This window comes from Enterovibrio calviensis DSM 14347, from assembly GCF_000621165.1.
In the GTDB taxonomy this organism is placed as follows: Bacteria; Pseudomonadota; Gammaproteobacteria; order Enterobacterales; family Vibrionaceae; genus Enterovibrio; species Enterovibrio calviensis.
Genome location: NZ_JHZA01000011.1, coordinates 115,027 through 172,697, shown reverse-complemented (window position 1 = coordinate 172,697; position 57,671 = coordinate 115,027). Strand labels below are relative to the sequence as shown.

The 57,671-nt window shown below is 47.9% G+C and carries 45 protein-coding genes and 1 riboswitch (2 of these 46 only partly in view); of the genes, 26 read left to right on the top strand and 19 right to left on the bottom strand.

From position 1 onward, the window contains the following. Together Q365_RS0111905 and Q365_RS0111900 are read right to left on the bottom strand one after the other, a co-directional pair. Nucleotides 1-1,534 carry the 5' portion of an acyl-CoA synthetase gene (locus Q365_RS0111905; protein ID WP_028023554.1) on the bottom strand. Its footprint begins 98 nt before the window's first position, so only the first 1,534 of its 1,632 coding nucleotides appear in the window; the start codon lies at nucleotides 1,532-1,534; the stop codon falls past the left edge of the window. Between the two features lie 9 nt (nucleotides 1,535-1,543). After that, on the bottom strand, nucleotides 1,544-2,338 hold the full coding sequence (locus Q365_RS0111900) for an enoyl-CoA hydratase (RefSeq protein WP_028023553.1): 795 nt from the start codon (nucleotides 2,336-2,338) through the stop codon (nucleotides 1,544-1,546). A gap of 370 nt (nucleotides 2,339-2,708) precedes the next feature. Here Q365_RS0111900 and Q365_RS0111895 point away from each other — a divergent pair, with 370 nt between their 5' ends. Continuing rightward, nucleotides 2,709-4,415, top strand: a complete 1,707-nt coding sequence (locus Q365_RS0111895) for a glycoside hydrolase family 30 protein (protein ID WP_028023552.1) — start codon at nucleotides 2,709-2,711, stop codon at nucleotides 4,413-4,415. Nucleotides 4,416-4,615: 200 nt separating this feature from the next. Continuing rightward, nucleotides 4,616-5,251, top strand: a complete 636-nt coding sequence (locus tag Q365_RS0111890; protein WP_028023551.1) for a 3'-5' exonuclease — start codon at nucleotides 4,616-4,618, stop codon at nucleotides 5,249-5,251. Between the two features lie 89 nt (nucleotides 5,252-5,340). Here the strand turns inward: Q365_RS0111890 and Q365_RS0111885 are convergent, their stop codons facing one another. Continuing rightward, nucleotides 5,341-5,550 (bottom strand): hypothetical protein, encoded by a 210-nt coding sequence (locus Q365_RS0111885; RefSeq protein ID WP_028023550.1) that lies wholly within the window; start codon nucleotides 5,548-5,550, stop codon nucleotides 5,341-5,343. A gap of 717 nt (nucleotides 5,551-6,267) precedes the next feature. Here Q365_RS0111885 and Q365_RS0111880 point away from each other — a divergent pair. Next, a complete protein-coding gene (locus Q365_RS0111880) occupies nucleotides 6,268-7,191 on the top strand; it encodes a GGDEF domain-containing protein (protein ID WP_028023549.1) in 924 nt (307 codons plus the stop codon). Between the two features lie 4 nt (nucleotides 7,192-7,195). Here the strand turns inward: Q365_RS0111880 and Q365_RS25685 are convergent, their stop codons facing one another. Then, nucleotides 7,196-8,644: a transporter substrate-binding domain-containing diguanylate cyclase gene (locus tag Q365_RS25685; protein ID WP_245621542.1), complete on the bottom strand. Its 1,449-nt coding sequence runs from the start codon at nucleotides 8,642-8,644 to the stop codon at nucleotides 7,196-7,198. Nucleotides 8,645-9,274: 630 nt separating this feature from the next. On the opposite strand from Q365_RS25685, the gene pykF reads away from it, so the two are divergent. Beyond that, nucleotides 9,275-10,687, top strand: coding sequence for a pyruvate kinase PykF (gene pykF, locus Q365_RS0111870; protein ID WP_028023548.1), 1,413 nt, complete (start codon nucleotides 9,275-9,277; stop codon nucleotides 10,685-10,687). Nucleotides 10,688-11,054: 367 nt separating this feature from the next. Here pykF and ilvN read toward each other — a convergent pair whose 3' ends face one another. The 8 genes from ilvN to Q365_RS0111830 all read right to left on the bottom strand — a co-directional run bounded on the left by ilvN (nucleotide 11,055) and on the right by Q365_RS0111830 (nucleotide 23,981). Then, a complete protein-coding gene (gene ilvN / locus Q365_RS0111865) occupies nucleotides 11,055-11,552 on the bottom strand; it encodes an acetolactate synthase small subunit (RefSeq protein ID WP_028023547.1) in 498 nt (165 codons plus the stop codon). Continuing rightward, the gene (locus tag Q365_RS0111860) at nucleotides 11,552-13,270 is read right to left on the bottom strand and encodes an acetolactate synthase 3 large subunit (RefSeq protein ID WP_028023546.1); all 1,719 of its coding nucleotides are present in this window, start codon (nucleotides 13,268-13,270) and stop codon (nucleotides 11,552-11,554) included. Before Q365_RS0111860 ends, ilvN begins: the two co-directional genes overlap by 1 nt. 602 nt (nucleotides 13,271-13,872) lie before the next feature. After that, nucleotides 13,873-15,669, bottom strand: coding sequence for an AMP-dependent synthetase/ligase (locus Q365_RS0111855; protein WP_028023545.1), 1,797 nt, complete (start codon nucleotides 15,667-15,669; stop codon nucleotides 13,873-13,875). Nucleotides 15,670-15,976: 307 nt separating this feature from the next. Beyond that, nucleotides 15,977-16,924, bottom strand: coding sequence for a transcriptional regulator LeuO (leuO, locus tag Q365_RS0111850; RefSeq protein WP_028023544.1), 948 nt, complete (start codon nucleotides 16,922-16,924; stop codon nucleotides 15,977-15,979). A 374-nt stretch (nucleotides 16,925-17,298) separates the two neighbouring features. Further along, nucleotides 17,299-18,438, bottom strand: a complete 1,140-nt coding sequence (locus Q365_RS0111845) for an MJ1255/VC2487 family glycosyltransferase (protein ID WP_028023543.1) — start codon at nucleotides 18,436-18,438, stop codon at nucleotides 17,299-17,301. 46 nt (nucleotides 18,439-18,484) lie between these two features. Next, nucleotides 18,485-19,003, bottom strand: coding sequence for a phosphatase PAP2 family protein (locus Q365_RS0111840; protein WP_028023542.1), 519 nt, complete (start codon nucleotides 19,001-19,003; stop codon nucleotides 18,485-18,487). Between the two features lie 446 nt (nucleotides 19,004-19,449). Beyond that, a complete protein-coding gene (locus Q365_RS0111835) occupies nucleotides 19,450-22,554 on the bottom strand; it encodes an efflux RND transporter permease subunit (protein ID WP_028023541.1) in 3,105 nt (1,034 codons plus the stop codon). Continuing rightward, a complete protein-coding gene (locus Q365_RS0111830) occupies nucleotides 22,551-23,981 on the bottom strand; it encodes an efflux RND transporter periplasmic adaptor subunit (protein WP_028023540.1) in 1,431 nt (476 codons plus the stop codon). The genes Q365_RS0111835 and Q365_RS0111830 overlap by 4 nt, the downstream gene beginning before the upstream one ends. 641 nt (nucleotides 23,982-24,622) lie before the next feature. Between Q365_RS0111830 and leuA the strand changes: the two genes are divergently transcribed. The 10 genes from leuA (at nucleotide 24,623) to Q365_RS0111780 (ending at nucleotide 36,580) form a co-directional block, all read left to right on the top strand. Next, on the top strand, nucleotides 24,623-26,179 hold the full coding sequence (gene leuA / locus Q365_RS0111825) for a 2-isopropylmalate synthase (protein WP_028023539.1): 1,557 nt from the start codon (nucleotides 24,623-24,625) through the stop codon (nucleotides 26,177-26,179). Between the two features lie 2 nt (nucleotides 26,180-26,181). Next, nucleotides 26,182-27,270, top strand: coding sequence for a 3-isopropylmalate dehydrogenase (gene leuB, locus Q365_RS0111820; protein WP_028023538.1), 1,089 nt, complete (start codon nucleotides 26,182-26,184; stop codon nucleotides 27,268-27,270). A gap of 104 nt (nucleotides 27,271-27,374) precedes the next feature. Further along, entirely contained in the window at nucleotides 27,375-28,790 is a 1,416-nt protein-coding gene (gene leuC / locus Q365_RS0111815; RefSeq protein WP_028023537.1) for a 3-isopropylmalate dehydratase large subunit, read from the top strand. 9 nt (nucleotides 28,791-28,799) lie between these two features. Further along, nucleotides 28,800-29,402, top strand: a complete 603-nt coding sequence (gene leuD, locus Q365_RS0111810; RefSeq protein WP_017017735.1) for a 3-isopropylmalate dehydratase small subunit — start codon at nucleotides 28,800-28,802, stop codon at nucleotides 29,400-29,402. A gap of 185 nt (nucleotides 29,403-29,587) precedes the next feature. After that, entirely contained in the window at nucleotides 29,588-30,394 is an 807-nt protein-coding gene (locus Q365_RS0111805; RefSeq protein WP_035024888.1) for a DUF547 domain-containing protein, read from the top strand. Nucleotides 30,395-30,432: 38 nt separating this feature from the next. Further along, a riboswitch (TPP riboswitch) is annotated at nucleotides 30,433-30,537 on the top strand. A gap of 74 nt (nucleotides 30,538-30,611) precedes the next feature. Continuing rightward, nucleotides 30,612-31,583: a thiamine ABC transporter substrate binding subunit gene (thiB, locus tag Q365_RS0111800; RefSeq protein ID WP_245621546.1), complete on the top strand. Its 972-nt coding sequence runs from the start codon at nucleotides 30,612-30,614 to the stop codon at nucleotides 31,581-31,583. A gap of 4 nt (nucleotides 31,584-31,587) precedes the next feature. Further along, on the top strand, nucleotides 31,588-33,189 hold the full coding sequence (gene thiP, locus Q365_RS0111795) for a thiamine/thiamine pyrophosphate ABC transporter permease (RefSeq protein WP_028023534.1): 1,602 nt from the start codon (nucleotides 31,588-31,590) through the stop codon (nucleotides 33,187-33,189). Further along, nucleotides 33,173-33,862 carry a thiamine ABC transporter ATP-binding protein gene (gene thiQ, locus Q365_RS0111790; protein ID WP_028023533.1) on the top strand — a complete coding sequence of 230 codons (690 nt, stop codon included), beginning with the start codon at nucleotides 33,173-33,175 and terminating at the stop codon, nucleotides 33,860-33,862. The genes thiP and thiQ overlap by 17 nt, the downstream gene beginning before the upstream one ends. A 93-nt stretch (nucleotides 33,863-33,955) precedes the next feature. Next, nucleotides 33,956-34,954 carry a GGDEF domain-containing protein gene (locus tag Q365_RS0111785; RefSeq protein WP_028023532.1) on the top strand — a complete coding sequence of 333 codons (999 nt, stop codon included), beginning with the start codon at nucleotides 33,956-33,958 and terminating at the stop codon, nucleotides 34,952-34,954. A gap of 177 nt (nucleotides 34,955-35,131) precedes the next feature. Beyond that, entirely contained in the window at nucleotides 35,132-36,580 is a 1,449-nt protein-coding gene (locus Q365_RS0111780; protein ID WP_035024885.1) for a transporter substrate-binding domain-containing diguanylate cyclase, read from the top strand. 120 nt (nucleotides 36,581-36,700) lie between these two features. Here Q365_RS0111780 and Q365_RS0111775 read toward each other — a convergent pair whose 3' ends face one another. After that, nucleotides 36,701-38,074 carry a PhoH family protein gene (locus tag Q365_RS0111775; RefSeq protein ID WP_028023530.1) on the bottom strand — a complete coding sequence of 458 codons (1,374 nt, stop codon included), beginning with the start codon at nucleotides 38,072-38,074 and terminating at the stop codon, nucleotides 36,701-36,703. Nucleotides 38,075-38,395: 321 nt separating this feature from the next. Between Q365_RS0111775 and rapA the strand changes: the two genes are divergently transcribed. From rapA to Q365_RS0111760, 3 genes are all read left to right on the top strand, one after another. After that, nucleotides 38,396-41,314 (top strand): RNA polymerase-associated protein RapA, encoded by a 2,919-nt coding sequence (gene rapA, locus Q365_RS0111770; protein ID WP_028023529.1) that lies wholly within the window; start codon nucleotides 38,396-38,398, stop codon nucleotides 41,312-41,314. Nucleotides 41,315-41,476: 162 nt separating this feature from the next. Further along, the gene (rluA, locus tag Q365_RS25680; protein WP_081796236.1) at nucleotides 41,477-42,199 is read left to right on the top strand and encodes a bifunctional tRNA pseudouridine(32) synthase/23S rRNA pseudouridine(746) synthase RluA; all 723 of its coding nucleotides are present in this window, start codon (nucleotides 41,477-41,479) and stop codon (nucleotides 42,197-42,199) included. A 41-nt stretch (nucleotides 42,200-42,240) separates the two neighbouring features. Then, nucleotides 42,241-43,194 (top strand): D-2-hydroxyacid dehydrogenase, encoded by a 954-nt coding sequence (locus Q365_RS0111760; RefSeq protein ID WP_028023528.1) that lies wholly within the window; start codon nucleotides 42,241-42,243, stop codon nucleotides 43,192-43,194. A gap of 93 nt (nucleotides 43,195-43,287) precedes the next feature. Here the strand turns inward: Q365_RS0111760 and djlA are convergent, their stop codons facing one another. After that, the gene (djlA, locus tag Q365_RS0111755) at nucleotides 43,288-44,115 is read right to left on the bottom strand and encodes a co-chaperone DjlA (protein ID WP_028023527.1); all 828 of its coding nucleotides are present in this window, start codon (nucleotides 44,113-44,115) and stop codon (nucleotides 43,288-43,290) included. 207 nt (nucleotides 44,116-44,322) lie between these two features. Here djlA and lptD point away from each other — a divergent pair, with 207 nt between their 5' ends. The 6 genes from lptD to Q365_RS0111725 are packed head-to-tail and all read left to right on the top strand — an operon-like array spanning nucleotide 44,323 to nucleotide 51,042. Beyond that, the gene (gene lptD, locus Q365_RS0111750) at nucleotides 44,323-46,674 is read left to right on the top strand and encodes an LPS assembly protein LptD (RefSeq protein ID WP_028023526.1); all 2,352 of its coding nucleotides are present in this window, start codon (nucleotides 44,323-44,325) and stop codon (nucleotides 46,672-46,674) included. Nucleotides 46,675-46,696: 22 nt separating this feature from the next. Beyond that, nucleotides 46,697-47,992 (top strand): peptidylprolyl isomerase SurA, encoded by a 1,296-nt coding sequence (gene surA, locus Q365_RS0111745; protein WP_028023525.1) that lies wholly within the window; start codon nucleotides 46,697-46,699, stop codon nucleotides 47,990-47,992. Continuing rightward, nucleotides 47,982-48,974 (top strand): 4-hydroxythreonine-4-phosphate dehydrogenase PdxA, encoded by a 993-nt coding sequence (gene pdxA / locus Q365_RS0111740; protein ID WP_028023524.1) that lies wholly within the window; start codon nucleotides 47,982-47,984, stop codon nucleotides 48,972-48,974. The genes surA and pdxA overlap by 11 nt, the downstream gene beginning before the upstream one ends. Next, complete coding sequence (rsmA, locus tag Q365_RS0111735) at nucleotides 48,971-49,786, top strand: 16S rRNA (adenine(1518)-N(6)/adenine(1519)-N(6))-dimethyltransferase RsmA (RefSeq protein WP_028023523.1); 816 nt, start codon at nucleotides 48,971-48,973, stop codon at nucleotides 49,784-49,786. Before pdxA ends, rsmA begins: the two co-directional genes overlap by 4 nt. Nucleotides 49,787-49,815: 29 nt before the next feature. Beyond that, a complete protein-coding gene (gene apaG, locus Q365_RS0111730) occupies nucleotides 49,816-50,190 on the top strand; it encodes a Co2+/Mg2+ efflux protein ApaG (protein ID WP_028023522.1) in 375 nt (124 codons plus the stop codon). Between the two features lie 15 nt (nucleotides 50,191-50,205). Further along, on the top strand, nucleotides 50,206-51,042 hold the full coding sequence (locus Q365_RS0111725; RefSeq protein WP_028023521.1) for a symmetrical bis(5'-nucleosyl)-tetraphosphatase: 837 nt from the start codon (nucleotides 50,206-50,208) through the stop codon (nucleotides 51,040-51,042). A gap of 19 nt (nucleotides 51,043-51,061) precedes the next feature. Here the strand turns inward: Q365_RS0111725 and folA are convergent, their stop codons facing one another. The 4 genes from folA to rplU all read right to left on the bottom strand — a co-directional run bounded on the left by folA (nucleotide 51,062) and on the right by rplU (nucleotide 53,980). Next, nucleotides 51,062-51,541, bottom strand: coding sequence for a type 3 dihydrofolate reductase (folA, locus tag Q365_RS0111720; protein WP_028023520.1), 480 nt, complete (start codon nucleotides 51,539-51,541; stop codon nucleotides 51,062-51,064). Between the two features lie 296 nt (nucleotides 51,542-51,837). Beyond that, nucleotides 51,838-53,013, bottom strand: a complete 1,176-nt coding sequence (cgtA, locus tag Q365_RS0111715; RefSeq protein WP_028023519.1) for an Obg family GTPase CgtA — start codon at nucleotides 53,011-53,013, stop codon at nucleotides 51,838-51,840. A gap of 380 nt (nucleotides 53,014-53,393) precedes the next feature. Next, nucleotides 53,394-53,651 carry a 50S ribosomal protein L27 gene (rpmA, locus tag Q365_RS0111710; RefSeq protein WP_028023518.1) on the bottom strand — a complete coding sequence of 86 codons (258 nt, stop codon included), beginning with the start codon at nucleotides 53,649-53,651 and terminating at the stop codon, nucleotides 53,394-53,396. 17 nt (nucleotides 53,652-53,668) lie between these two features. After that, nucleotides 53,669-53,980 carry a 50S ribosomal protein L21 gene (gene rplU, locus Q365_RS0111705; protein ID WP_028023517.1) on the bottom strand — a complete coding sequence of 104 codons (312 nt, stop codon included), beginning with the start codon at nucleotides 53,978-53,980 and terminating at the stop codon, nucleotides 53,669-53,671. A gap of 269 nt (nucleotides 53,981-54,249) precedes the next feature. Here rplU and ispB point away from each other — a divergent pair, with 269 nt between their 5' ends. Both ispB and Q365_RS0111695 read left to right on the top strand, forming a co-directional pair. After that, on the top strand, nucleotides 54,250-55,221 hold the full coding sequence (ispB, locus tag Q365_RS0111700) for an octaprenyl diphosphate synthase (protein ID WP_028023516.1): 972 nt from the start codon (nucleotides 54,250-54,252) through the stop codon (nucleotides 55,219-55,221). Between the two features lie 89 nt (nucleotides 55,222-55,310). After that, nucleotides 55,311-55,997, top strand: coding sequence for a DUF3313 domain-containing protein (locus Q365_RS0111695; RefSeq protein WP_028023515.1), 687 nt, complete (start codon nucleotides 55,311-55,313; stop codon nucleotides 55,995-55,997). Between the two features lie 192 nt (nucleotides 55,998-56,189). Here Q365_RS0111695 and mdh read toward each other — a convergent pair whose 3' ends face one another. Further along, nucleotides 56,190-57,125, bottom strand: coding sequence for a malate dehydrogenase (gene mdh, locus Q365_RS0111690; protein ID WP_028023514.1), 936 nt, complete (start codon nucleotides 57,123-57,125; stop codon nucleotides 56,190-56,192). Nucleotides 57,126-57,429: 304 nt separating this feature from the next. Here mdh and argR point away from each other — a divergent pair, with 304 nt between their 5' ends. Then, on the top strand, nucleotides 57,430-57,671 hold the 5' portion of the coding sequence (gene argR, locus Q365_RS0111685) for a transcriptional regulator ArgR (RefSeq protein WP_028023513.1). Its footprint extends 229 nt past the window's final position; the window shows 242 of its 471 coding nt (coding positions 1-242); it begins with the start codon at nucleotides 57,430-57,432; the stop codon falls past the right edge of the window.

Below are 57,671 nucleotides of genomic sequence, written 5' to 3'. Positions count from 1 at the left end.
CTTTAAAGCCCGCCACATGCTGGCTACACCAGTCTTTGAGTTCTTGTTCTGTCGCTGATTGCGCTTCACAACACTCAACAAATGCGTACGGAACCTCTCCCCATTTATCGTCGGGGCTGGCGACAACGGCCACCACCGCAACGGCGGGGTGTTTATAAAGCACATCTTCGATTTCTATTGAGGAAATATTTTCGCCGCCAGAGATGATGATGTCTTTTGACCTATCTTTCAGTTGGATATAACCATCAGGGTGTTTGACCGCCAAATCGCCGGAATGAAACCAACCTCCGTCGAAAGCAGATTGCGTGGCGGCCGGGTTCTTGAAATAACCTTTCATGACCACATTGCCCCGAAACATAACCTCTCCCAATGTCTTTCCGTCTGCGGGCACTGGGGACATCGTTTCTGGGTTCAGCACATCCAAATCTTCGAGGGGGAGATATTTTACGCCTTGTCGCGCCTTCAACTTGGCTTGTTCCTCTTCGGGCAAGGCATCCCATTCTCGGTGCCATTCATTCACCACGGCGGGGCCATACACTTCTGCTAATCCGTATAAATGTGTTACTTCGAACCCTGCTTGCTGCATCTTGCTCAAGGTGCATTCTGGTGGGGGTGCGGCTGCGGTAAAGAAGGCGACTTTGTTAGCCAGCGTCTCATGCTCTGCAGAAAGAATGATATCCATGACAATCGGCGCACCACACAGATGAGTGACGTTATGTTCATTCAATGCGCGCCAAATGGGTTCTTTACGCACTTGTCGCAAGCACACGTGCGTGCCGCAAATGGCGGAAATCGTCCACGGAAAACACCAACCGTTGCAATGAAACATGGGGAGTGTCCACAGGTAAGTTGAGTACTTGGGCATGTCAGCCGTGAATACGTTACCGAGTGCGAGCAAGTAAGCGCCGCGATGATGACAAACAACACCTTTTGGGTCGCCTGTGGTGCCGGAGGTGTAATTGATTGAGATAGCGTCCCACTCATCTTCAGGCATTAGCCACGCAAACGTGCTGTCACCCTGTGCTATCCATTCCCCATAATCCTGATAATCAGTTGAAGCGCTAACGTTGGCAGCCCCTTCCCATTCACTGTCTCGATAGACGATGACTTTTGGCGACACCTCCGCCAAGGCGAGTGCTTGCTGTGCCACGGAGAGAAATTCCAAATCAACAATCAGAACTTTGGCTTGAGCATGATCAAGCTGGTAAGCAATGGTCGCCGCTTCTAGTCGCGTATTAACCGAATGCAGAACAGCGCCCGCCATTGGTACACCGTAATGACATTCCAACATCGCCGGTGTATTTGCCAACATGGCTGAGACGGTATCCCCTCGCCCCAACCCTGATCGCGCTAATTGAGAGGCAAGTTGACGGCTTCTGTTATAAAACGCGCGATAGCTGACGTTGGTGCTGCCATGGATGATAGCGACAGCATTCGGGTAATTAGCCGCCGTGCGCTCTAGAAAACCTAATGGCGTTAAGGGCTGAAAGTTAGCGGGATTACGGTCCAGCCCAATGTTGTATGGATTTTCCATGCACTTATCTCACTCGTTTCGCCAAACGGGGGCGCGCTTTTCGACAAAAGCGGTAATGCCTTCTTCACCGTCTTTGGTCAGCATGTTTTCAACCATGACGTCACTGGCAAAACTGTAGGCATGGATCAAGTCCATGGTATTTTGGCGATAAAATGCTTCTTTGCCGATAGCTAGCGTCAGTGATGACTTTGCTGCAATTTTTTCGGCGACCGACTGAGTCATCGCCCTGAGTGAATCGCTGTCTGTCGTGCGGTTGATTAAACCTATCCGTTCAGCATCTGACGCGGAGATAAAATCGCCCGTTAGCAGCATTTCCATCGCATGTTTATTTGATACATTGCGCGACAACGCGACCATGGGTGTCGAACAAAAAAGTCCGATGTTGACACCTGGCGTGGCAAACCGGGAGGTGTCGGAGGCATAGGCCAGATCACAACTTGCCACTAGCTGACACCCTGCCGCTGTCGCAATGCCATCAATTTCCGCAATCACGGGTTTGGGACAATGGACGATGGCGGTCATCATCGCGGAGCACTTACTCATCAAGGTGGCGAAAAACTCGCGCCCCTCATCGGGTAATTCTCTGGCTGCGGTGATCTCTTTCAAATCATGCCCTGCACTAAACGCTGGGCCATTAGCACAAATAACGATGACCTTTACCGCTGGCGAATCAGCACCATGATTAATAGCATCATTCAAATCGCCAATCATGGACTCTGAGAGGGGGTTTCTGCGTTGTGGGTTATTAAGTGTCAGCCTCAAAATGCCATTTTCACTAAGGTCTCGTTCTATTTGCGCACTCATTCCCTACTCCTATTCCGCCGTTATTTAGTCGATGGCTGACTGATGCAATCCATGAAACGTTCAGTCCTGCTAATTGATGTATTTGGGTTGATTCCCATTACAGAGCACAACGCAAAGAGACGACAGATCAGATCTAAGACTTGTCGGAATATCACAAGCAAAAGGCGCAATTAGCCCCACTTCACACCTCGCACACTTCCTTGTATTGAATCCAAGAAAACACCAAGAGTTCATGAGTGGTGTGGGTTACAAAATTGACGAAGGCAAGGTATATGTACGGTTGGATTTTTAGTGTTTGACTGTGTCTTTCGAGCCTAAAAGAAAGCGCTTTCAATAAAGGGCAAGTACTGACCAACATCGGAGCCACAACATGGAAGTGAAAACGCTCTCTGCCGTTTTTATCGCATTATCTTCAGCGATGATGCTGTCCTGCACCTCTGAATATGACAGGGAGAAACCATTGATTCAGAACAACAAACATTTCGGATTGTCATCAACGGCTGAGATCCTGCTCACCAGTGAAGCTGGGGACAAAATGTCAGTGATGACAAACCAAACCTTCACCACTGACGCGGCCAGCGGCACGCAGATCGTGATCCAACCTGATGTGGTTAAACAAACCATTTCGGGCATAGGCACGTCGTTCACCGAATCTTCTGCGTTTGTTCTGGCGCATCTTCCGGTCGAAAAGCGCCGTGAAGTGATGGATAAGCTCTACGCTGACACGGGCGCGAATTTCTCACTCACGCGCACCCCTATTGGTTCGACTGACTTTTCCGTTGAAGGCAAGTTAGGTTATGCCGAGGTTGCGGGTGACAAAACGCTCAAGCATTTCACCATCGCCCCTGACAGCGACGGATTTTCAAAGGCGAAATACGCGGGGATTCAGGATGAATCTTTTGACGTTTTGCCGATGATCCACGAAGCCATGGCGATAAAAGAGCAGCAAGATGACAGCACTTTAAACATCATTGCCTCAGCATGGACAGCACCGCCATGGATGAAAGACATCGACACTTGGTTTATCAAAGGGGCAAAAGAGAACAATTGGGAAGGCACCGGCGGAAAACTCAAGCCAGAATATGTCGCGACTTATGCTGATTACTTGGTGAAATACCTAGAGCATTATAAAGAAGCTGGCGTTGATATTTGGGGGCTAACACCAGTGAATGAACCGCACGGCAACAGCGGTAACTGGGAAAGCATGCACTTCACAGCGGAAACCCAAAACAGCTTTATCAAAGACTTTCTTGGCCCGAAATTAAAAGAAAGTGCGTTCGCTGATACCCGCGTACTGATCTACGATCAAAACCGCGATCACTTGGAACATTGGACGGACGTGATCTTGGGCGATCCAGAGACTGCACCTTATGTGTATGGATCTGCAGTTCACTGGTACTCGAGCACCGTCGATGTGTATGAAAAGGTGATGGATCGCGTGCATAACAAGTTCCCCGATTTTGCCATCATTCACACCGAAGGCACGATTGACGATCTGGGTAAACCTGCGCCGAACGGAATTTTAGATCCGGTGAAGTTTCAAGAGTCCGGCTGGTTTAACAATGACGAATTCTGGTGGAATGAAAACGCAACGGATTGGGCATATACCGCAACGTGGGCACCCAACCCAGAAAACCACCCTATCTACACACCAGTGCATCGTTATGCCCGCGACATTATTGTTAGCTTGAACCATTGGATGGCCGGTTGGGTTGATTGGAATGCCGTGCTCGACAGCCAAGGCGGCCCTAACCATGCAGGAAATTTCTGTGGCGCACCAATCATGATCGATGTGGAAAACGGAGACGTGTATTACACACCAATTTACGACGTTCTGGCTCAGTTCAGCAGAACCATTCGCCCCGGCGACAAAGCGGTGCAAGCTGACAAGATCTTAGATGGGTTGGAGCATGACGCACTGCATACCAGTGCGTCGATCAACAGCGACAACTTGCTGAGTGTTCAACTGCTGAACACCACGAAGCAGCCAATTGCATACGATTTGGTGATTGGGGCGCAACACTCGCCAATCACGATTCCAGCGAATTCAATACAAACAGTTCGCGTGCAGCTTTAATCAAAATATATATACCCAAGTAACCTGAAGATGCAGGATTCAACCGCTTTCGGCTTTGAGTCGAAGGCGGTTGAGATGCACATAGGTTAGCGCCTCTATTCGCTGACCTATGTGCAATTCTGCGTAATTCTCGCCATTGCTTCTGAAGTATCTGTATACTGCCCGCCATCTTCAATCACGACAGCAACAAGGTCTCTCACATGCCATCAACGTCTGCGCATAGCGTTATCGTTCTCGACTTCGAAACCACGGGATTATCACCAAGCATGGGTGATAGAGCGATCGAGATAGGTGCTGTGAAATTGGTGAATAGCGAGGTGGTTGATACGTTTCAAGCACTGATGAATCCGGGCTTTCGGGTGAGTAGCTTTATTGAAGGGTATACCGGTATCACCAATAACATGTTGCGCACCGCAGCCAGCTGTGACGATGTCATGGCGGAGTTTAGTGAGTTTATAGCTGGTAGCAACCTAGTGGCTCACAATGCCTCTTTTGATAAGCGCTTTTTAGATGCAGAACTTGAACGTCTAAATCTTGGTTATTCCGGCCAATTCGCGTGTTCAATGCTTATCGCAAGACGTCTGATTCAAGACGCGCCAAGCCATAAACTGGGCGAACTCGTGCGTTTCAAACACATCGACAATGATGGCGTTTTTCACCGAGCCTTAGCCGATTCGCAGATGACAGCAAAGCTTTGGCTACTCATGCTAGAAGAACTGGAACAACAGCACATGATTAACCCGAGTTTTGGGTTCATGCAGACCATTAGTAAAACCAGTAAACAAGCGATGGGCGGGTTGTTTCAAAAAGTTCGAGGCAATCAGACAGGGCGTTGATGATGTCTCGATAGGTATTTATCTGACGGCAAGATAAATAGTCTATCGTTGTCGCGGTTTGCGCGTATTCGATTAACGCACAAGACTTATCAGTAGACCGAAAAGCCTCCCATCACGTTACCACTCGGCGCAATAATTTTGCCTGCGCCCGTTTGGTCACAGTATTCAAAATCGATGTCGTGATGACTAGATGTCATCTTCGGTAAGATGTGTCGCTTTAGAATATCGCTGTTTAGCTGATGAATTTCAGCCTGCCATGACGCATTTTCTTTATGTAAACGGAAATCAATTTTTATCATTTTTCACCTTTGGTAATTTGCTGTTTCTTATCGCGTGTTAATTGGTACCAGTGACGCTGTCGTGTTGTTCTACGAGACATAATTTTCCTTATTTTAGATGTTCAAATACTCGCTATCGCGCACACAAAAATGGCATGCGAGATCGCCTGCATATCACTCGTATGGCGTATTAAAAACGCACAGATACGGATCGCGAATGCGGAGAATTTGTGTTGTTCTTTTGGACTGATAGTAAAGCTATTGAATGTACGATGAAGATAAAGTTGACACAGGGAGATTAAACGAAGGTTTTCGAGAAGTCGCTGAGAAGGAACTTATACTTAATGTGGCATTAACAACTCTTGTCTAAGAGAATGGTGGACTATACACCGAGATGAACAAATAGCGAACATTTTTTTACACCTCCCCTCACCTCTTTGGCTTCCATACGCCAAAAACCACTATTTTAGTATGGAAAAACAATGAAATGCCCCTTGCTCTAAAACACGAGAAATACGAAACTGAATTAAAAAACATATATTTACGTCACCGTTAAATCACGCTTTTTTCAACGTTTTCATCTATGAAAAGTGTTGCGGTCTCACACTCAAATGTAACACACTCAGTTCCTTAGTGAGAAAAGCTCGCTGATAATCCCAACTTCTTGAAACACATCGCAGTTTTTACATGGATAAATGATAAGTTTCACATTCTTTTGACTATTCCTATGTCCACGTGATGCCAGACTTTAAAGACATATTAGATATACACCCTAATCCCTGTGTGATTCACATCGACTTCGTACCTAAGTATGCAAACAGTGCATTCGCTAAGTTCAGTGGTATGTCGAGTGTCGAAGAGGTGCTAAAACTCGAAACGATTAAAGTCTTGTTTGAAGAAGCTCACTGGCCAGAAGCACTGCGACGATACCAGCACGCCATTGAAACAGGCACGCCAACACCACCACAAGTCATTAATCATACGGACTTGAAAGGCAATCCAATGATTGCCGAGATCACTGACACTGTGATTGATTGGTTTGGTGAAAAAGCCATGTGCACCTTCGTAAGCGTGGTGACAGATCAAGTCTATCGCGAGCGTACGTTGCGCGACATGGCGAATCGCGACGATCTCACTAACCTCTACAACCGCCGCTATTTGTTTGATTTATTCAATCAGCGCCACGCTACGCCACAACGTCAACAATACCTCGCCATGGTCGATATTGATCACTTCAAACGCATCAATGATACCTTTGGTCACCCTGTCGGCGATCTTGTGTTGAAGCAACTAGCAAGAGTGATTGAAGAATTCGCGAAGCCTGACGAATGCGCGTTTCGTTTAGGCGGAGAAGAGTTTGCACTTTTGATGTGGGAAGATAACGTTGACGGATTGACCCAAAGACTAACGGAGTTGCGTCAGACCGTTGAAGCACTCATGGTGCGCGTGAGCTATCCAAACAGACAGCCGTTAGCGATTAACTGCACCATCTCGATTGGTGCAACGGAAGTCAGTCAGTTGGAAGGATTCCTTTCTGCTAGCCTCCGCGCAGATAAATGCCTGTATCTGGCGAAAGAGCGTGGTCGTAATCGAGTGGTAACTCACGAGAGCAACAGCGATAACAACACATCTTCGGACATCAAGCTCAAAGACGACAATTAAGTTTTCAGCTTACCACGCAGAAAGGTCGAACTTGTTTGGTTTTGCTTGAAAGCGATTGGATAACAAATCGATTTCGTCCTCCTTCTTTTGCTCGGTACATCAATTGATCTGCATGGTGTAACAGCATGTCTAACGAACAATCCGTTTTCTGAGTATCAATGAGCAACGCGCCTATCGAGGCTGTCACATGCAAACCTAATTCATGCTGGGATGCGCTCGGAATTAGCCGACGATGAATATATTCCATGACGGTATCAAGCTGGTGTCTACTTTTCACTTCCAACAGCAAGCAAAACTCTTCCCCTCCGAGTCGAGATATCGCCACCGCTTCTTGTAACGTGTTTTTGAACGCTTTTCCAAGGCACACTAAGACTTCATCACCTTTTAAGTGCCCTAAGGTGTCATTGATTTGCTTAAAGTAATCTAGGTCAATCACCAACAAGACTAACTGCTGATTCTTCATCAACGTTTTGATTTTTTTAGTCTCAAACTTCTGCTCTAAACCGCGGCGATTAAGAAGGCCAGTGAGTGAATCCGTAAAGGCATACTCTTCCAGCTTTCTGTTTACCGCTTTTATATGTCGCGTTTTTCGCTGAACGGTCTGGCGCAAAAGCAGGATATAGCTCAATGCCACTATCACAATGACCGTCAGCACTAAGGGCAACACCCAGTTCGGGATAGTGAACACTTGCTTGGTGTTGAGCCACTTCTGCTCAATGCGCGCCGATTCGGCTTCAGGGATCTTGCCAATACCTGTGATGATTTCATCGCGCAGCGCCTGATCGCCCTCAGATACAGCAGCATAGATCATATTGGTGTACAGCGATTCTATCGGAACAAATCGATGCAAATCTGGATCTTGCGATAAGTAATAAGTGGCCACTTGTGTATCAATGACCATGCGCGTGATCTCGCCATTTAACGCCGCTTCAATGAGTTTTGCGTTGTTATTGAAGCTGATTACCTTGGCATCGGGATAGTGATACTTGATGTATTCCTCTTCATAACCTCCGCGCACGACCCCGACTTCCATGCCAGGCAGGATCCCTTTAATTTTCAGTTGTTCGCTGTCATTGAGCACGTAAAGGGAGGAGGAAATTTCAAACAGCGGCAGCGTGTAATCTAAATAGTGATCGCGCGATGAGGAATAGAGCAGCCCCGCATGCACTTTCCTTCCCGGCTCTGTCATGTGCTCTAAGGATTGGTTCCAATCTGACAAGACAAACTGGACAGGCACATTGTTCACTTCACCGTAAACTCGCCAGTAATCGATCAGTAAACCTTTTGGCTCGCCGTTTTCAACAAATGCAAATGGCTTCCAGCTGTGGGAGTTAACAACCGTTAGCGTTTTATCGTCGAAGGCTGACATGGCATAGCGAGAGAAAAAGACAGCACAAAGCAGCGTGATGATAAATATTCCAGCGGCGGGTCGATGCAAAGGCATAAGTGTCATGAGGCCAAGTCAAAAAGTCCTTAATGCATTGTGGCAAAGTTGTGTTGACGTCCCCACCTCGATGGTTCTCTGTATCACAATATCGAGAAGTCACTCGATTAGTGAATGAAAACTAATGATATACAACACACTCAATCTGAATATTGTTGTTAAGTTTCATATAAAAACAAATCAAATAACGCGTATTTCTACCGATTTTCGCCGCATTCCTCTCTTGAATCGCCAGTATTTAAGGCTCTTTGCTGAATCGTTGCCAGATAGTGATCTGCCTCTTTTTATGTGGTAAATTTACGGCGCTTGAGATCGGCCTATACCTGTATCATTTGGTTGGGAAATGGAATGAAGGTGGGAAATACTCTTTATCCATTGCCTGCGATCAAATTTCCGCCACATAATGCATGTATACTGTGTCCGCTTTCATGGATGAGTTGTGTTGTCCAAGCGATTCCCGCCGTTTGGACAACACAATTATAGTGTCATGAATCTGTATTAACGCTGTAAGAGCAGCGGTGCAATCTGACTGCTCACCACGTCTTTGTTTGTTGTTTTATTACAGACATCAAGCACTAATGAACGTAATTACAGCCCAAATTGTCCCTTGGTTAAAAGCTCGACCGGAGAGAACCCTACATGAAAAAGACCAAAATCGTTTGTACGATTGGACCGAAAACTGAATCAGTAGAAATGCTGACCAAGCTAGCTGACGCTGGCATGAACGTAATGCGTCTGAACTTCTCACACGGTAACTTCGACGAACACGGTACGCGTATCGCAAACCTTCGTGAAGTCATGAAGAACACCGGTAAGCAACTAGCAATCCTACTGGATACTAAAGGCCCTGAAATCCGCACTATCAAACTAGAAGGCGGCAATGACGTTGCTCTAGTAGCGGGCCAAACGTTCACTTTCACTACTGACGCATCAGTAGTAGGTAACTCAGAGCGTGTTGCTGTGACTTACACGGGTCTTTCTCAAGACCTTAACGCTGGCAACATCATCCTTGTTGATGATGGTCTGATCGAAATGGAAGTACTAGAAACCACAGAAACTGAAGTTATCTGTAAAGTACTGAACAATGGCGATCTGGGCGAAAACAAAGGCGTTAACCTACCAGGCGTTTCAGTTAACCTTCCTGCACTGTCTGAAAAAGACAAGAGCGACCTAGTATTTGGTTGTGAGCAAGGCGTTGACTTCGTTGCAGCTTCTTTCATCCGTAAAGCGTCTGACGTTAAAGAAATTCGTGAAATTCTGGCTGCTAACGGCGGCGAGAGCATCCAAATCATCTCGAAGATCGAAAACCAAGAAGGTGTAGATAACTTCGACGAGATCCTTGAGCTGTCTGACGGCATCATGGTTGCTCGTGGTGACCTAGGTGTTGAGATCCCTGCAGAAGAAGTTATCTTCGCGCAGAAGATGATGATCGAGAAATGTAATCGTGCACGTAAAGTTGTTATCACTGCAACTCAAATGCTTGATTCAATGATCAAGAACCCACGTCCAACTCGCGCAGAAGCGGGTGACGTTGCGAACGCAATCATGGATGGCACCGATGCAGTTATGCTTTCTGGTGAAACTGCTAAGGGTAAATACCCAATTGAAGCTGTTACCATCATGGCGCAAATCGCTAAGCGTACTGATTCAGTATTGAAAGCTGAGCTAGGTTCACGTCTAGACAGCGCTCGTCTACGCATCACTGAAGCTGTATGTAAAGGCGCAGTAGACACCGCTGAGAAGCTAGGTGCTCCACTGATCGTTGTTGCTACTGAAGCAGGTAAGTCTGCACGTTCAGTGCGTAAATACTTCCCAACTGCAAACATCATTGCCGTTACCACCAACGAGAAAACTGCTGCACAACTTTGCCTAAGCAAAGGTGTTACGCCAGTTGTTGTTAGCCAATACGAAAGCACTGACGAGTTCTACCGTCAGGGTAAAGAAATCGCTCTAGAATCTGGTCTAGGCGCGAAAGGCGACATCGTTGTTATGGTTTCTGGCGCATTGGTTGCTTCAGGTACTACTAACACTTCTTCTGTACACGTTCTGTAATAAACGTTTACCGAAGCTAAGAAAGGAGCCGAAAGGCTCCTTTTTTTATGCTTGGGAAAAGTAGGAAGAGCAGGTTCTGGGTCCTAGGTCCTAGGAAAAGCATTCGAGATGCGAGATTTGAGCCTGTAACAGATTCTGTGCACTCCCCTATTCACTCAACTCTTCCGGATCTAAGTTCTCTGCTCTTCCTGCGCCTTCTCGTTTCTCGTGTTCTCGCTCCTCGAAACTGCTCCTCCTGTTTTTCCCTCTATTTCCTAGGACCTAGGACCCGCTCTATCCCTGCTCTTCAGCCACAAAAAAACCGACAGCGTCTCCACCATCGGTTTTTCTTATTCAAGCTGCTTGTTGTGTTAAGCAGTGATTGCGCTTACTGACGCAATGCACGCTCACCACGAGCAATTCCCACAACACCGCTTCGTGCGACTTCAATGATGTCTGTGACGTCTTTCATCGCAGAGATGAAGGCATCAATCTTCTCACTCGTGCCCGCTAACTGAACGGTATACAGCGAGTTAGTAACATCGACTATCTGTCCACGGAAGATATCAGCAGTACGCTTCACTTCTGCACGTGCAAATCCAGATGCTTTCACTTTGACCATCGCCAGTTCACGTTCAATGTGCTCTGACTCAGTCACATTGCTGACTTTCAATACGTCGATCAGCTTGTGAAGGTGTTTTTCAATTTGCTCACGCTCAGACTCTTTTACCACGGTCGTCGTAATATTGAGGCGAGACAGAGTAGGATCATCTGTCGGTGACACCGTTAAAGATTCGATGTTGTAACCGCGCTGAGAAAACAAACCCACGACACGGGACAATGCGCCTGGTTCATTCTCCATTAACACCGATAAAATACTGCGCATTATGTTCTCTCCGTCTTGCTCAACCACATTTCATTCATCGCACCGCCACGCACCAACATTGGGTATACGTGCTCGGTTTCATCAACACTGATATCGAAAAAGACCAGTTTGTCTTTCATCGCTAATCCACGTGCCAGCTCACTTTCTAGCTCGGCAGGGTCGTTGATGCGAATGCCCACATGCCCGTAAGCTTCTGCAATCGCTGCGAAGTCAGGCACCGAATCCATGTACGATTGTGAGTGGCGACCTTGATAAATCATGTCTTGCCACTGCTTCACCATACCGAGGAAGCGGTTGTTGAGGTTGATAATCTTGACGGGAATGTCGTATTGCAATGCGGTCGACAGCTCCTGAATATTCATCTGGATACTGCCATCACCAGTGACACAAATCACTTCAGCATCTGGGAGTGCAAACTTCACACCCATGGCTGCTGGTAGGCCGAAGCCCATGGTGCCAAGACCACCGGAGTTGATCCAGCGACGTGGTTTGTCAAAGGGATAGTAAAGAGCCGCAAACATTTGGTGCTGACCCACATCTGATGCCACGTAGGCGTCACCATTTGTCAGCTTATACACCGCTTCAACAGCTTGTTGCGGCTTAATGCGCTCATTATTGGTTTCATACGCTAGGCATTTGCGATCACGCCATACGTTGATGTTGCTCCACCACGCTTCGATCGCTGCAGCATCGTTCGTGCCGCCTTGCTCGGTGAGGATCTTCAGCATGGTGTTAAGTACTGCATCTGCCGAGCCAACAATCGGGATATCCACAGAGATCGTTTTTGAGATGCTCGATGGGTCAATATCGATATGCATGATCTTGGCATTCGGACAGTATTTCTCGACGTTATTCGTCGTCCTGTCATCAAAACGCACACCGATACCAAAGATAAGGTCGGAGTTATGCATCGTCATGTTGGCTTCGTATGTGCCGTGCATGCCTAGCATGCCCAGCGCTTTGTCACCCGTACTCGGATAAGCCCCTAAGCCCATCAGTGTACTGATAACCGGAATATTCAGTGTGTCTGCCAGCGTTTTAATTTGCTCGCCACATTCAGAGATGATGGCACCGCCACCCACATAAAGAACCGGCTTTTTCGCTTCAAGCAGGGCTTTTAAACCACGCTTGATCTGTCCTTTATGACCCGTGGTCGTTGGGTTATAAGAACGCATGGAAATGCTGTCCGGATATTCATACGGAAATTTATTGGCTGGGTTCAGCATGTCTTTTGGTAGATCGACAACCACAGGACCAGGACGACCCGTAGATGCGAGATAGAAGGCTTTTTTGATGATCTTCGGAATGTCTTCCGCATTTTTCACTAGGTAGCTGTGTTTTACGATCGGGCGAGAGACACCCACCATGTCACACTCTTGGAATGCGTCATTACCAATCAGGTTACTCATCACCTGACCAGAAAGTACCACCATAGGAACGGAATCGTAATACGCCGTTGCGATACCTGTAATGGCGTTGGTTGCACCTGGCCCTGAAGTAACCAGTACCACACCCACTTCACCCGTTGCACGGGCATAACCATCTGCCATGTGAACGGCTGCCTGCTCGTGGCGCACGAGCACGTGCTCAATATCGCTTTTCTCATGCAGTGCATCATAGATATCCAACACTGATCCGCCCGGATACCCAAATATATGTTTTACGCCTTGGTCGATCATCGAACGAACGACCATGTCGGCTCCTGATAACATTTCCACTATATGCCTCCATGTATGCATAGTATTAGGACTTATTTGTAGCCTAGTGATGGATGCCAACGTGACGTCTTAAACTGCTGCCATCCATGCCAGCTATGCCTTTGATTCCGGTCGTAACAAGAATCAAAACAGCTACACTCGAACCCTCAAATAAAACACGACCAAAGGCTGTGTTTTTGAGGCTGCTCAAGTACCACCAACTTTAACGCTTTGTTAGCAAATCTGTCTATTGGATAACCAATATTTACATGAAAACTCTATTTGATTACGTTTTCATCATCGAAGACTCTACAAAGCCACGCCAATACAGAATCAATAACCAAAAATTACAACCCAAACAAGATTTACTGTTTGCTAGACGTGAAAATACAGCGTACTGAAAGGTCTTTTTTTGCTGTGTTGGGACGAAAATATGGTTAGATTGGCCGGAAAGTGAAATTTCTCGATTTGTATATCACCTTTGAGACACACAAAAGAAACCGCACATCGACAACACCTCGCCTACTTAACGCCCACTCAAACATCAGAGCATAAAAAAACGCAGAGGAGAAACCTCTGCGTTTTTGTGTTTTTCTATTCAACAACACATCGTGCTGGCGCGATTAAGAATGCTTCTTATACATTGATTCAATTTGCTTTTTATAGCGTTCTAGAATCACTTTACGGCGCAGTTTAAGCGTTGGCGTCAACTCGCCGTTGGTCATCGAAAACTCTGATGGCAGCAAGGTGAATTTCTTCACTTGCTCAAACTTCGCGAGCTCTTTTTGCAACTCAGTGATGCGCTTTTCAAACATTTCAACGACGTCACTGTGCTTAATCAAATCCATGCGATCATGATATTTGATGTTTAGCTCTTTCGCCCAGCCTTCCAATGTTTCAAAGCAAGGAACAACCAATGCTGACACGAAGTGACGCGCATCTGCGACCACGGCGATTTGTTCAATAAAGTGGTCTTTACCCAATTTACCTTCGATAACCTGTGGCGCGATGTATTTTCCGCCTGACGTCTTCATCAATTCTTTGATGCGATCGGTGATAAACAAGTTACCCGCTGCGTCTATATGACCAGCATCACCTGTTTTCAAGAAGCCATCTTCTGTAAAGGTTTCAGCAGTTTCTTTCGCCTTGTTGTAATAACCGCGCATCACCATAGGGCCACGCACTAGGATTTCGTTGTTCTTACCAATTTTCACTTCCGCGCCCGGCATAGACATGCCGATAGAGTCTGGATCAAACGTCGCATTATCCCAGCAAGATACGGTCGCTGTGGTTTCGGTCATGCCGTAACCCAATTTAACGTTAATACCAATGGCATGGAAAAAACGACCAATCGCAGGCTCAAGCTTCGCTCCGCCGCACGGCATCATTTTGATCTGACCACCTAGCAATTGACGAAGCTTGCTCAGTACCAGTTTGTCTGCCATTCGGTAAGCAGCTTGTAGTGCCGCTGATGGCTTCTTGCCCTGCTGAAGGGTTGTCGCCATTTTATTACCAATAGAAACAGCCGCATGGAACATTCCCTTTTTCACTGGGTTTGCTGTGGCGACTTTTTCATGTACTGCGCTGTAGATTTTCTCGTAGAAGCGCGGAACCGCACACATCACGGTCGGTTTCACTTCTTGCAACGCTTCACGCACCATGTGGGTGTTTGACAAGTAGCAGTTGGTCGCACCGTTGTGCAGCACAAACAAGCTCCAGCAACGCTCAAACACATGCGAGAGTGGCAAGAACGCCAGCGAGACTTCGTTTTCAGAAATCGATAGCACTTTGTCGTGGCTTTCTAGCTGGGCAGCGAAGTTCGCATAGTCCAGCATCACGCCTTTTGGCTCACCGGTGGTGCCAGAGGTATAAATCAGCGTGGTGAGATCTGCCATCGACGCATCAGAGATACGTGTTTGAAGCTCATGCTCAACGTTGTCGTTGCCAAGCTTCATAAAGGCGTCGAAGCTCATTCCCATAGCGTGGCCAGAAAAATCTACACTTTCGTTAAAGCTAACGATGTGTTCAAGCGACGGGCACTGCTCTGCAATCGACATGGCTGCGTCTGCATGAGCTTGCTCGCCAACAAACAATACGCGCACGCCAGCATCTTTCAGAATGTAGGCAGTTTGATCCGCAGTATTGGTTGGATAAATAGGGACTGGTACACAGCGAATTTGCAGTGCCGCCATGTCCGCGATGGTCCATTCAGGACAGTTATTCGCGAAGATACCAATTTTATCCTGCACGGCAAGACCAGAAACAAGCATGGCGCGCGAGGCATCATCGATGCGCTGACCAAACTGACGCCAACTGATATCGCCCCAACCCTTCCCTGTTTGGAAACGCAATGCGGTTTTGTCTCCCTGAGCTTTTACCTGCTCACGAATACGGTTAACGATATGAAATTTCAGCGCCATTTAATTCTCTCTCAGCACATCTTTTGCCTGGCTGAAATAGTCAGCAAGACATCGAAAATATGAGCTAACACTTGTAAGCTCAAACTAGACATGCAGTGTAATCACTCCCCCATCAATTACAAGAAAAAGCACCCTTTAAGCGGCTAAAAATCACACGATATTGATTTAGAACAGCGTTCATTTGAGAGTACACCTGTTCTCTCAATCTATCAGGAAGATGTAACAAGACGTATCAGATTAGAGATGAAGAACGACAGGCAATAAAAAAGCCGACACGATGTCGGCTTTTGCAGATAAACAAAGGCGATTAAATCAGTGAGTTGCCACAAATTGACAACAATTGATCACGCATCCAAAGGTGACCCTTGTCTTTCTCTGCTGAGGCATGCCAGCTCAAATAGCCGCTAATGCGGTTAGCTTCAAGCGGCAAAGGAAGCATTTTAAGCTGAGCGTTAGTTTGTCCTGATTCCACCATCCAACGCGGCGCAACAGCCACCAACTCAGACTGGCTGACCACATACAGAATGTTGCTCAGGCTGACGCCTTGATAGGCTTCGCGATATCGGCCATCGCGATAGAAACCTTCAGCATAACCCAGCATCTGACCGTTATGCTTCAACACGGCATGTGCTTCGTTCAGCAGCGCTTTGGCCGTAATGGTTTCGCCCAGTCGTGGATGATTGGTATTTACGACCACCACAAGCTCGTCGTTGAACATTTCGGTGCTGCAAAAACCTGCTTCACCAAAACGCATGTAATCAATCACAAAATCCACTTCTTGGTAGCGAAGCTTGCGCGAGATATCGCGGTCAAATTCCGTTTCCACCTGGACATTCACGCTAGGCGCAACGCGGCGAATAGAATTTAGGATTTGTGGAACAAAACGCATGTCAGAAGGGCTGCAAATCGCCAAACGGAAAGTACGATTGCTCGTTTCTGGCACGAATACAGAGGTCGGCAGTTCATTTTTGATCAATTGAATAGCTTGACGAATTGGACCAAATAGCTGACGGGCACGCTGAGTGGGTTTGATGCCGCGTCCGTTGCGAACAAACAATTCATCATTAAACATCACTTTCAAGCGAGCAACAGCATTACTTACTGCAGGCTGAGACATGCCTAAGCTCTGTGCCGCACGGGTGATGTTCTGTTCTTGCATAACCGCATCAAACACAGTGATGAGGTTAAGATCGACACTTCTCAATGTCGTATCTGCACGGTTTTCCGAATTATTGGTCGACTCTATTTGTGTCATAACTAAACCTTGAACAGGGGAATCTATGTGCAGAACTTTCTTTATCTATGTCAACGCCACTGCCAATAAGGGGAAAACAACATCATGGTGCAACCGTATATACCGGATGCGGCAGTTCGAATCGCTAAGATAAAACGTCAAACACGCGTTCATGCCCTAGAGGGTGGAGCATTCACTAACATGAATTGAACACACCTTGAACAGGACACAAAATTAGTAACATGAGTGACGAAGTAGACCCCAGTAAATTGTTATAAAAACATGTTCAAGGAATACTTGAAAAACATAAAAATCCAAAAATAAAACAAAATAAATACAACAAGTTAAACATAAAAATCACACTTAATGTTCTTGTTGTCAAAATATTCACACAATCAATGCTGCTTGGCTTTTTTATTTGAAAACGCCGACAGCTGCATATTGAACATGGCGCGTTTTCGCTGATGACTTGGCCAAAAGTCGGACAATAATTCATTCACATGCTCAGGAAATACCACCTGCGACCATAATTCTTGATGAAGTAATGGCAACGAATCGACGTCTCCTTTTGCCAACCATTGAGCAAGTGCGTTCGCCACATCGGGGTAAGACACGCGTTGGCTCTCTGAACAATTTAGCCATTGATGTATGGCATCAATGTCGAGCGTCTCCATGGTGTTCACCAGACCAAGCATGTCCAAGGTAGCGACATTGCTTAACTGCTCAAATTGTCCATTCAACGGTTTAAGCAAGAGTTTCTTACCTAACGATAACGCTTCTGATGGCAGCTCAAATCCACCATTGGCAATTACTCCTTCGCATGCCACCAAAGCCTCTTGAAATGTTGTTTTACTCAGTGGACGGACACTCACATTTTTTGCGGTTGTCGCTTGGTGGCAATCCGGATGAAAACAGATGAAAGGCATATCCAAGGGTTGCAGGACACCCAATATGTCATCTAATCGCTCAAAAGGCAGATACACCAAAATGGCACCATTGGATGACGTCGGTTCAATAGACGCGAGGTCGATAATGGGGGGTAAAACAGATTGATTGAAGTGGTACCAGTGTAATCCGATACTATGCTGCGTCGGCGCAAAATAACGCATGATGACCTTGTCCAACATATTCTGGCCTTGCTTAGGCACATCATGCTTAAACGCAGATTGGTGGCTAATTGATAGCGAAGGCACACCTTGACGTTTCGCTGCATAGGCCGTTATTGGCTCAAAATCTGAAATAACCAAATCATATTGAGATGCATCTAACGCCCTCACTTCCCGACGAAAATGCCAAATATTGTTGTTTAATACCGTTTTGACACGGTCAATTTTTCCCGCATAGCTGTAGAAGGTAAAGCCTCGACACAGCGTGTAATCACCAAACACCGCCATGTCGAAATATTCTGACTCAGGACGACCTGAAAAAAGAAACTGCACATTGACAGAGGGGATTTTTGCCAGCGCTTTAGCCATCGCACGTGCTCTGGAAATATGCCCGTTGCCCGTCCCTTGTACGCCATAAAGAATTTTCATCATTGCTCTCTATTATTGAGTATGATTTTTACTGCTGAACCGGTGTTCAAACGTATTCAGAGAAACGCAACACCAGTGACGCACAACCCAGCCCCAGTAACGCCCCAACCAACACATCAGATATATAGTGAACGCCCAAAAGCACACGTGATGCACCAATACATGCAGCCCATGACCAATAAACAACACTGTATTCGGGGTAGAAATGGCTAAGTACAGTGGCCATAACAAACGCCGCGGAGGTGTGCCCAGAAGGCATGCTGTAAAGGTCGGATGGCACAATAAATGCGGGAAGATGTTGTGGCCTTGCACGTCGAAAAACACGCTTTAGCCCCATGAAAATAGGCAACTCAATGGCAAAAGCCTGCAAACCGCAGATGAGAAAAGACACACCTTTATCTCCTGCAGTCAGTGCCAGTAAGGCGCCTATCGCGAGATATAAATGTCCATCTCCGCTTTTTGATACCCAACGAAATACCCGTGCAATATCTGCACTGAATCGGTGACTTAAACAAAGGGTGGATACGGCCTGATCCACCCTCTGTAGGGCAACTAGACTGCGCATTCATCAACTCCATTTATTGACGTGACAACATCAGAATAGAATTGGGCAGTGACAGTCCGGTTACGATTTGCAGACGACTTGATGAAATTTACTAATCTATACCCAAGTAACCTGAAGGTGCAGGATTCAGCGAGCTTTACTGACGTTATGATCAAGGCGTCCCTTTGCCGATGTAGTGAGCTCCATCAAAAAGGGACAACACCGAGCATGGCGTCAGTAAACTCGCCCGAAGGGAGGCCCTCAGAGCGTCCACTTCATCGTTAAATTCCTGTGAAATAGAATGACTATTCCTACAAAAATTCGCCTTGAATCGAACACTCTGAGGGCCTCTGAAATCGAGCATCTTCAGGTTGCTTGGGTATATAGATAGGCAGCTTTAAGGCTAAGAAGACGAACAGCTAGAGAGGTAAGGTGGCGAGCCTATGACAAGGCTCGCCAACTGCGTTTTAGCTCAAACGCTCGTGTCGTTTCACTTTGCCGAAATCCGCCAAGATCGCGTAAGCGGCGGGTATCATAAACAACACCAGCATGGTGGACGCGAAAATACCGAACACGATGGAGATCACCAGTGGCTTCACCACTTGCGCTTGAAGGCTGGTTTCCAACATCAGTGGCAACAAACCTGCTGCTGTGGTTAGCGAGGTGAGGAACACCGCGCGAAAACGCTCCTGACTGGCGCACACAACCGCATCGTAAATGTCTTCACCTTCATCAAGGTGGTGTCGGATGTATTGCACCAGCAAGATGGAGTCATTGACCACCACACCTGCAAGCGATACAAAACCGAGCATGCTTGGCATACTCAATGGGTGACCGAGGATCCAATGTCCCCAGATCACGCCGATCAGCGCCAGCGGGATCGCCAGCAAAACAACAAACGGCTCTAAGTAACTGCGGAATTGGTAACTCAAAATCACGAAGATCCCGAACAGCCCCATCGCGAACCCTATCGCCATCGATTGTTGGGTTTCTGCTGCGTCTTGGCTTTGCCCTTCAAACAACACTCTCAGCCCCGGGTACTGTTTCTGGAGATCTGGCACTAACTCGACTTTTAGCTGTGCAAGCACATCACCAATGCTGACCTGACTTTGTATGACGTCGCCATAAACACTCAATGTACGCAGGCCATCAATGCGCTGAATACGCACATAATTACGTTGATAGTTGAGCTCTGCGACCGTCGACAATGGCACTTGGCTGCCATCTCCCAGCACTATCGGGAAATTCGCCAGCCCTTGCAGGCTGCTTGCATCCCCTTTATCAAGCCTGACATCAATTTCGATGCTTTCAGGGCCGACCTGAATTTCATCGGCGGTTTGCCCGAAATACGCAGAGCGAAGCTGGCGCGCAATCATTTGGCCATTGATGCCAAAGGCTTCTGCCCCTGGACGCAGTGTGATTTTGACTTCTTCTTTGCCGGGACGCATGTCATCAAGCACGCCCGACACACCTTCAAACTGGGCAATGAATTGCTGGATCTCGACGGAAGCTTGTTTCAGTTCATCCAAGTTGTCGTGTTGCAATCGGATATCGAAATCTCGACCACCCGGCCCCATGGCTGGCTGCTTGATCACCAAAGAAATAGGCTCAGTCAGCACGCCAATGTCTTGTTCCCACGCAATGGCAAAATCATCGATCAAGGTGTTTCGAATTTCTGCGCTCAGTAAATCCAATCGCACGGTCGCAATATGTGGCCCACTTTCATCGGCATCAGCATTGGCGTTAAATTGTTGCGTAATGTGCGAAATCAAAGGCTCGCTCTCGCCGTTTTCTTCACTCATGCGATCGCCAATACGCACCGCAGATGCCACTAAGGTGTCGACTACCCTTTCGGTTTGTGACAGCGACGAGCCCGGCGGCAAAATAATGCGCGCTTCCACGATGTCACCATCCAGTTCAGGGAATCCCACAAACCGGACAGAGCCTGACGCCAGAAGTGCAAACGAGATCAACAGCATCGCGATCACGCCGCCAACGAAGGCATAGCGCCATTCGACAACGCGCGTGACTAACGTGGCGAGCGTACCGGCACGGAACCGCTCAAATGCCGCCAAGAAGTGACGCTTAAACGCCAAATCGGGTTTTGGATCGCCTGCTTTGGATAAGGAATGTTGAAGGTGATGGGGCAATATCAAGAAGGCTTCGACCAAGCTCAAGGTCAGCACCAGTATCAGCACCATGGGCACGACACGAAGTACGGCCCCCATTTCACCTTGAAGGAAGATCAAGCTACCGAAAATACACACTGTGGTGAGGTAGGAAGAGACCACGCCGGGCATCACTTTCTTGACGCCATTGACCACCGCATCTTCGAGTTTCTGCCCCCGATCGATGTGCGCGGCGATGGATTCAGATATCACAATGGCGTCATCCATCATGATACCGATGGCCATCAACAGCCCCACCAGCGACATGATGTTTATAGACAAGCCCAATTGCGCCATCAAGAAGAAGCCGCCCAAGAAGGCCACGGGTAACCCTGCCGCAACCCAAAAAGAATAGCGAAACGAGAAAAACAGCCACATCACGCCGAACACCAAGAGCACACCCTGCCAGGCATTGCGCACCATCATGGTGAGGCGATCCCAAAGTAGTGAAGAGAAATCATTGGTGAGGTTTAAGGTGACGCCGTTTGGCGCTATGGCTTGTTGATCGTTAACAAACTGCTCGACCCGCGCTTTGATCCGCAAGGCATCGTCCGCTTTGTTTTTGCTGATCTTAAGCAGCGCAGACGGTTTTCCATCAAACCAAACTTGTTGCTCATCTAACTCAAACCGTTCAGTGAGCGTGGCGATGTCCTGCAATCGAATAACACCACCTTGGCTATCAGCTGCCACCACCACGCGGCCTAATGTGTCTGCAGTAATGCGTCTTTCATCAAAACGAATCAGTAAGCTTTTGTCGGCAAGTTCCACGTTACCGCTCGGCAAGTTAATGTTTTGGGCACTGACCTGCTCGGCAATATCTGACACGCTCAAACCAAGCTGACGCACCGCACTTTCTTTTACTTCGACGCGGATTTGTCGATCAGAAAAGCCCGCGACGCTGACTAACGGCACGTCATAGTCTTGCTTTAAGGTTTGTTTGAGGGACTCTGCGTAGGCTTTTAACCCTACCCAATCGGTGTCTGCGGCTATCGCGACATCAACCACCGGTTCATTCCAATCAAGCTCACGGACAACAGGCGGTTCGATATCGCTGGGGAAGTTATTCACGGCATTGATCTGCGTTTGAATGTCCACCAGCATGCGAGAGATATCGGCGGTTTTATCGAGCTTCACCACCAAAGAGGCGGAACCTTCTAAGGCTTCACAGCGCGTTTCTTCGATATTCGACAAGCCATCAACGGCTTCTTCCATCAGCAAACAAATGTTTTGTTCTACTTGCTCAGGGCTTGCGCCTGGGTAGACGACATTGGCGAGGATGTAAGGCGGAGCAAACTCGGGAAAGGTTTCGCGCTTGAGGTTAGGCAGTGACGTGATACCGATAAGTATCAGCGCCAGCATCAACAAATTGGCCGCGGTGGGGTGCCGCGCGAAATAGCGGATCATGATGCATCCTCATTCACTGCGTTTTCGCTTTCCGCATTGGCAGCTTGTTCATCATCAGCAGCCACATCAGCAACCACGCGTTCCCCATCAAGCGTGAAGGTTCGCAGTGTCATACCCGGCACGGCAGGCAAAAGATCGTTCACCACCAATTGCTGACCGTCTTTGAGATCACCAGAGATCGCTACCAAATCATCATGACGGAACAACACATCGACGGGCTCAACTGCCAGCACGCCCTCTTTCATCAAATACACTTTGTCGCCACGCAGCGCTTGTTCTGGGATCACCCAATGCGCCATCGGCTGTCCTTCGATCGTGGCTTGAACAAACATGCCATTCACCAAGGAAGGCAAGGCGGCCAGAGGGTTTTGCGTTGTCGCATCTGTTTGCGACGATGAAAGGTTAAGAGGGATTTCGAGGATCACACCAACAGTCGCCTGATTCAGGTTCACGGTGTCGCTCAATCGGGCCACATTGGCAGACCATGTTTGATTAAAGCTGCCACTGGAGAGCGCAACATTGGCGGTCAATCTCGCCAAGTGTCCATTCGCTGAGGATTGCGCATCGCTTTGATTGCTGCTTTGGCGAAGACTTGGCACAGCATTCAGAGAGTCAAACAGGGTTTGCATGTCATGGATCGAAACTTGCGCGTCAACTTCCACCGCTTCCAAGCCGTGTGACACCACCATGATTTGCTGCGGCGTGACAAACTGATCTTTCTCAATGTTCACTTCAGCAATGCGGCTGTTTACGGGCAGCACAACGTGGGTTTTTTCAAGATCGCGCTCTGCTTGTGTGAGTGCCAATTGACTGGCATCCAACTCTGCTTCAGTGATCAGGCGCTCATCAGGTAGCACTTTCAACTGGCTTTCTAAATCTTGCACGCGGGTTTGTTGTGACAGATACGCTTGTTGCTCAGTGTCGAGTTCCGATTGCGAGGTGAGGCCTTTTTGACGCAGATTTTTCTTTCGCGTTAATTCGTCTTTGCTCAAGGCTAAGCGACGTTTTTCGATATTCAGCGTGGCTTTAAGGTTACTGCTGTCCAAATCCAATTTAGCTAATCGCGCTTTTTTGGCGCTGACATCCGCTTGCGCTTGGGCGACGGCCAGTTGGTAATCTGTCGGATCGATACGAAGCAACTCAGTGCCGGCAGGTAAGATGCTGCCTTTTTCGAGTGCGGGGTTTCGATAAATCACCTTGCCATTCACTTCTGCAATGGCCTGCCATGTGAGTTTTGGCGTTACGCGTCCAAACCCAGTCACCACAGGAGAAATGGTTTGCTGCGTTAAAGTGAGAACATCCACGGGGCGCGCTTTTGATTGCGCAGGTTTTACAGGAATGTCGGGGCGGGTTTTAATCGCTATGACCAATACCAAAATACCAATGGCTAGAACTGGGAAGAAAAGCAGCTTTCGGCGCAATGTCATAGTGAGAGACCTCCGTATCCAAAAAGGTATTTATGCCTTTTAACGCATAAAGGTTCACGCCTTCGAGCATGAATGGCTCATTTAACGATAAATACTACGTTGGAACATCCAGCTTTTCTCTCAATTTACAAAACATTGCATTGCCGAATAATCAAATTGTGACAAGCCAAACTGTAAACGACCCAATGTCGCAGCAGAGCAAGTGACAGACGCAATGTCATGGCTTTTTGATGGCAACTCACAACGACGTAACATAGATTCAATGCTCGCTGCTGATTCAGTTCAAAAATCGCCCAAAACTCTAGTTAGTGAATAAAACCAACTTTTGACACAAAAAGCAGTGTTTTGCACCACAGTTAACAACATAGATAATGCTTTCTTGTTATTTTCTAATTTGATATTGACGTAATAGTAAATGGTTTGGTATTCATTTGTGCAGAGCCTTTTAGAGAACTGTAAAAATGATGCAACGTATTTTCCTCCTAGACCTACTCCTTCTCGTGAATTTTTCGCGCGGGTAGTCATGGACTGAAAATAGTATTCACCAAGACATACGAAACCCGCGCCAAGAGCGCGGGTTTTTTTGTATGGCCTGCCAGCGGTGCGGATTAACCAAGAAACGGGCAAATGAGGGAACGACCATGAAAGACCGAGTCATCATATTTGACACCACCTTACGTGACGGCGAACAAGCGCTGTCTGCCAGCCTAACTGTGAAAGAGAAGCTGCAGATTGCACTCGCACTCGAGCGTTTGGGTGTAGACGTGATTGAAGCGGGTTTCCCAGTTTCAAGCCCTGGCGATTTTGAATCTGTTCAAACTATCGCGAAAACCATCAAGAACAGCCGCATTTGTGGACTGTCTCGCGCCGTCAATAAAGACATTGATGTTGCTGCCGAGTCGTTGAAAGCGGCTGAAGCGTTCCGTATCCACACGTTCTTATCGACATCGACCATCCACGTTCAAGACAAACTGCGCCGCAGCTACGACCAAGTGGTTGAAATGGGTGTTAACGCAGTGAAGCGTGCGCGTCGTTACACCGATGACGTGGAATTCTCGTGTGAAGATGCAGGCCGAACACCCATCGATAACTTGTGCCGCATGGTAGAAGAAGCCATCAAAGCAGGCGCAACCACGGTTAATATCCCTGACACCGTCGGCTACACCGTACCGGGTGAATTTGGTGGCATCATCGAAACCCTGTTTAACCGTGTTCCTAACATCGATAAAGCGGTGATTTCTGTTCACTGTCACGATGACTTGGGCATGTCGGTTGCCAACTCCATTGCTGCGGTACAAGCCGGTGCGCGTCAAATCGAAGGCACAATAAACGGCATTGGTGAACGTGCAGGTAACTGTGCGCTGGAAGAAATTGCCATGATCATCAAAACCCGCAGCGAACTGCTGGGCGTTGATACTGGCATTAATCACACCGAAATCAGCCGCACCAGCAAAATGGTCAGCCAGCTTTGCAACATGCCAATTCAATCCAACAAAGCGATTGTGGGCACGAATGCATTCAGCCACAGCTCTGGTATTCACCAAGATGGCATGATCAAAAACAAGAACACCTACGAAATCATGACCCCTCAGTCGATAGGTCTTGGCCAGAAAGCCTTGAACCTAACCAGCCGTTCTGGCCGCGCCGCGGTGAAGAATCACATGGACACCATGGGCTACAGCGACACTGAGTATGATTTGGACAGCCTGTACCAATCATTTTTGAAGTTGGCCGACCGAAAAGGCCAAGTTTTCGATTATGACTTGGAAGCCTTGATGTTCTTCAATAACCTGCAAGAAGAAGATGACTTCTATAAGCTGAAGTACCTAAGCGTACAAAGTGGCAGCGTGAAAGCGACCGCCACCATCAGCTTGCAGTGTGGCGATGAAGAAGTCAGCGATGCCGCTATTGGTAACGGCCCCGTTGATTCTTTGTATCAAGCCATTTACCGCATTACCGGTTATGACATCGTGCTGGACAAATTCGACCTAACCGCAAAAGGCGAAGGGGAAGATGGTCTGGGTCAAGCTGACATCATCGCAAACTATAAAGGCCGCAAGTACCACGGTACGGGCGTGTCGACAGATATCATTGAAGCGTCGGGACAAGCGTTGTTACACGTCATCAACAGCATTTATCGCGCTAACCGCATCGCTCAAATCAAAGAACAAGCAACTTTAAAAACGGAGACAGTGTAACCATGGCAGGTACGTACAAAATTGCCGTTCTACCGGGCGACGGAATTGGCCCTGAAGTCATGCAGCAAGCACATAAAGTGCTGGATGCGGTTTCTAAAAAATTTGATATTCAGTTCGAAAAGAAAGAGTTCGATGTGGGCGGCATTGCCATTGATAACCATGGCTCTCCACTGCCAGACGCAACCTTAAAAGGCTGTGAAGATTCTGATGCGGTTCTGTTTGGTTCTGTAGGCGGCCCTAAATGGGAAAACCTACCACCCAACGAGCAACCAGAGCGCGGCGCATTGCTGCCTTTACGTAAGCACTTCCAGCTATTTTGTAACCTTCGCCCTGCACAAATTCATGCCGGTCTTGAAGCGTTTTCGCCACTGCGTGCTGACATCTCTGAGCGCGGCTTCGACATCGTCGTTGTACGCGAGCTCACCGGCGGTATTTACTTCGGCCAACCAAAAGGCCGTGAAGGCTCAGGCCCTGAAGAGAAAGCGTTTGATACCGAAGTTTACCACCGCTACGAAATCGAACGTATTGCACGCATCGCGTTTGAATCTGCACGCCTTCGCCGCAAGAAAGTCATGTCTGTCGATAAAGCGAACGTACTGCAAAGCTCTATCCTTTGGCGTGAAGTGGTTGAAGAAGTCGCTAAAGACTACGCCGATGTTGAGCTTTCACACATCTACATCGACAACGCGACCATGCAGCTGATCAAAGATCCTTCGCAGTTCGACGTTATGCTGTGTTCAAACATCTTCGGCGACATCATTTCTGATGAATGCGCGATGATCACTGGCTCAATGGGCATGCTGCCTTCTGCCAGCCTGAACGACAGCAAATTCGGCATGTACGAGCCAGCAGGTGGTTCAGCGCCGGATATCGCAGGCAAAAACATTGCCAACCCAGTGGCGCAGATCTTGTCTGCCGCACTGATGCTTCGCTACAGTTTGGGTGAAGAAGATGCAGCGCGCGCTATCGAAGATGCCGTGAGCAAAGCACTCGAAGCGGGCGAACTAACCGCAGACCTTGCAGGTGACAGCACCCCTCTGACCACGTCAGAAATGGGTGATAAGATCGCCGCTTATGTCAGCGAAGCATAAAAATTATACGGATCATGATAGCTCCAAGTCATCGGGTTCACAGGTAGGCCCTAAACGAGTCCATTCTCTGTGAATTCAATGATGATGAGAAAAAGGATTAGGCAATGTCGGCAAAAACATTATACGAAAAAGTCTACGACGCCCATGTGGTGGTAGCGGCTGAAGGCGAAACACCTTTGTTGTATATCGATCGCCACTTGGTGCACGAAGTGACCTCTCCTCAAGCCTTTGATGGCTTGCGCGAAAAAGGGCGTCCTGTACGTCAGGTATCGAAAACCTTCGCAACCATGGATCACAACGTTTCCACACAAACCAAAGACATCAACGCCTCTGGCGAGATGGCGAAAATCCAAATGGAAACGCTGGCGAAAAACTGTGAAGAGTTTGGCGTCACCCTTTACGATTTGAACCACCCATACCAAGGCATCGTTCACGTCATGGGCCCTGAACTGGGTATTACTTTACCGGGTAACACCATTGTCTGTGGTGATTCACACACAGCAACCCACGGTGCGTTTGGCGCATTGGCATTCGGTATTGGTACCTCTGAAGTTGAACACGTTCTTGCGACTCAAACCCTGAAGCAAGGCAGCGCCAAGACCATGAAAATCGAGGTCAAAGGCAAAGTCGCTGAAGGCGTGACGGCAAAAGACATCGTGCTTGCCATCATCGGCAAAGTGGGTCACGCAGGCGGTACAGGCTATGTGGTGGAATTCTGCGGTCAGGCGATTGAAGATTTGACCATGGAAGGCCGCATGACCGTGTGTAACATGGCTATCGAGCTGGGCGCGAAAGCAGGCTTGGTTGCACCAGACCAAACCACCTTCGATTACCTGCAAGGCCGTAAATTCTCGCCAACAGGCGAAGATTGGGATGCCGCGGTTGCTTACTGGAAAACGCTGAAAACTGATGACGATGCACAATTCGATGCCATCGTGACGTTAGAAGCGGCTGACATCAGCAACCAAGTCACTTGGGGAACAAACCCAGGTCAGGTTGTTGGCATTCATGGCGTGGTTCCTGCACCTGAAAGCTTTAGCGACCCGATTGAGCGTCACTCTGCTGAACGCGCACTGAAATACATGGGCATTGAAGCAGGTCAGAAAATCACTGACATCAATATCGACAAGGTGTTTATTGGTTCTTGCACCAACTCACGCATTGAAGATATGCGTGCAGCGGCGGCCATCGCGAAAGGCCGTAAAGTAGCGGCAGGCGTTCAAGCCTTGGTCGTACCGGGCTCTGAGCAAGTCAAAGCACAAGCGGAAGCGGAAGGTCTGGATAAAATCTTCGTTGAAGCCGGCTTTGAATGGCGTCTGCCGGGTTGTTCTATGTGTTTGGCAATGAACAACGACCGCCTAGGTCCAAAAGAGCGCTGCGCATCAACCAGTAACCGTAACTTCGAAGGCCGTCAGGGCCGTGAAGGTCGTACGCACTTGGTGAGCCCAGCAATGGCTGCGGCAGCCGCCGTTGCTGGCCACTTTGTTGACGTTAACAGTCTTGATATTCAGAGCGCATAAGGAATCACCATGTCAGGAATTAAACAACATACCGGTTTGGTGGCACCGCTGGACGCAGCAAACGTGGATACCGATGCCATTATCCCAAAGCAATTTTTGCAGAAAGTAAACCGCACTGGATTTGGTAAGCACCTTTTCCACGACTGGCGTTTTCTGGATGAAGCCGGCCAACAGGACAACCCTGAGTTCGTGCTGAACCAACCACGCTACAAAGGCGCAAGTGTGCTGCTTGCGCGCGAAAACTTTGGCTGTGGCTCTTCCCGTGAACACGCACCGTGGGCATTGGCAGACTTTGGTTTCCAAGTGATGATCGCGCCAAGCTTTGCTGACATCTTTTACGGCAACTCCATCAACAACCAGATGGTGCCTGTTCAGCTAACAGAAGCGGAAGTGGATGAGCTGTTCGCGTTTGTCGCAAACAACGAAGGCGCGGAGATCTCACTCGATCTTGAAGCTCAAACTGTGACTGCTGGGGACAAATCGTATTCATTTGAAATCGATTCGTTCCGTCGTCACTGCTTGCTAGAAGGCTTGGACAGCATCGGGCTCACGCTGCAACACAGCGATAAGATCGCCGAATACGAAGCGAAGATCCCTTCTTTCTTGGCGTAATCGTTTTCTTAGTTGTAAAAGACTAAGCAACAAAGCACTTGAATTGAAAGCCGACCTTGGTGGTCGGTTTTTTTATGCGCTCCGTACACGCATGGGAAGAAAAAGACAAAACCTCGGGTCTTTTACTCAAGCAATATACTGAATATATCCGATAACAAACCATCATATCGCTTTAGGGATTAGCCATGCACAAAGCTCTGCCACGTTACGTCACCTTGTTCGCCGCACTGCTCTTATTTTCAAGTCAGACCTTTGCTGCGCCAAAAAGCGAGTTATGGCCTATTTGGGATCGAAGCAACGAAGAAAATTCAGCGTCTTTTGATCACAGCAAGTGGCAGCGACTCTTAGACACCTATTTGACCGAACAAGGTCAACACACTCTATTCGACTACGGCACTGTGACGAAGCAAGACAGTGCTTTACTGAATCAATACTTATCGGATCTCACATCACTCGATCCGCGCAACTACCGCCAAGCCGAGCAGTTTGCCTATTGGGTAAACCTCTACAATGCACTGACAGTAAAATTGATTCTTGACGAATACCCCGTTAAATCCATAACCAAACTAGGTGGTTTGTTTAGCTTTGGTCCATGGGATGACAAAGTCACCAATATCGCAGGACAAGCTCTTACCCTGAATGATATTGAGCATCGAATTCTTCGTCCCATTTGGAATGATTCACGTATTCATTATGCGGTGAACTGTGCAAGTTTAGGTTGCCCAAACCTAGCCACTGACGCTTTCACTGCAGCAAACACAGAAGCCTTACTCGAAAATGCAGCCTCGCAGTTTACGAACAGTGAAAAAGGCGCACGCATTGAAGGTTCGACACTCACACTCTCCTCCATCTACGATTGGTATGGCTCAGATTTTGGCGACAATGAGCAAGAGATCTTACGCGAAATCGACAAGTACCGAGACGGTCGAAAGCTCGAAGGTTGGTCAGGTAAAATCAAGTACGAATACGACTGGTCGCTCAATCAGCCATAACAATGATTGGTAATCATCGCCTTGATGATTACAATATCAACCATCTCGTGGGGAGCTGACATGAAGTTGGCTGAGATTGCGAATGCTAAACCCATGCACCTGAACCAGATAATGCTGGCGTAGGAATGAGATGTCGCAGAGTGCAACCTCGCTCAATGACCCTCAGCCTCGCCGAACATGATGTGAGGCAACCATGAAAGTCCCATTTTCCACCCTGATGTTAACCATGGCCATGGCGAGTCCTGCGTTAGCCGATACTTCAAACACGCTAACGGTTTACACCTACGATTCTTTTGCAGCAGATTGGGGTCCTGGCCCTGCGGTAAAAAAAGCGTTTGAAGCTCAATGTGATTGCACCTTGAACCTAGTGGCATTGGAAGATGGCGTGACCATTCTTAACCGCTTGCGTCTTGAAGGAAATAACAGCAAAGCTGACGTCCTACTTGGCCTCGACACTAACTTGATGACGGAAGCGGAAAAAACAGGCTTGCTGGCACCACACACTGTGGACGTAAAAAACGTCACGCTGCCGGATGGTTGGAATAACACCACGTTTGTTCCTTATGACTACGGCTACTTTGCTTTCGTTTATGACAAAACCAAACTGGAAAACCCACCAAAAAGCTTGAAAGAGCTGGTCGAAACACGCGACGACATTTCTGTTATCTACCAAGACCCGCGAACGTCTACCCCAGGCCAAGGCTTGATGCTGTGGATGAAGTCCGTCTACGGTGATGATGTTGCAGAGGCGTGGCAGAAACTGGCAGACAAAACTGTCACCGTCACCAAAGGCTGGTCTGAAGCCTACAACATGTTCTTAAGTGGTGAATCGGACATGGTGCTGTCATACACCACATCTCCTGCTTACCATTTAATTGCCGAAGAGAATGCGAACTTTACTAGCGCTAACTTCGCTGAAGGCCACTACATGCAAGTCGAAGTGGCAGCAAAAGTGAAAGGCTCGGACAATCAAGCGCTCGCTGATGAGTTCATGCAGTTCATTCTCAGCGACGGTTTCCAAAACACGATTCCAACCGGAAACTGGATGTATCCTGTCACAGGTGTCACGCTACCAACGGGCTTTGAAACCCTATCGGTCCCTAACAAGAGTTTGCAATTCACTCCGGAAAAAGTCGCGGATAATCGCCGCAACTGGATCCGAGAATGGCAATCGGCACTGGTGAAGTAACATTGTGCTAAACCCTTCAAGAACCTGGCCGGGAGTGATTTCGGCCTCGTTAATAGCGGTGCTGATCAGCGCCGCTTTATTTTCTCTGCTATCCCAAGCGCCATCGTTAGATGTCGCTTCGTTGTGGCGTGACCCTTATCTTCAACACGTTACGGTTTTCAGTTTCAAGCAGGCGTTTTTATCTACACTGCTTTCCGTCGGTCTCGCCATTCCTGTCGCCCATGCCCTATCGCGCAGACAGTTCAAAGGCAAAGCGCTGCTACTCAAGCTGTTCTCCATGACCCTTGTTCTTCCCGTTTTGGTTGGGGTATTTGGGCTTTTAGCCATTTATGGCAAAAGCGGCGTACTTGCTGATGCTATGCAGCTATTGGGCTTAGAGTGGGATGTCAGTATTTATGGCTTATCGGGTATTTTGCTCGCGCACGTATTTTTCAACTTACCCTTTTCGACTCAACTCTTGGTGCAAGCGTTAGATCAGATCCCTGCTGATCAACGCCGTCTCGCTCAGCAATTAGGGATGCGTGGTTGGCATCAATTCCGATTACTCGAATGGCCCTATCTACGTCAGCAATTGCCACATGCAATTGGCTTGGTGTTCATGCTGTGTTTCACCAGTTTCGCAACGGTGATGGCGCTCGGCGGCGGCCCAAGCGCCACGACCATCGAACTCGCCATTTATCAAGCGATTCGCTTCGATTTCGACCTTCAAACCGGTGCCTTACTTGCCCTCTGGCAACTGCTGCTATGTGGCCTTTTTCACTTAGTGGTGCAGCGCATGACCCAGCCCGTTTCACTGCAAGGCAAGGACAGTCACATCTTGTTAGCCAAGCGCACGGATACTCGAGCCGAGCAAGTGTGGGATGCTGTATGGATTGGGTTTGCGGCGTTATTAGTTTTGCCGCCTCTGGCAATGGTGTTACTCAGTGGTATCAATGCCAGCGCGTTAACCGTATTAACGCAAGCGGCGTTATGGAAGGCGACGGCAAATTCTATATCATTGGCGTTTGGCAGCGCTGTTTGTGCCTTTTTGCTCGGCGCATCCATCATTCTGACCAGCCGATTTTGGCGTATTTCAGGGCACGAAAAGCGCGCAGATGGCATTGAGATGACGGCTTCATTGATCTTAGTTGTTCCCAGCGTGGTATTGGGGACGGGACTCTTTTTGATGCTGCGCGAACACATCGACGTATTCAGTTCACCTTATTGGCTCATTTTAGCGGTGAACACCTTGATGGCTTTGCCCTATGTGGTGAAGGTACTTAGTCAACCCGCGTATCAGCTAGCGCAACAATACCAAGGCCTTTGCAACAGCCTTGGCATTAAGGGGCTTAATCGTCTGAGGCTTATCGAATGGCGGGCCCTGAGGGCACCGATTGCCAGAGCCTTGGCGGTGAGTTTTGTGCTTTCAACCGGGGATTTGGGAGCGATTGCATTGGTCGGAAGCCAAGATTTTCAAACCCTGCCGTTGTATTTATTTCACTTAATGGGAAGCTACCAAATGGATGCTGCAGCCGCCGCGTCACTTGTGCTGTTTGTCTTAAGCCTTGGCAGCTATGCCCTTATCGAAACATTGATCAATAGGAAATCTCATGCTGCACGTCAGTGAATTGTCTCATCACTATCAGGCTGAAACCCTCTCTTTCTCGTTTCAGTCTGAACCGGGATCAATTACGGCGATACTCGGCCCAAGCGGTGCAGGAAAGAGTACGCTATTGTCTCTACTCTGCGGTTTACTGCCACCAAGTGGGGGAAGCGTTTCATTTGGAGAACGCGAGTTCACTCATTTGCCAGCACATGAACGCCCACTTTCCATTCTGTTTCAAGAACACAATTTGTTTGGTCACTTGAGCGCTTTTGACAATATTGCTCTGGGGATCAGCCCAAGCCTTGCACTGACTGTCGAAAACAAAGCGTCGGTCGCTCATGCTGCCCAACAAGTCGGACTTGAAAGCTATCTTGATCGACACCCTGGACAACTGTCAGGAGGACAAAAACAGCGGGTCGCATTGGCTCGTTGTTTAGTGAGAAATCGTCCGCTTTTACTGCTTGATGAGCCATTTTCTGCGTTAGACCCTGCACTACGCAAAGAAATGCTTCAGCATGTTAAGCAGTTAGCACGGCAATTCAACACCACCATTTTGATGGTGACCCATCACCCTGAAGATGCGCTGGCTATCGCTGATAAGGTGTTATTTGTTGAGGCTGGGAAAGTGGTTTATCACACCTGCGCATCGGAACTTAATACCCCTAATGACACCGTAAAGCGCTTCATTTCATAGCATTACCACTCACAAATCGGTCAAACATTGCGCATCAACAAACCGCATCTATACTTGTTTTTAAGACACCCAAATCATAAGAGAGATGCGATTGTGACTGTTACCAGTATTGATGTGCTGGACTCGGTGGTTGATATTACAGCTCAGACAGAGTCCGATACCATTTCTGAAAGCCTCATTACGACAATTTTGCAATTGACGCCGGCAAATCAGGTTTTGGTGTTGGATTATAACCCTGAAACCAACCCCGAATTTATGGTGGTCGCGTGTTCAGATATCTTCCTCTATGAAGAAGAAAAAGATGCGATTGAGCGTATTTTGCTGAACTGCGTGTCTTCCGGTGAAAACATTGTTCAATTCAGTTCCACCGAAAATCAGTCGTTACTCGCGGTGCCAATTTACGGTGAAGGTGAAGACATTACCGCCGTGGTTTTCTGCAAGTGCGACCAGCTGAAAGGCGATGAAGTCCAGTTGATAGAAGGGCTGGCGAAGATTTATGAGAACTATCAAAAAATCATCTCAGCCAGCGAACGAGACGGTTTAACTGGCCTCTACAATCGTAAAGTGCTCACGACCAAAATTGATTTACTCTTGGATCGTTTTCTTATTCAGGGTAGCAGTATTACCGACGACCCTTCTCACCATCATTGGGTGTGTATTTTCGATATCGACCATTTCAAACTCATTAATGATGCGTTAGGGCATGTGTTTGGCGATGAAGTTATCCTACTCATCACAGCCATGATGAAGAAGACGTTTAATGATGATGATCTCTTGTTCCGTTACGGCGGTGATGAATTTGTCGTCATCATGCACCCTCAATCTCGTGAGGAGATGGAAGCAACGGTTCGTGGTTTCATCCAAACGGTGAACGAACGTGACTATGGACAAGCGAAGGATGTGTCCATTTCAATGGGAGCCGCCGCCATCAGCGATCAAGAGCTCAATGCGATCACAGTCCTTGGCTTCGCTGACCAAGCGCTTTACAAAGCCAAGCAAAATGGTCGAAATCAAGTCGCGTTTTATGAGGAACTCATTGCCAGCGGCGAACTCCAAGCCTTAGTGCCTGAAGACGATGTCGAGCTGTTTTAACACCGAATGAGTTGTCGCTATGCAATGAAAGCCGCCTTCCGTGCGGCTTTTGTTTTTTGAGATCTTAGTTGCAATTTCACACTAACCATTCCATTGACAAAAACATCACGAATACATTCCCTAACTGATAAGGGTTGCGTATAATCGACGCCAGAAAATCTAGACAGGTCGATACTCTTGCATTCATTACTATCCTGCATTCGCCAGTTGGCAGCTATCTCGCTGACGTTGCTTATGTTTTTGGTATCGCCCGCTTCGTATGCCGACAAAAAACCCTTGATCGTGACCGGGGCTTCAACATGGCAGCCTTTCTCATTCATTAATCGCGACGGGCAACCTGATGGCATCATGGTTGACTACTGGCGTCTGTACGCCAAAGCGAACAATGTCGATGTGCACTTCAACCTTTTACCGTGGAGCGAATCACTCCAGTATGTCGCCAATACGCCAGGCGTGATACATGGAGGGTTAGGCTATACCGGAGAGCGTGCAGACGTTCTTGCCTTCTCTCGTGAGCTTCCTCTCAATCGCTATAATGTCAGTTTGTTTGCGCAAAAAGACCTGCCTTTGGATGATTTCAATACTCTTGATTCCGTCATTGTAGGTACCGTCAAAGACAGTACTAAACATGCCTTTCTCGCGTCACGGATTCCTGAAAGTCATATTAAACTCTTCCCTACGTTTGGGTCGCTAAATGAAGCGGCTTATCGCGGAGAAGTTGACGTATTTATCGACGACCTCAGTACAGCGCTCTATGACATGCGCCATTCAGGAAATGCTGGCTTATTTACGCAAAGAAGAAAGCTCTATTCCTTTCCTTTACACTTTGCTATCAACAAAAAAGAAAAGGATTCAATCACGGCGATTGAACGTGGATTGGACAAAATCAAATATGATGATGTCATGGCTATCTATGACAAATGGATTCCAGCCAGTAAGTTAAATTCCGTTCTGCCGTGGCTAAATAAAACCGCCCATTACGTGATCCTCTTTTCGTCTTTGCTGCTTCTGATTAGCGGACTGGCACTCTACCATCGCCTTTTAAAATACCGTACCGAAGAACTAAAAAGTGCCGTCGAAGCGCTTAAAGATACCAATAACCGCCTTGAATCTGCCGTGCAAAATGACGTGCTGACTGGTGCTAAGTCACGACATCAGTTCTTCACCCAACTTGCCGACAAGCGTTTTTCGCCATCACCGTTTGTTGTGGCGGTATTGGACATCAACGGTCTTAAGCACATTAATGAAAACCATGGCCAAGACATCGGCGACATGGCGCTAAAGCATCTTGCGACTCAATTGCGCTTACAGCTTTCCAGCCAAACCATGTTTGCACGCCTTGGCGGCGGTGAATTTGCGATTTTGTTTGATTTGAGTGATAGCAGTCAGGCGGTACGCAAAATTAATCAGCTTCAAAAAGCCCTTCAGTTGAGCGCGCTCTACATTGACCAACAAGTTGTTCCTGTGAAGTTTACGGCGGGTATTGGTTGTTATCCCTATGATGGGGAGCAGGGGGAAGCCTTGGTGCGTATAGCCTCTAGCCGCATGCGAGCCAGTAAGCCCCAATATGGCACAGCCAGTGCCAACGATCATGAGCCAGTAAGTATGGAGCGCCACTGGGCATAATGCCTCAAGTGCTTCATGTTGACCAAGCCTTGCCTAACCGCCGACGGTGGCATTTGCCAGCAACTAGATTGGATAAAAACAAAGGCTGCCTTTTGGCAGCCTTTTTGTTATTTCCTATTTTTACAAATTTTCTTCAGCAAACTCAGCCAAACGGCTTCGCACCACGCCATTGAGGTAAACGCACGCACTACCTTCAAAGTTCTTGAAGCGTTCAACAATGTACGTCAACCCGGAGGTCACGGGTGTTAAGTAAGGACTATCGATCTGCGCAAGGTTACCGGAGCAGACGATTTTCGTGCCTTCACCACAGCGGGTAATAATGGTTTTAAGCTGTGATGCCGTGAGGTTTTGACACTCATCCAGAATGACAAACGCATTCTGAATCGAGCGCCCACGCATGAAGTTAATGGATTTAAACTGAATATTGGCTTTGTCCATGATGTATCGCATGGAGCCATCCGTGCACTCATCATTCTTGTGCAGTGCTTCTAGCGTATCGGTCACCGCACCAAGCCAAGGAAGCATTTTCTCTTCTTCGGTGCCCGGCAAGAAGCCGATAGATTCTGCAATTTCAGGGGTGTTTCGCGTGACAATGATCTTGTCATACATGCCCTTTTCCACCACCTGCTCAAGCGCTGCCGCCATGGCAAGTATGGTTTTACCACACCCTGCAGGCCCGGTGAGAATGACTAAATCAACACTGGGATCAAGCAAGGCATCGACCGCCATTCCCTGATAAATATTTTTCGGACGAACGCCCCATGCTTCTCGATGCATTAAGCGCTCGCGGCTTATGTCTTTTAACTGAAGTTCACCGTCGGTGAGCCCCACCACGCGTCCCGCAAAATCCTTGCCTTCATCAAGGAGGTATTGGTTGATATAAGTATTGTCGACCATTTCACGTGGAACCGTGTGCAGTGTTGTTCTTCCACTGTTTCGCGTTTCACATTGTCCGACTCTGTCCCAGAAGCTACCCTCAAAGACTTGAAAACCTTTGGTGAGCAAGCTGACGTCATCGATCAGTTGATCGGTGCGATAGTCTTCGACATACAAAACGCCCGCCCCTTTGGCGCGAAGTCGCATGTTAATGTCTTTGGTGACTAGGACTACCTTACGAGGTGTACGTTTTGCTTGAAGGAATAAAACGGCGTTAAGGATACGGTTATCACCTGCTTTATCCGCGAAGGCTTGTACCGTTTCTTTAATTTCAAAATCAACAAGGATCGAAACCGTGCCGGTCGCTCCTTCTTTGCCTACCACGATCCCTTCTGAGATCTGATCTGGCGTGGCATCTTTGAATATATCTTCGAGGGCCCGAATCGCTACCCGCGCATCACGAGAAACATCTCGCTTGCTGTCTTTGATTCGGTCAAGTTCTTCGAGGACGGTCATAGGAATGACAACATCGTGTTCTTGAAATGAATAGATGGCGAAAGGTTCATGAAGCAGGATGTTGGTATCCAGCACAAAGAATTTCCGTTCGGCATCGCCCATAGACACCTCCTTGGTAACTTAGGCAAGTGGAGTTCCCACATATTCCCAAATGACAATTGTCTTTGTAATAAAGACACTGTCATCGGGGTATATTCTTAATCGTAAGACAATTTCAACGAATTACCCGTCGACAAGCCCACATTTTCATTAATTTGTTGCCTATTTGTTACACACGCCAAATTTCCTACATTGACCGTGACCATGCTCACAACTTCAAGTACCATTAGCAGCCATTTTCTGAGTGCTCAACATGACCTACAATGTAGTTCTCAAGAAGCACGCTCCAATTTGTGTCAGCTTTAACCAGAGGTTTCTTCCCTTATGCCATACGCCCTCGGACAACGTTGGATCAGCGATACTGAAAGTGACCTAGGTCTTGGTACCGTGATTGCTATCGACGCCCGTACCGTTACCCTGATGTTCCCCGCCAGCGAAGAAAATCGTTTATACGCCCGCAGCGACGCGCCGATCACCCGTGTAATGTTTAACGTGGGTGACACCATTGAAAGCCACGATGGCTGGTTTTTACTGGTCGAGCACGTTGACGAAGAACAGGGTGTTCTGACCTATACCGGTCAACGCACGGACACAGGTGAAGACAACGTCAAACTTCGCGAAATTTTGCTGAGTCACCAAATTCGTTTTAACAAACCGCAAGACAAATTGTTCGCTGGTCAAATAGACCGGATGGATCGCTTTGCACTTCGCTATCGCGCCCTGAAAAACCAATATGAGCAACACAAAAGCCCAATGCGTGGCTTGTGTGGTATGCGAGCTGGCTTGATCCCGCACCAGCTATTCATCGCGCATGAAGTGGGTCGACGCCACGCACCTCGTGTATTGCTGGCTGACGAAGTAGGTTTGGGTAAAACCATTGAAGCCGGCATGATCATCCACCAGCAAGTGCTGTCTGGTCGCGCCTCACGCGTTCTCATTGTTGTGCCAGAAACACTGCAACACCAATGGCTCGTCGAAATGCTGCGCCGCTTTAACCTGCATTTCTCGGTATTCGATGAAGAACGCTGTGTTGAAGCGTTTGCTGACGCAGATAACCCGTTCGAGACAGCTCAACTGGTGCTTTGTTCACTCGATTTCTTGCGCAAAAGCCGCAAGCGCGCTGAACAAGCTGCCGAGGGTGAGTGGGATCTCTTGGTTGTTGATGAAGCGCACCACCTAGAGTGGAGTGAAGAGAAACCAAGCCGTGAATATCAAGTGATTGAAGGTATTGCAGAAAACACGCCCGGCGTACTGCTGCTGACCGCGACACCAGAACAACTAGGCCACGAGAGCCACTTCGCTCGCTTGCGCCTGCTCGATCCTGATCGTTTTTATGACTATCAAGCCTTCGTTAAAGAAGAGCTTCAATACGCGCCCGTTGCTGATGCCGTCAGCCAATTGCTGTCGAACGAAACATTAAGCAATGAAGCGAAGAACAGCATCACCGAGCTGCTGTCTGAGCAAGACGTTGAGCCCTTGCTGCGTATTGTTGAAGCCAATGACGCCGACAATATTCAACAACGTGATGCACGAAATGAGCTGATCGATAATCTGATGGATCGTCACGGCACGGGCCGCGTCCTGTTCCGTAACACCCGTGCAGCGATTCAAGGTTTCCCTCAGCGTCACCTGAATTTGTACCCATTGGCCTTGCCTTCACAGTATCAAACAGCGATGCGCGTGGCGGGGATCATGGGCGCAGGCAATCAAAGCCTTGAGCAGAAGGCAATTCAGTGGCTGTACCCTGAAGACATTTACCAACAGTTTGAAGGTGACGACGCCAGCTGGTGGGGTTTCGACCCGCGTATTGATTGGCTGTTAGATTTACTTAAATCAAACCGCCAAGAAAAAGTGTTGGTGATTTGTTCGCGCGCGCAAACAGCATTGTCACTAGAACAAGCATTGCGTGAGCGTGAAGGCATTCGTGGCACTGTGTTCCACGAAGGGATGTCTATTCTTGAGCGCGACAAAGCCGCTGCTTACTTCGCACAAGACGAAGCTGGCGCACAAGTGTTGATCTGTTCAGAAATTGGCTCAGAAGGTCGTAACTTCCAGTTTGCAAACCAACTGGTGATGTTCGACTTGCCAATGAACCCTGACCTGCTTGAGCAGCGTATTGGTCGTCTAGATCGCATCGGTCAAAAACGTGATATCGAAATTCACGTTCCTTTCATGATCGGCACCTCTCAGGCACTGCTGGCGCGTTGGTACAACGAAGGCCTTAATTCCTTTGAAGAAACCTGCCCAACGGGACGCGCGGTATTCGAACATGTTCAAGATGATTTGTTGCAGTTGCTCGCTAAAGGCAGCATCGACGACTCACTGGATACCTTGGTTGAAACCAGTGCAGAAATGCACCACCGATTGAAAGGCGAGCTGGAAAAAGGTCGCGACCGTTTGCTTGAAATGCATTCAAATGGCGGTGATGAAGCCAAAGCACTGGCAGAGAAAATTAGCTCACTCGACGGTGACACCAACTTGGTGACCTTCGCATTGGGCCTGTTTGACACCGTTGGCCTGAACCAAGATGACAAAGGCGAGAACGCCATTGTTGTCACACCGTCTGAGCATATGTTGGTATCAAGCTATCCGGGGCTGCCAAGTGAAGGTTGCACCATCACCTTCGATCGTGAAACGGCATTGTCACGTGAAGACATGCGCTTTATCACTTGGGAACACCCAATGATCCAGGGCGGCATTGATTTACTGTTGTCAGAAGACGTAGGCTCAACAGCGGTATCTTTGCTTAAAAACAAAGCCTTGCCTGTGGGAACCTTGTTCCTTGAGCTTCTGTACGTCGCGGACGCGCAAGCACCGAAAAGTTCTGGTATCCACCAGTTCTTGCCTGCTGCACCTATTCGCGTTCTGCTGGATGCAAAAGGCAATGACTTAGCGGCACAAGTTGAATTTGAAGGCTTTAACCGTCAGTTAAGCCCAGTGAATCGCCACCTTGGCAGCAAACTGGTCTCTTCGGTACAGACGCAAATTCATGGCTTAATTGAAATGGGCACGCCGATTTCACAGGTTCACCTTGCGACAGTGAAGGAAACCGCCGAAGCGGAGATGACCACCAAGCTTCGTGGTGAGTTAGATCGTCTTCAAGCCCTGAAAGCGGTGAATCCAAACATTCGTGATGATGAGTTGGAAAGCTTGGAGTCTCAAATGGCAGATTTGCGCACTTACATCAGCCAAGCGCAAGTTCGCCTTGATGCGCTGCGTGTGATTGTGGTCAGCCATCAATAAGCGCTTCTAGCGACATCAATAAGGCACTGCTTCGGCGGTGCCTTTGTTTTTCTAGCCTCATACACGCAACCTCTCGGTGCTTATTCCACGAGAATGTGTTTGGGTATAGCCTTTCAAGCGTGTCGTGCTAAACTTCCGGCCGTTTAATTTTCGAGCGAACTCATGAGCGACTTTATCTACAATCCGCCAACAGAGCCTTGGCTGGATGTTATTTATCAGGACGATGACATTATCGCCCTCAATAAGCCTAGCGAACTGTTAACCAATCCAGGACGCGATCCTGCGCATTACGACAGTGCTTGGTCCCGTATTAAGGTCAAGTTTCCAAAAGCTGAGTTGGTACATCGCCTTGATATGTCCACATCAGGTCTGATTGTGTTCGCCAAACACAAAGAAGCTGAGCGTCACCTTAAAGCGCAATTTCGTGAACGCATCACCCACAAGCTTTACTACGCTCGCGTATGGGGCAATGTGGAAAACGATGAAGGTCGCATTGATTTGCCTTTGATTTGTGACTGGCCGAATCGCCCAAAACAAATGGTGTGTTTCGAAAACGGCAAGCCGTCAGTCACTGACTATGAAGTGATCAAGCGTGAGAAAAAGACCACCTTAATGCGCCTACTACCAATCACAGGTCGCTCTCACCAACTGCGTGTACACATGCTTTCACTGGAACACCCCATCGTCGGTGATGAGTTCTACGCGTATCCACAAGCATTCAAGTATTCGCCTCGCTTACAACTTCACGCCGGAGAATTATGCTTCCTGCATCCGGGGACGGGCGAGCCAATGCACTTATCTGCACCGTGTGATTTTTACGCTAACGCACCTACTGATACATTGGTCAAACGTGGCATTCAAGCTGACCCAAGTTTGTTGAAATAGCGCTGTCAACGTTCTACAGTGGCGGAAAAAGGAAGTCCGCCATGGAAAAGATTGTTTTTCTCGACAGCGCCACCATCCCCGCACACATTCGTATTCCTACGCCGTCTTTCCCCCATCATTGGGAGAGTTACGAATCCACGCAACCTGATCAGGTTCTGCAACGCCTTACTGATGCAAGTATTGTTATCGCTAACAAGGTTGTACTTAGCGCCGAGATACTCTCGCAGTTACCCTCACTAAAGTTGATAGCGGTTTCTGCCACTGGCTATAACAACGTGGATATAAACTGGTGCCATGCCCATCATTTACCCGTTTGTAATATCCGAGGGTATGCCACACGCTCAGTCCCAGAGCACGTTATGGCGCTGATTTTTTCGCTGCGCCGAAACTTGAATGCTTACCACAGAGATATTGAAAACGGGGTGTGGAAGGAGAAAGGTCAGTTTTGTTTTTTCACCCATCCCATTGGCGATATTGCCGATGCGACCTTGGGCATAGTGGGTTCGGGGAGCCTTGGAAAAGGCGTTGAGCGGCTGGCAAAAGCGGTGGGTATGAACGTTATTCGCGCTGAGCGAAAAGGCGCAGAAGATACTCGAGAGGGCTATGTATCATTTGATTCTATGCTTGAACACGCCGACGTTGTGACACTGCACTGTCCGCTCAATGAAAGCACACAAAACATGATTGGCAGAGACGAACTGGCCAAGATGAAACCTTCTGCGATTTTGATTAATGCAGGACGAGGCGGTTTAGTCGATGAACAGGCGCTGGTTCAGGCATTGAAGAAAGGTGTGATTGCAGGTGCTGGGGTTGATGTCTTCACCCAAGAACCCGCAGCCCTTTCCAATCCGTTGCTCGCCCACGCAGGCATGCCAAATTTGATACTGACTCCACACGTTGCATGGGGATCGGATTCCAGCATTCAGACACTCGCCAATCAGTTAATCGAAAACATCAATGCATTCATGGCCGGAACGCCACAAAATCTGGTATAGACGCTGGCACGGCGAGCATGCAATCACTAACAACTCGCCGCCCACTTCTCTACAAACCGAAATCTGCAAACCGAAATCTACGATCTGAAATGGCTATTTAAAGCCCTTTTCTTTTTTGATCAAATCGTAAGCACCTTGGATTTCTTGTGCTTTCTGCTTAGCAATTTCCATCATTTCTGGCGGCAAGCCTTTCGCGGCGAGCTTGTCCGGATGGTGTTCATTCATCAACTTACGGTGCGCACGCTTTATCGTTTGCCCATCAGCATCTTCATCCACACCTAGAATTTGGTATGCCCCTTTCAAGCGCTGGCCGTTGTCAGGTTGCCACTGTTGGTGATGCCCATCACCACTCCCACCATGTTGCTGGTAAAACTTGAATGCCGCTTCTTGCATGGCAAGACGTTGTTCAAGTTGCTGGCGAGAGAAACCCAGCATATCGGCAATGGTATACAGCACTTGGCGCTCACTAGGCTGCACAGTGCCATCGGCGTAGGCCGCTTGAATTTGCACTTCTAAGAAAAACTGCAGCAGGTCGAAGCGTCCACCCGTTGTGCGCCTGACATCTCGAAGCACATCTTCCAATGGAAATCCGCTCTCTTTACCTTCTCGGAATGCATCTTGCGCCTGTCGACGCGCTTCCCCTTGCAGACCCATACGATCCATCAGAACAGAAGCTAAGCGGATTTCATTTTGGGTCACTTGCCCTTTGGCTTTAGCAACATGTCCCATGACCGCGAAAGTGGCATGAAAATAAGCCTTTTGCTGCGCTTGTTGATTCGCACCACGAAAACCGCCACCTAATGCGCTATTTTGTCTGGCCTTATCGAACTTATGCCCTAAAAACAGACCTAACAATAATCCAAATGGCCCACCTAACAGGTAACCAAAGAATGCCCCAAGAACTTTTCCCCAAATCGCCATGTTTCTTTCTCTTTTTGATTAACCTATCGCGTTTGCAACAACATACGACCAACACATACCCAAACCACCTTTAAACTAATGATGACAGAGGTCGTTTGGGTATATGAGTAATTTGCATTATCATAACCCACATTTTGCAGCAAAATTTGCCGACACGCAGCGTCAGTGTATACCAGTGCCGTATGCCAACAACAGGATTGAGTTTTAATGTCACCGACTGCCAAAAGTTTTTTGTCCTCCATGATTTGGCTAGCGTTATATGGCCAAGCGATGGCGGAAGAGGCAAACGACGCGCCAAACAACACCCAACCTTTGGTTATCCCTACTGCAACTTGCCTTGCACCAGAGTACCGTTGCCTTCCAACAAACGCTCAGGCGGGCGACGTTAACAATGCACCTGTCACTATTGTTGCAGACCATGCTGAAGCTAAGGCTAACGAAAAGGCCATTTACCGCGGCGATGTAATTGTCACCCAAGGCAACCGCACCGTGAAATCGGATACCGCTACGCTGCGTCAACCAGAGAATATCGTCACCGCTGAAGGTAATGTCTATTTTCACGATGGCTCAATTGCAGTGAAAGGCAAATCACTTCAATCTAACCTCGACACTGAAGACACCACGCTGACCGATGCCACGTACAACATGATGTGCGAGCCAGGGCGCGGGCAAGCAAAGCGGGTATTCAAAAACGGAACCACTTTCTATGAGTTAGAAGATGGGACCTACACAACCTGCCCTGACAATGATGACAGTTGGCGTTTCAGTGCAGGGAAAATTGAAAAAGAAGACGAAGACATTTTTGCCGATCTTTATCACGCGCGCTTTGAAATACTCGACACGCCAGTCTTCTACCTTCCTTACCTGCGTGTACCTGTCGAAGATGGGCGCTTGACGGGTTTTCTATATCCATCTATCAGCTGGAATGACAGTGATGGGGTTGAAATCTCAACGCCATTCTATTGGAACATTCACCCGCAAACGGACATGCTGATCACGCCGAAATACATGTCAAACCGTGGCCTATTTATGACCATGGAGCCTAACTATTTGACGCAAGCAGGTAGTGGTGGCATGACGTTCGAATACATGGGCGAAGATAAACTGTATCCCACGATCGATAAAAGTTGGGGTTTGAACTGGCGTCACTCTGGCATCCAGAACCACTGGAAGTATGATGTTGATTACAGCAAAGTCAGCGATATTAGCTATTTCTCGCGCCATACCGATTCACGTGTCGGTAATCGTGAAGATAACACCTTGTTACAAACGGGTGATGTATCTTACCGTGAAGTCAATTGGGACAGCACCGTAAGTGTGCGTAACTTCCAGTCATTGAGCGCAAACACGTCGGTCTATCGTCTGTTGCCGCAACTTGCCATGAACTATTATCGTCCCGAACTTGCTTATGGCATGGATTTCTCACTGCCATTTAAAATCAGCAAATTTGCGACCGATGATGACAGTAAGCCTGATGCGTTGCGTATCAACCTTGAGCCCACGATTATACTGCCTTACAACTTACCTTGGTTCAGCGCCTCTGCAGAGGGAAAGGTGTATTACACCTACTATGACCAATCCAATATCGAGGGTGTAACAGGGTACAACGGCGAAACCTTAGATAGCACCGTTTCACGCGCCGTCCCAATGGCAAGACTGCACGGCATGGTTACATTGGAAAGAGATGGGGCGTTTCTTGGTAAGCGTTATACGCAAACACTCGAACCACAAGTTCAGTACGTATATATCCAAGATGTTGACCAAAGTGGCATATACAACCCCGTCAATTATGCGGGTGGTGGCTATGATACCGCGCGTCTGCAAACAGATTATTATGGCTTATTTCGTGCCAATCAGTTCAGTAGCGTAGACTACATTAACCCGGCAAATCAGTTTACGGTGGGTGCCGCATCGCGCTTTTTTGATGATGCCTATAAAGAACGTTTTAACGTCGCCTTTGGCCAAATCTACTACCTAGACACACCAAACAATCAAGATGAAACATCGATAAACTATTCAGCATGGGCCATCGAAAGCGAACTCAATGTCAATGACAAGCTATTTGTGCGCGGTTCATTGGAATATGACAGTAACTTGAGCAACCTCCAATTTGGTAATGCCACGGTGGAATACCGAGATGGTGGCTTTTTCGCACAAACTAGTTATCGCTATGTTTCAAAAGACTATATATCCAGTACCATTGGGGCTGACAATCTGGACTTGATCACGGAAGACGGCATATCCCAGGCGGGGTTGGTAACAGGATTCCCGATCACAGACAGTGTGAATTTTCAGGGTCAGTATTTTCACGATTTGACCCAAGATTTAATGTTAGAAAATCAATTAGGCATCACTTACACCTCAGCCTGTTGGGTGATTGGATTGCACTACAACGAGTACTTAGTGGCGCGAAGCAACATCAATAACCCTGCAGTTTATGACAACAGTATTTCCCTGTCCTTTAGCTTATTGGGACTTGGCGCAAACGCAGGGTTCGGTTATAGCGCGGGCAGTGGCAACGCGCTGGGCTACAGAAGCCCATTTGGCTTAAAGAATTAATTGTGAGATTTTGGAACCGCTAATGAATAAATGGACGAAAGCTTTACTGGCCACAGCAATCTCAGCCAGTTCGTTGTCAATCTCCGCAGCTCCGGCGGAACTCGATCGCGTGATCACCGTTGTCAATGAAGGCGTTATTCTGTCGAGTGATGTTGAAGCATTGAAAAAGACTGTGACTCTCAACGCGAGTGCAGAATCGCTGCCGCCTGCTGACGTATTTGAACAGCAGGTCCTCGACCAGCTCATTCTAGAAGAACTTCAACTTCAAGAAGCAAACCGTCTTGGTATCCGTATCGACGACTCGCGTTTAGAACAAGCGATTGAAGATATTGCTAAAGAACGAAAAATCACAGTTACAAAGTTAAGAGAAAGCCTCAAGCAGACAGGAATTTCTTGGTCTGAATATCGTGACCAAATTCGCCGTGAAATCACCATCAGTGAAGCGCGAAACGCGCAAGTGCGTCGCCGTATCAACATCCTACCTCAGGAAGTAGAATCACTAGCGTCGCAACTTAACGCAAAAAATCTCGAAAAGGTTCAGTATAAACTTAGCCACATTCAGCTTCGTTTGGACGAAGATGCAGAGAAATCAGAACGCGATGCTGTCGCTGCTAACGCTGACGCACTGGCTTCCCAACTGAAACGAGGTAAAGACTTCGCAACACTGGCACTGGCTAACTCAAAAGGGCCAAAAGCACTTAACGGTGGTGACTGGGGCTGGTTACGACTTGAAGAAATGCCGACTATTTTTGCCGACCAAATTGGCAACCAAGGCAAAGGCGCTATATTAGGTCCTTTCCGCAGTGGTGTGGGCTATCACATTTTAAAGATCACGGATGTTCAAGGCCTTGAGTCTGTGGCAGTTACAGAAGTCAAAGCACGCCACATTCTGATCAAAACATCGATTGTGTTGAGTGATGAAGGCGCAAAACGCCAATTGGACTTAATGCTTAAGCAAATTGAAGAGGGTGATAAAACCTTTGAAGATTTAGCCAAGCAATACAGCGCGGATCCCGGCTCTGCAGTGAAAGGCGGAGATTTGGGTTGGCAGACGACCGAAATCTACGTTCCAGAATTTAAAGACACGGTAGATGCCCTTCCTGAAGGTGAAATCAGCGAACCGTTTAAAACCGTTCACGGCTGGCACATTGTCGAAGTGCTTGACCGTCGCCAAGCAGACCGCACCGATGCGGCAATGCAGAATCGCGCCTATCGCATGCTGTTAAACCGTAAGTTTAATGAAGAAGCACAAGCATGGTTGCAAGAGCTTCGCGCTGGTGCTTACGTCGAGCAAATTGGTGACACAGATGAAAGCTAATCCGCAACGCATCGCTATCACCCCAGGAGAACCCGCAGGTATTGGCCCAGATTTGGTGCTGGCACTAGCACATGACGACTGGGCTCACGAGCTGGTCATCTGCGGCAACAAAGAGATGCTGGCACAACGTGCCAAGCTATTGGGGCTGGAAGTAAACTTGGTGGATTACAACCCAGATGCTGCTCCCAAAGCGCACACGCCCGGCACACTTGTTGTGTGTGATGAGCCCTTAGATGCTCAAGTTGTTGCTGGTCAGCTCAATGAAGCCAACGGCAAATATGTTTTGAACACATTGAGTCGTGCCGCTGAAGGCAACATGCAAGGCGAATTTGCCGCCGTGGTGACAGGCCCGGTTCACAAGGGCGTAATTAACCGCTCTGGCGTATCGTTCAGCGGGCATACGGAGTTTTTCCAACATCAGGCCAATGTTCAACAAGTTGTGATGATGCTTGCAACCGAAGGATTGCGTGTGGCGTTAGTCACTACTCATATTCCTTTGGCTTACGTGTCTAAAGCCATTACCGAAGAACGTCTATTTCAAGTTATTGAAATTCTTAACGACGATCTGAAAACCAAGTTTGGTATTGCTGAGCCTAAAATCTATGTATGTGGCTTAAACCCGCATGCGGGTGAAGACGGCTGTTTGGGCAGAGAAGAAATCGACGTGATTGAACCTGCCCTCGAAAAATTGCGTGAACAAGGGATGAACCTGATTGGTCCGCTCCCTGCCGACACTCTCTTTCAAGACAAGTATTTGAAAGAAGCAGATGCCGTGCTTGCGATGTATCACGATCAGGGCTTGCCTGTGTTAAAATTTAAAGGATTTGGAAAGTCGGTCAACATTACGCTTGGCTTACCTTTCATCCGAACTTCTGTAGATCATGGTACCGCATTGGATTTAGCGGGTACCGGAACGGCGGATACTGGAAGCCTGCGGACTGCGCTCTCCCACGCCCTCGAATTAGTAGATAAGAAATCATGAGCGATAATGTCCATCTAGGTCACCGCGCCCGTAAGCGCTTTGGTCAGAACTTCCTAAACGACCCGTACATCATTGACGGTATTGTGTCAGCCATCAATCCTTTGCCAGGTGAAAACCTCGTGGAAATCGGTCCTGGTCTAGGTGCGTTGACCGAGCCAGTTGCGCGCGAAATCGACAAAATGAGCGTCGTTGAACTCGACCGAGACTTGGCTGAGCGTCTTCGCCATCATCCAGAACTATCGAAGAAACTGACTATTTATCAAGGTGATGCCATGAAGTTTGACTTCGCATCCCTATCATCACCAGAAAACCCGCTGCGTATTTTTGGTAACTTGCCATACAACGTGTCTACACCACTCATGTTCCACCTGTTCACCTTTACGGGTGCAGTGAAAGACATGCACTTTATGCTTCAAAAAGAAGTGGTGAATCGCCTTGCTGCGGGTCCAAATAGTAAAGCTTATGGTCGTTTGACAGTGATGGCACAATACTACTGCAAAGTTGTTCCAGTGCTTGAAGTGCCACCAGAAGCGTTCACCCCAGCACCAAAAGTGGACTCTGCGGTTGTGCGCCTGATCCCGCACAAAGAACTTCCGCATCCAGCCACAAGCCTGAAATGGCTAGAGCGTGTATGTCGTGAAGGGTTTAACCAGCGCCGTAAAACCGTACGTAACTGCTTTAAAGCACTGGTTGAAGTAGAGACGTTGGAATTGTTGGGCATCAACCCTACAGCCCGCCCTGAAAGCCTATCGCTTGGGCAGTTTGTTGCGTTAGCAAACTGGTTGGATGCAAATCACCAACAACAACAATAACAACAGAAAGAAAAGGAAGCGCGACAGGGATGGTTAATAACAAGTTTATGGTTCGGGTTGTCACTCACTATGTTGAAGAGCAGTCCGAGCCAGACAAAAAGCGCTATGTTTTCTCTTACACGATCACCATTGAAAACAATGGCGATCGTGACGCACAACTTCTGCGTCGCAAATGGCTTGTCACTGATTCAAATGGCAAAAAACTGGTCATCGAAGGTGATGGCGTGGTCGGTGAACAACCACATATTCGTGGTGGTGAGCAATACTCCTACACGAGTGGCACCGTTATCGAAACACCAGTAGGTGCGATGCAGGGTTTCTACACCATGATTGACTTGGATGGCAAAGAATTTGATATTGAAGTCATGCCTTTCCGCCTCGCCTTACCCAACATTCTTCACTAGCTTTTAGGAACTTTCGTGGCGACTTACCTTGTCGGTGACATTCAAGGCTGTTTTGACGATCTTAGAACACTTCTAGATACCGTCAGCTTCAATGAAAAGCACGATCATCTCTACCTTGCAGGCGATCTTGTCGCCCGTGGACCGGATTCTTTGTCGGTTTTGCGTTTTGTGAAATCGCTGGGCGAACATGCGCATACTGTACTCGGTAATCATGATCTCCACCTGTTAGCCGTGGCAGAAGGTTTCAAAAAACCAAAAGCAAAAGACAAAACCCAACCCATATTGGATGCGCAAGACAGGGATGAATTACTGCATTGGCTGCGACAACAACCTTTGCTGCTACATTACGATAAACGTAACGACCTCGCCCCCGGTTTTGTGATGACTCACGCAGGGATCCCGCCTTGCTGGGATCTTAAAAAAGCAAAGCATCAAGCAAAACGCGTAGAAAAGATCTTACGCGGTGATGACTATCGCTGGCTACTCCAAAACATGTACGCCAATGAACCGACACGTTGGTCTAGCGAACTAGAAGATCTCGAGCACTACCGGTTCACCATAAATGCCCTCACTCGCATGCGCTTTTGTTCGCCAGACGGTGCGCTAGACATGACGTGTAAATTGCCTCCAGAAGAAATGACCGACGACGAACTCGTACCTTGGTTTAACGTGAAGCCAAAGAAAAAAATTGATGCAACGTTGGTGTTTGGGCATTGGGCTGCACTCGGTGGTGTTGTAAATCGCCACTTGATGGGACTCGACACAGGCTGCGTCTGGGGTGGTGCATTAACCATGATTCGTTGGGAAGATGGGCAAAGATTTTCGCTTCCTTGCCCCATACATGCTGACTAGCGTCTGATCAAAGATCTACTTATCGATCGAGTACAACAAACGCCATGTTGTACTTGTTCTTCTCATCTGCTTCATAGTGCTCAGAATGAGTCGTTTCCCATCCCTCTCCCCATGCAGGAAAGCAAGTGTCGCCATCAATATCGGCATCAATAAAGGTTAAATACAATCGGTCGGCTTTAGGAAGCGACGCCTCATAAATGGTTCCACCGCCGATGATCACCGCTTCTTCCACACAATCAACCAACGCCAATGCGTTCTCAATGCTAGTGACGCTCTCAACACCTTCAGCCATCCATTCACTGTTACGACTGATGACGATGTTACGACGCCCAGGAAGCGGCCTGCCTATCGATTCATACGTCTTACGCCCCATGATCACGGGTTTACCCAAGGTGTTGCGTTTGAACCAACCAAAGTCAGCTGGCAAATGCCATGGCATCGTATTGTCTTTTCCAATGACTCTGTTTTTCGCCATCGCTGCGATCATGCTGATTTTCATCGTGAACGGATTTCCTTTGTCGTTAATCGTCGTGCTTTACTCTGTGGCCTTTATGCTACACCACGGACTTTCTTCGGTAAAACAAGAGTCCCAGCATTGCTAGACCGATCGCCAGCGAGACACACTCCGTTGCGCATCTTCATTATCTACACTGACTCCCTGTGCCATATTCACTCCCTCATTGATATTAACCGCCATGTGATCAACGTCGGTTTTACGTGAGTTTCAGTCGGTTTACTTTGATATGGATGAAAAAAAACCGCCTCCATGAGACGGTTTTTTTAAATAACGATTAATTATGGGCGGTAAATGATTTCGACATCGTAGTCGTCTTCATTCCAATCGTCCCAATCATCATCATCGTCATCAGAGCCTTCTTGCTGCTGCTTGATTTGCTGCTCGTGGTAATCATCCCACTTGAATTCAACCTTGTTCTCTTCTGCAACTTCTTGTGTCAGTTCAACAGGTAGAGATTGGATGAATTCCATCAGATCAAACGTCAGTTGTTGGGTGTTACCTTTATTGATCGCAGAGATTGCGTAATGAGGTTCATCCCAACCCAGTGCTTCGAGTACACGTTCGATTTGCGCTTCAGCATCTTCTTCCGACATAAGATCCATCTTGTTAAAGACGATCCAACGTGGTTTATCGGCCAACTTGTCGCTGTAACGCTGAAGTTCTTCGATGATGGTGAAAGCATTGTCGACAGGATCTGAACCATCAACTGGCATCAGGTCAATCATGTGCAAAAGTACACGACAGCGCTCAAGGTGTTTCAGGAAGCGAATGCCAAGGCCTGCGCCTTCTGCCGCGCCTTCGATCAACCCAGGGATGTCTGCAACAACAAAGCTCTTATCTTGAGCAACACGCACAACACCAAGGCTTGGTACCAAAGTCGTAAACGGGTAATCCGCTACTTTTGGTTTAGCCGCTGATACCGCACGAATAAAGGTAGATTTGCCAGCGTTTGGCAGACCAAGCATACCCACGTCAGCGAGCAGAAGCAGCTCTAAACGCAAGTGACGCAATTCACCTTTGGTACCCATACTTTTTTGGCGTGGTGCACGGTTTACTGACGATTTGAATCGGGTGTTACCCAATCCATGCCAGCCACCTTTTGCAACCATGATCTTCATGTCGTGTTGAGTCAGATCGGCAATCACTTCGCCCGTATCTTCATCAACCGCACGCGTACCAACTGGCACTTTCAATACCAGATCATCACCACGTTTACCGGTACAGTTACCCGCACGACCATTTTCACCACGAAGAGCTGCATGGTAGCGCTCAAAGCGGAAATCAATCAGTGTATTCAGGTTTTCATCAGCAAGCAGATACACATCGCCGCCGTCACCGCCATCGCCGCCATCTGGGCCGCCACGGGGTACATATTTTTCACGACGGAAGCTAACGGTACCGTTACCGCCATCTCCCGCTTCAACGCGGATCACCGCTTCGTCTACAAATTTCATCTTCTTCTCCATACCCAGCACGACCTAACCAAAGGCGAGGTATTACATGTCTTAGGGTTAACATTGGCGATTTAGCAGCACCCTGATGGAGCACTTTGGGCTGATGATCATAATGATCTTAGGATCAAATGCCACACTGCGTTTAATATCGTCATCGATTGTGCACAAACAAAGTTATTCGTGACACCTGTGACGTTTGCGTGACGAGAATCCTACACTCCGTTAAACGAAGTTCACGCAAATATAGCCGCTTAGTCGCCTTTAAACGCTATATATCCAAGTCACGTCAAAGAGGCTATTTGCCTATTCTTAAAAGTCACTTGGATATACAACAAAAAGCCCCGCCGTAAGGCAGGGCTTCAGAATAAGTTCGAGTGCTATTACTCAGCTTCGATACTAATGAACTTACGGTTCTTAGGACCTTTAACTTCGAATTTCACTTTACCATCAGTCAAAGCGAATAGAGTGTGGTCTTTACCGCAACCTACGTTTGTGCCAGCGTGGAATTTAGTACCACGTTGACGAACGATGATGTTACCTGCAAGAACAGATTCACCACCGAAACGCTTAACACCTAGACGTTTGCTTTCTGAATCACGGCCGTTACGAGTAGAACCGCCTGCTTTTTTATGTGCCATTTATCTCTTCTCCTAAATTAAGCGCTGATGCCAGTAATTTTGACTTCAGTGAACCACTGACGGTGGCCCATTTGCTTACGAGAATGCTTACGACGACGGAATTTAACGACTTTAACTTTGTCGCCACGACCGTGAGTAACTACTTCAGCAGTTACTTTACCGCCAGCCAGGAACGGTGCACCAACGGTAACTTCTTCACCGTTAGCAACCAGCAGAACTGAATCAAACTCAACAGTTGAGCCAGTTTCAATGTCTAGCTTTTCCAAGCGAATAGTTTGGCCTTCGCTTACACGGTGTTGTTTACCACCACTTTGGAAAACTGCGTACATGGGTTTCTCCGCATTTACGCACAGCCTACTACGTTTAAAAATTGTGCAGTGAGGGGTGCGCATTTAATTCATCAATAGGGCGCGAATTCTACGGCAAGATTTGTCTACTGGCAAGGGGGCAATGAAAGAAAATTGGCGAAAACCTGTCCACTGTTACTCACCCTTGTTTTTCTAATTAAAGACCCTGTGTCGAGGCTTAAATTTTAGTGTACTATCAACGCAAAAATGACAGCATCGTACTGCATTCTTCCCTTGGACCGGACGCATCAATGGATTTTAACACCATCCAAGCACTTATTGCCGATGACATGGCAAAAGTTGATAAAAAAATACTTGCGCAACTCGATTCAGACGTCGCACTCATCAACCAGCTGGGCTTTTACATCGTCAGCGGTGGCGGCAAACGTCTGAGACCTATGCTCGCCCTTTTGGCTGCCAAATCACTCAATTATCAGGGTGAAGGGCATGTCACTGCTGCCGCGTTTGTTGAATTTATTCACACTGCGACCTTGCTTCACGACGATGTCGTGGATGAATCAGACCTCCGTCGTGGTAAAGCAACCGCAAATGCAATGTTTGGCAATGCTGCCAGCGTGCTAGTGGGCGACTTTATCTATACACGCTCATTTCAGATGATGACTCAGCTTAGATCCTTAAGGATCCTCGATGTCATGAGTGAAGCAACAAACGTGATCGCCGAAGGTGAAGTACTGCAGCTAATGAACTGCAACGATCCTGACACGTCTGAAGAAAGCTACATGCAGGTCATCTACTCAAAAACTGCACGTTTGTTTGAAGCGGCGACACAAATTGGCGCAATCTTGGCTGAAGCACCCGAGCAAATGGAAATCGCACTACAAGATTATGGTCGCTATCTAGGAACCGCTTTCCAATTAATTGACGACGTGATGGATTACACCTCACAAGGCGATGAGATGGGCAAGAATACCGGCGATGATCTTGCGGAAGGCAAACCGACCCTTCCTTTGCTTCACGCCATGGCGAATGGCAATGATCAGCAAGCAGCGATGATCCGAGAAGCGATAGAGCAAGGAAACGGACTTGATAAGCTAGATGCCATATTAGCCTGTATGGAACAAGTCGGATCCCTTGAATACTCGCGTCTTCGTGCTGAAGAAGAAGCAGAGAAAGCCATTCAGGCACTTTCTCCAATTCCTGAGTCTCCTTACAAAGAAGCACTCAAAGCACTTGCTCACCTTTCAGTGAACCGCAAAAAATAACAACGAGAACGCACTTCATCGAAGTGCGTTTTTTTATGTCTGCTCTCTTTATATCTAACTCGTTTTACCTGCATGGCAAGGAGCCTGTTTTGACATCCTTCATTTCCAAAACCACCTTATTACTGACGCTGGCTTTTTTCTTGTCTGGCTGTACGTCGAGCCACCTCCCCTCTGCCACCAATTTTACGAGCTATGAGGATTTTCAAGCGGGACCTGAAGGCGGTGTTGACTTAGTGTGGGCAAGAATAGGCTTACGAGATGCAGAGCGACTAAAGCGAAAGATTGCCCAATATGATGCTGTCGTCATCGATCGAATTTATGTCCTAACCAATGAAGAAAATGCGTTGAGTGACGATCAAATCACCGAGCTCACCACTTACCTCTCAAATCGCCTCAAAAATAAAATCACGCCGTACAAACCTGTTGTCGACGTCCCGACAGCAAACAGCTTACGCCTCAGTATTGCGATCAGTAATGTGGAAACCCCAAACCCTATACTCGCAGTGACCAGTAGCCTACTGCCCGTTGGATTAGGGATTTCAACTATTTCAAAGATCACTACCGGCGAACACACCAACGTGGGTAGCGCGACCATCGAATTGCTCGCCAGTGATGCAAGCACAGACAAACCCCTCTTTGCCGCGATTGATCGCGAAGCAGGAAACAAAGATCTCTCGACGATGATCGATTCACTTGATGACGCGAAAGATGCCATTAACTGGTGGGTAGATCGTTTAGGCCAAACGTTGGAAGGTGAATTTGATCAGAACAATTAATACGCTGACTTTTCGTTTTTTTAAGCGCCGAGCCAAGCAGACGTATTTTGTTAGTGCCACGCCTTAACGCTAGATTAGCACTGCTCACTCTGTCCCAAGACAGCATCAGCAATATGAGCATGCTGCTGTAACTCAAAAATCAGATATAAAAAAAGCGGCTTAGTCAGCCGCTTTTTTTGCTTTTGCTTGTGATTACTTCACAAACTCTTCACCCAAGGTGATGTCTTTACGCAGCGTGTCTAGCATGCTGTCGAGTGCTTCTTGCTCAAATGCACTCAGTGGGCCGTGGTCAAGAATCTCTTCTACGCCATCTTTACCCAAACGAACGGGTTGTGCGAAGAAGCGAGCGTATTTGCCATCGCCTTCAACATATGCACACTCAACAACGTCTTTCTCGCCTTGTGCAGCACGAACCAACGCTAGACCGAAACGGCAAGCCGCTTGACCCATAGAAAGCGTTGCAGAACCGCCGCCCGCTTTAGCTTCAACGACTTCCGTACCCGCATTTTGGATACGAGGCGTCAGTGCTGCTACTTCTTCTTCAGTGAACTCAACACCTTCAACTTGTGAAAGCAGAGGAAGAATCGTTACGCCAGAGTGACCACCAATAACAGGAACACGCACATTGCTTGGATCTTTGCCTTTCAGCTCAGCCACAAACGTTTCTGAACGAATGATATCCAGTGTGGTGATACCGAACAGACGGTTCTTATCGTAAACACCTTTTGCTTTCAGCACTTCAGCAGCAATAGCTACCGTGGTATTTACAGGATTGGTAATAATACCGATCAATGCTTTAGGGCAAACATCAGCGATTTTTTCGCTTAGAGAACGAACGATGCCAGCATTAACATTGAACAGATCTGAACGATCCATACCAGGCTTACGCGCAACACCCGCAGAGATCAACACCACATCAGCACCTTCAAGTGCAGGGGTTGGATCTTCGCCGCTAAAACCTTTAATCGAAACTGGCGTCGGGATGTGGCTTAAATCAACAGCAACACCAGGGGTCACTGGAGCGATGTCATACAAAGCCAGATCTGAACCCGCAGGCAGACGGTTTTTCAAAAGCAGGGCTAAAGCTTGACCAATGCCACCGGCGGCGCCAATCACAGCAACTTTCATCACGTTCTCCTTATTTACGATTATTGTTATATCCAGATCTCAGGACGCAATGGCTCTTCGCGGTTTACGATATAAAGCTGGCCACTGATCCCATTATGTAGACCTAAAAGCATCATACGTGGCTTTAGACAGTGGCGACAAGCTTATCAAGGTTAGGATAAGCCACGCTTCTCATTTTTCTTTTTAATGGCGAACACAGGCCGTTAAAGGTGATAGGTGCGTCACTTTACTGCGGATTTTATTGCCCGCGACTGAATCACTATGCAAAAATGCGCCATCCTGACACGGGCAAGAAAGAAGAAATATGCGTAATTCAGACAAACAAGACCAATTAGTGAAAGCCTTTAAAGCGATCCTAAAAGAAGAAAAATTCAGCTCGCAGGGTGAAATCGTTGATGCGCTCAAAGCGCAGGGTTATGAAAACATTAACCAATCTAAAGTCTCTCGCATGCTGACCAAGTTTGGCGCAGTGCGTACTCGCAACGCAAAAATGGAAATGGTTTACTGCCTGCCAGTCGAACTCGGCGTGCCAACCACCAGCAGCCC

Coding starts and splice junctions, on each gene's coding strand:
- Q365_RS0111900 (WP_028023553.1), bottom strand. CDS start 2,338: ATGAGTGCGCAAATAGAACGAGACCTTAGTGAAAATGGCATTTTGAGG.
- Q365_RS0111895 (WP_028023552.1), top strand. CDS start 2,709: ATGGAAGTGAAAACGCTCTCTGCCGTTTTTATCGCATTATCTTCAGCG.
- Q365_RS0111890 (WP_028023551.1), top strand. CDS start 4,616: ATGCCATCAACGTCTGCGCATAGCGTTATCGTTCTCGACTTCGAAACC.
- Q365_RS0111885 (WP_028023550.1), bottom strand. CDS start 5,550: ATGATAAAAATTGATTTCCGTTTACATAAAGAAAATGCGTCATGGCAG.
- Q365_RS0111880 (WP_028023549.1), top strand. CDS start 6,268: ATGCCAGACTTTAAAGACATATTAGATATACACCCTAATCCCTGTGTG.
- Q365_RS25685 (WP_245621542.1), bottom strand. CDS start 8,644: ATGACACTTATGCCTTTGCATCGACCCGCCGCTGGAATATTTATCATC.
- pykF (WP_028023548.1), top strand. CDS start 9,275: ATGAAAAAGACCAAAATCGTTTGTACGATTGGACCGAAAACTGAATCA.
- ilvN (WP_028023547.1), bottom strand. CDS start 11,552: ATGCGCAGTATTTTATCGGTGTTAATGGAGAATGAACCAGGCGCATTG.
- Q365_RS0111855 (WP_028023545.1), bottom strand. CDS start 15,669: ATGGCGCTGAAATTTCATATCGTTAACCGTATTCGTGAGCAGGTAAAA.
- leuO (WP_028023544.1), bottom strand. CDS start 16,924: ATGACACAAATAGAGTCGACCAATAATTCGGAAAACCGTGCAGATACG.
- Q365_RS0111845 (WP_028023543.1), bottom strand. CDS start 18,438: ATGAAAATTCTTTATGGCGTACAAGGGACGGGCAACGGGCATATTTCC.
- Q365_RS0111840 (WP_028023542.1), bottom strand. CDS start 19,003: ATGCGCAGTCTAGTTGCCCTACAGAGGGTGGATCAGGCCGTATCCACC.
- Q365_RS0111835 (WP_028023541.1), bottom strand. CDS start 22,554: ATGATCCGCTATTTCGCGCGGCACCCCACCGCGGCCAATTTGTTGATG.
- Q365_RS0111830 (WP_028023540.1), bottom strand. CDS start 23,981: ATGACATTGCGCCGAAAGCTGCTTTTCTTCCCAGTTCTAGCCATTGGT.
- leuA (WP_028023539.1), top strand. CDS start 24,623: ATGAAAGACCGAGTCATCATATTTGACACCACCTTACGTGACGGCGAA.
- leuB (WP_028023538.1), top strand. CDS start 26,182: ATGGCAGGTACGTACAAAATTGCCGTTCTACCGGGCGACGGAATTGGC.
- leuC (WP_028023537.1), top strand. CDS start 27,375: ATGTCGGCAAAAACATTATACGAAAAAGTCTACGACGCCCATGTGGTG.
- leuD (WP_017017735.1), top strand. CDS start 28,800: ATGTCAGGAATTAAACAACATACCGGTTTGGTGGCACCGCTGGACGCA.
- Q365_RS0111805 (WP_035024888.1), top strand. CDS start 29,588: ATGCACAAAGCTCTGCCACGTTACGTCACCTTGTTCGCCGCACTGCTC.
- thiB (WP_245621546.1), top strand. CDS start 30,612: ATGTTAACCATGGCCATGGCGAGTCCTGCGTTAGCCGATACTTCAAAC.
- thiQ (WP_028023533.1), top strand. CDS start 33,173: ATGCTGCACGTCAGTGAATTGTCTCATCACTATCAGGCTGAAACCCTC.
- Q365_RS0111775 (WP_028023530.1), bottom strand. CDS start 38,074: ATGGGCGATGCCGAACGGAAATTCTTTGTGCTGGATACCAACATCCTG.
- rapA (WP_028023529.1), top strand. CDS start 38,396: ATGCCATACGCCCTCGGACAACGTTGGATCAGCGATACTGAAAGTGAC.
- rluA (WP_081796236.1), top strand. CDS start 41,477: ATGAGCGACTTTATCTACAATCCGCCAACAGAGCCTTGGCTGGATGTT.
- Q365_RS0111760 (WP_028023528.1), top strand. CDS start 42,241: ATGGAAAAGATTGTTTTTCTCGACAGCGCCACCATCCCCGCACACATT.
- djlA (WP_028023527.1), bottom strand. CDS start 44,115: ATGGCGATTTGGGGAAAAGTTCTTGGGGCATTCTTTGGTTACCTGTTA.
- lptD (WP_028023526.1), top strand. CDS start 44,323: ATGTCACCGACTGCCAAAAGTTTTTTGTCCTCCATGATTTGGCTAGCG.
- surA (WP_028023525.1), top strand. CDS start 46,697: ATGAATAAATGGACGAAAGCTTTACTGGCCACAGCAATCTCAGCCAGT.
- pdxA (WP_028023524.1), top strand. CDS start 47,982: ATGAAAGCTAATCCGCAACGCATCGCTATCACCCCAGGAGAACCCGCA.
- rsmA (WP_028023523.1), top strand. CDS start 48,971: ATGAGCGATAATGTCCATCTAGGTCACCGCGCCCGTAAGCGCTTTGGT.
- apaG (WP_028023522.1), top strand. CDS start 49,816: ATGGTTAATAACAAGTTTATGGTTCGGGTTGTCACTCACTATGTTGAA.
- folA (WP_028023520.1), bottom strand. CDS start 51,541: ATGAAAATCAGCATGATCGCAGCGATGGCGAAAAACAGAGTCATTGGA.
- cgtA (WP_028023519.1), bottom strand. CDS start 53,013: ATGAAATTTGTAGACGAAGCGGTGATCCGCGTTGAAGCGGGAGATGGC.
- rpmA (WP_028023518.1), bottom strand. CDS start 53,651: ATGGCACATAAAAAAGCAGGCGGTTCTACTCGTAACGGCCGTGATTCA.
- rplU (WP_028023517.1), bottom strand. CDS start 53,980: ATGTACGCAGTTTTCCAAAGTGGTGGTAAACAACACCGTGTAAGCGAA.
- ispB (WP_028023516.1), top strand. CDS start 54,250: ATGGATTTTAACACCATCCAAGCACTTATTGCCGATGACATGGCAAAA.
- mdh (WP_028023514.1), bottom strand. CDS start 57,125: ATGAAAGTTGCTGTGATTGGCGCCGCCGGTGGCATTGGTCAAGCTTTA.